The organism is Rothia sp. HMSC065B04, assembly GCF_001812285.1.
Taxonomy (GTDB): Bacteria; Actinomycetota; Actinomycetes; order Actinomycetales; family Micrococcaceae; genus Rothia; species Rothia mucilaginosa.
Genome location: NZ_KV808408.1, coordinates 297,944 through 355,614, shown reverse-complemented (window position 1 = coordinate 355,614; position 57,671 = coordinate 297,944). Strand labels below are relative to the sequence as shown.

The following is a 57,671-nucleotide window of genomic DNA, read 5'->3' as shown; positions in this document are numbered from 1 at the left end:
CGAAGGTACAGGTTTCCCCTGAACAATCGAATTCGTGGAGACAAAAGCAAACTCCCCCGGTACCTCAGTCACGCCCAGCGACTCAGACTGTTCCTGTAAGTTCTTCAGGTAGCGAGCAGCCTTTGCGAACCATGCCGTTGCAAAATCCAGGTACCCGGCATAGTCATCGCCCCAGGCTAGACGCATGCCGCATTCTTTCGCTTTTTTCTCTTCTGTGCCTTCGGTGCCTTTCTTCCCTTGACCAGCAAAAGGAGGGTTGCCTGCAATGTACACGCGTACACCATCCGCCACATCCTGCGCAGTCACCGGCAGAACCTTCGACCAATCACGGTCCACCTGCTCGCCCAAGGCAGGGTCAATCTCAGTCAGAGCATCGCCCTCAAGAATATGGGCGCTATGAGCCAGAGGAAGACGCACCGGAGCATAACCAAACTCCTCCATCATCTTCTGGTCCATCTGACGCTCAACCAAAAACATTGCCGTGCGTGCAATTGAGGCAGGCCACGGGTCAATCTCCAGACCATAGAAGTGATCAATCGACACTAGCGGTTCTAACGAACGTACACGGTTAATAGGGCCCTGGCGCGTTCCCGCTTCACCCAACATGAGCGAAGATTCTCCATGCTTATTATGTTTGAATCTCGTATCCAACTTATTCAAATCACGTAGATATACCAAGACATCCAGCTCCAGCTTACGCAGCTCACGGTAAGCAATAATAATGAAGTTACCGCAACCACATGCGGGATCCAAGAAGCGAATGTTAGCGATACGACGTCGCAGATTATTCAGCCCAGTCCGTCGCTTATCCGCATCCTTCTGGTTTTTGGCATTCTCGAAGTCATCTTGAAGTTCATCCAGGAACAGCGGACCAAGTGTCTTCAGCACATCCTCTTCCGAGGTATAGTGCTCACCCATCTCACGGCGAGTCTTTGCGTCACGCACCGACTGGAACATCGAACCGAAAATAGCCGGAGAAACCTTCGACCAATCACGCTCCGAAGTCGCCAACAGCTGCTGACGGAACGTCTTTGCCACCGCGCCGCTCATCTCAGCAGGAAGCGGCACAGCGTCCGCAAACATGCCGCCGTTCACATACTTAAAGCCAGACAGATACTCCGGAGCGTCCGCCACCGCAGAAGCACCCACAGGCTTCGTATTCAGCAGGTCGAAAAGCTCATTCAGGCGCTGTGCCAGATCCGTACCCTCCTGGTGGGTATCACAAATCATCCGCTCAAACGAGTTCGCATCCTCAGACTCAGACCACATCTGCGTATCATCAGCGAACAGCAAGAACAGCAGGCGCGCCATCACCGTCGAAATCTGAGCCTCCGACATGCCAGCCTTCGCCAACGACTCAAAAAGACCCGCCATCTGGTTCGACGCAACACGGGTCTCATTCACCGTCTCAACGTCAAAACCACGACGCATACGGTCGAGAAGACCCAGAATCGACACACCATTCACAATATCGTCAGAGGTCAGATACAGCAGAGCACAACGATCCAACAGCGCCTCGACCTGATCCCTATTCGTCACCAACAGCTCGTGACGAGTCAAACGCGACGACGAAACACTCGGCCAACGCCACACCTGACGCGGCGCAAAACCGGTCCCTTCCTGCACAAAAATACACAAGCGGTGCATGCTCAAGGTGCGCAACTTGCGGTCCACCTCAAGCTGCGAGGTATTCGAAGGAATGCGGTCCACACGGCACACCCACACCGGAATGCCCGACTGCGCCGCCACACACTCCACGTTCAATACGCCAGAAGGAACCAGGGGGTCATCCACCGGCACGCTCTGTGCCTTGTACGCTCCAGGGCGCGGTGGATCCCAGTCCAAAGATTCAACAAAGAAATCACCCAGGCGACCCTCCACCAGATACGAACGCGCCTGGTCCAGGTCATCATCAGGCCACATAACGGCCATAAAAATACTCCTTCACAAGAGAACAGTGAACCAACCGATTCACAGAAAAACTACACACAGCCCCGCGGTGCGAGACGCTTCACCGCGCCCCGCACCACAGGCCATAGCACCCACCGGGGCACACTAACGCACGGGATTCTTACCCTCAAAATCAGGATCCGAAATCGCCAACGAACACACCACACGTGCCATCTGCATATCAGATTCCTTCACCAACAGCTCATCATCCTGCTGCATACGCAACAACGCATCCAGCAAAGAGCGGTTATCCGCCTTACGGCGCAACATACGGCGCAGTTCAGACTCAGCCTGACGACGCAGCGGGTAATGGTACAGCTTATCCAGAACTTTCTGCTCCTGCTCCCCCAGTTTCGTTGTCTCAAACGAAGCCGTGTTATCAGCCCCATAGAAACGGTTCCATACCTGACGGCGAACACCACGCAACCTACCTACAGACGTACCGCTATTCTTCAAAGCGTGCTGCGTCAACCTCTGCTGTAAGTCATATGCCTCCGGGCTCGTCACTTTGTTCGGCGTCCCATACTCCGCATAGAACAGACCCAACGCTTCCGTAGCTGACACAACATGATTCGTTTCAGGACCATTTTTATTACCACGAATAGCGATAGAAAACAAGTCAATTTCATTACTCGTCCGGATATACGACACCATTACAGTATTCTCATCTGCCGGATGAATGCTCTTCTTCTGGCGCGAAGGACGAGTAGCCAAACGTTTATCCTGCATACGCATAATTTGCTCAGCTTTTTCAGGATGTTGCACAAAAAAGTCAGCCCAACGCTCTGCAGCCTCAGACACAGGGTCAATACCCCTTTCATCAAGGTCTGTATCCTTCAGAACACCTGAGTAGAAGTCCTCCAGCATACGGGTAGCTTCATCGTCCGAAGACATATCGGCAAAGAACGCCTGATCAGCACCAAAAGCCTCAGCGGCAGACTTTAAACGTTCACGAATACGCGAACGCAAATTCAAAGTCTTCTCCACTGTCTGATGCGAAATCAGATACACGTTCACCTCATGATGAACCTGACCCACACGGTCCACACGACCCGCACGCTGAATCAGACGAATAATCGCCCACGGCAAGTCATAGTTCACCACCACGTGAGCATCCTGAAGGTTCTGGCCCTCAGACAGCACGTCAGTCGCTACCAGCACACGCAACTCATCAGAGCCGTTCTGGGCAGGAGGCTCCGCGTCAGATGCCTGCTCCGTTGGCACACGGTTCGACACTGGCGAGAAACGACGAGCATACGAAGCCGGATCAGGAGTATCACCAGCCACCGCAGCCACATTCTCAACGCCCAGCTTCTGCAGGCCCTCAGCAATGTAGTACGCAGTGTCCTTATACTCCGTGAACACCAGCACCTTATCGTTCGCGTGCTTCTGCTCAATCAAATCACGCAGATCATGCAGCTTCGAGTCAGTCTCAACCTGCCACGTACCAAAGCGCCTCAGCATAGCCTTAATCAGGTCGCTATCATGCTGCAAATCATCACGCAGACGAGACGTAAACACCGTCGAAGAAACCCACTTCGTCTGAGCCGGTGCACTCTGAACCAGGCTCTCATACATCTGTTCTGAATTTCCGCTCGAGTCCTGAACCTGCAGGCCATCCACAGACTCAAAGTCAGCCTCATCAGAACCATCCAGGTCCAACTGGTCATCCGAAAAACTACCCGTCGGAACGCTCAGCTGATGGTCAATTGCATAAATCCACAGCTCATTACGAATCAGCTGACGAGTCAACGACTGAATAAACGAATAACCCGAAGAGCTCAAACGCTTATACAGGCCCGAAAGCACAAAGCCACGCACATTACCGCGGCCCGAACGAGCCGCCTCAATAACCGCCCTATCCTCCGGAGTATGGCGAGCATCCGGGTTGTCATACCCCGAAATGTCATAACGCGGCAGACGCAAATCCCTCAAATCATCAAGGGTCTGGTCATCCTCCATAAAGCGGGCAGGGTCATCCTCCTTAAACTCGTGGTCCAGCCATTCCGACGCCCAATCCGGGTAATAGAACTTACCCGTCGACAGCTCCAGGTAGCTGCGCTCCTTCGTCACCAAACCATCAGGAGAAGTCCACATCTCCGTCGGCGCCTGGCGCTTAGTGTACGCACGAGTACGACGTACCAGCTGATCCTCCAACAGCCTTTTCCAGTCCTCCGGCTCCTCAGAAATCTCAAAAGCGCGCAGGGTTGATAGGTTACCCTCCCGCTTGTCGAACTTATCAGGGTACTCTTTCAACCCTGCCTCAGGAATAATGCCCAAGTCAGCGTCCTCATCAAGGTACAGAGCCAGCTGCGCCTTCACATCGCTAAACGACAGGTTAAACGGGGTCGCAGTCAGAAGCAGAACACGCGACTCATTACGCGAGACATACTCCTTAATGGCACGCCACACCTGCGTCTTCTCGTTACGCAGATTATGCGACTCATCACAAATCACCAGCTGATAACGCTCTTCTAAGTCCGGCAACTCAGCAGTAGCCATCGAATAGCGAACCACCTCGCCCCTAATCTCATACTCTTTTAGATGTTGTCTCCACATCTGCTCCAGGTTCTTAGGACACAACACCAGAACGCGCATATTCTCTTCGTTCTGCAACATCGACGCCACAGCAATCGCAGTCAAAGTCTTACCCAGACCCACCACGTCACCCAGCATCGTGCCACCACGGCGCATCAAACGGTGCACCAAAGTATGAGCAGCCGACTTTTGGTAATCCATCAGCATATGCTCCAAACGCGGAGAAAGAGTATACTTCTGCTCACCAAAACGAGCGTCTTTAGATAGCTCGTAGCAGACCTTCATATACACTTCATACGGAGTGACAGGTTCAACCCATGATTCATCAATCAAATCAATAATCTCTTGGGTAATGTTAAAAGGGGATTTCTTCCATAGTTTTTCAAACCAATCCTTCAACTGTGATGATTGGTCCTTATCTGTCAACTCAACATTGAGCTCCAAATTCGTGTGCAAACCCGGACGAGTAAAGTTCGACGATCCCACAAACGCAGCCACCTGGCTAAGGTCTTCCGTCTTAGGGTCATAAGCTACATAGAGTTTACCGTGCAACGTCTGCTTCGTATACACCCTCATCTGCACACGCCCAGACTCCAAATGCTCCTTCAGAGTCAACAAAGCCTGACGATGCGAAGAGCTCGTACCACCAGCCATTAGCTGGTCACGCAAATGCAAGATTAGTTTTTCATGTTGTTTGCGTTGTTCTTCCTTTTCTATCTCTTCCGAATACTCATCACCGCGCATCTCTGCCTCAGCCGCACGCTTCATCTGTTTTGTAAGCGAACGAGGAACCATACCCACCAAAATACGAGCCACCGGAACGGTCTTCTCTGGGTCATCGCAAGGTTCAAAGGGAGCCGATGCAATCTCATCGGAAAATTCACTCCACGCGCTCAAGTTCATATAGCCCGTCGCAATATCCAGACGGTTATAAGATTTTATTTTATTCTTCAGCGCAACAGCTAGCTTTGCGTTCTCACCATTTTGATGCTTAAGGACATCAACATTATCAAATATATTAATCATTATGAGCTCTCCCTCAAATCAACTAAAACTAGTAATAATTATGCCGCAAGTAGCGCCTTAGCCAGCTCCAGCTGAGCCTTAACCTTCGCAGTACGACGCTTACGGCCAAAAGTCGCCAACACAGCCGACTCAACGTCCTGGCCCTCATCCATCAGCTCAGGATTCTGCTCATAGAAGCGCCAAGCATTCGCAATCTCAACCGGACTAATCTGGTCAAACTCGCGCACCGCACCATCAACCGAAGGGCGGAACTCGCCATACTCCTCGCGCGGCTCTTCAACATGCCACACGAACTTATGCTCATCCACCTGCAACTCAGGCATGCGGTCCGCCAAACGGATAATCCAGTCGCGGTTCTTCTTCGCCAAACGGCTCACACCAAAGCACTGCGCCGCCAAAGTAGCCAAACGATCAGCCTGAACCGGGCCCTCAGCAGACACAATCTCTTCAAGAGCAGCAGACATCTGCTCCTTAGAACGCTTGCTACGCAGCGAATCAAAAATGTCACGGTCACCCAACGAAATCGGCTCCCACGGCTCAAACGGGTAACGGCCCTCCCCCACCGCAAGACACAGCGGAGCAGGCGAAGAATCAGAGGCCGGTGCCGGCTGAGAAGCCGAAGCAGGAGCCGCAGACTGGGCAGGTCGAGAAACCGGAGCCGGGCGAGCAGGGCGAGTAAACGCACCACGAGGCGCAGACACCTCAGTCTTCACCTCACGGGCAGTCGACGCAGCCTGGCGGACCTCCTCGTCCAGCTCACGACGAACCGGAGCCGCCTCACCAGCACCAAACAAATCAGCATGCACACGGTTCAGCTGACCCTCACACCACGCCTGCTGCTCCGACGCACCCAACGCCTCAAAAAGACGAGCCGCCGAATCGTAGATACGCACCGCGTCATTGCGGTCCAAATCGACATAATGCGCGCTCTTATTACGGAAAATACGCAGGTCCTGCGCATAAGTGCGCACCTTGCGAGCGCCGTCAGGTTCAAAAGGGAACTTATTGTTCGGGGGCCCCACAGGTTCAGTAAACATACGAAGCTGAACCTGAAGGTCCTTCGGGTTGTAGAGATCAGGATGACGGAGGCGGTCACGATTCTCATCGTGAATCTTCAAAATGATGGTCCAGCCACGCTCTTCAAGAACCTTCTGAGGCATGAACTCCTTCTGAGCCAACAACTTAGTCAGCAGAGGGTCAAGCTCACGGCTCAGATAGTACAGGCACGAGGAAATGTGAGCGTTTGCCTTTTCAATAGACATATAAAAACCATTTCGTTGTATGTGTTGCAGCAACCATTGCCACCACATTCATTATGCCTAATGAGAACGACATGTGCGTACCGGTTCGTCATTATGGAACCCAACCCGCTTAACAGCGAAAAGCCACATGTGTTTCGAGAAGCCACCAAAGAAGTGGCTTTTCAAAACACATGTGGCTTCTCAGCGTATAGAAGAGCCTACGCTTCCGAGGGCTTCGCGCCGGTCAGGCGGTACGCCTTGTACACGCCCGTCACGTTGCGGACCACGTTCAGCACGTGCTCCAGCATGAAGCGGTCACCCAGCTCCAGGGCGAAGCGGTCCACCACGGTACGATCCTCCGAGGTGTGCACGCGCGCATCCAGAATGTTCACGCCCGACTCAGAGATAGCGCGAATCAGGTCGCTCAGCAGGCCCTTACGGTCCAGCGCCTCCACCTGAATCTGCACACGGTACGTAGCGGTCGGCGAAGACGCCCACTCGACCGTGGTCACGCGCGGTTCCTCGTCAGCGTTACGCATGTTCGGGCAGTCACGACGGTGCACCGAAATGCCGTTATAGCGGGTCACCATGCCGATAATGTCATCCGGCGGAACCGGGGTGCAGCAGCGCGCAATCTTCGTCAGCACGCCCTCAGCACCCGGCACAATCACGCCGTTATCGCCAATCGCCTTGCGGGTCGACTTCAGCAGCGTCTCGTCAAAGTCGCTGACCTCAACCTCGGGTGCCGGCTCGTCGCCACGGTGCACCTCAACGAGGGTGTCAATGACCTGCTTCGGCGCGATCTCGTGTTCACCGATCGCACGGTACAGCGACGCCACATCGTTCTTGTGCAGCAGCTGAGCCACCTGAGTCATAATCTCCGGGCTCATCATCTTCTGCAGCGGCAGCTCACTGTTGCGCATGCTCTTGGTGAGCATCTCGCGGCCAGCGAGCAGCGCCTCCAGACGGCGTTCCTTCGCGAAGTACTGGCGGATCTTCGTGCGAGCGCGTGAGGAGCGAACGAACTTCAGCCAGTCCTCGCTGGGTCCGGCGTCTTCGTTCTTCGTGGTCATAATCTCCACGGTGGCGCCGGTGGGCAGGACCGTGTGCAGCGGCACGAGGCGGCCGTTGACCTTCGCGCCGACCGTGCGGTCGCCGACTTCACTGTGGATGGCGTAGGCGAAGTCCACGGGGGTGGAGCCGTTGGGCAGGGCGATTGCCTCACCGTTGGGGGTGAGTACGACGATTTCGTCGGTGTCGAGGGTGTCCGCGAGCGACTCGTAGAACTTCTCCGACTCCGGGTTGGAGTTCGAAATCTCCGCGATGGACTGCAGGATGCCGACGTTCATCATCGCCGAGGTCTGGGTGCCCGGCTCCTTCGGGTCCTTCGCGGGTGCGCCGCCACGAGCAGCGACCTTCTCGTCGCGCGACGCCGCCTTGTAGCGCCAGTGCGCCGCCACACCGTATTCAGCTTCTTCGTGCATCTTGTAGGTGCGGATCTGAATCTCAAGCGGCAGGTTACCCGGGCCGTACACGGTCAGGTGCAGCGACTGGTAGTTGTTGTTCTTCGGGTTCTTAATGTAGTCCTTGAAACGGCCGGTCATCGACGGCCACAGGGACAGCACGTGGCCGAGCACCGTGTAGCACTCCGCCTCTTCCTCAACCATGATGCGCACGGCGAGGATGTCGTTAATCTCGTCGAAGCTGCGGCCCTTCGTCTTCATCTTCTGATGAATCGAGTAGTAGTGCTTGGGGCGGCCCGTCACGGTCGCGTCGATGCCCACCTCTTTCAGGCGGTCCGTAATCTTGGTGCGCGCCTCGTTCAGGAACTTTTCGAGCGCGGGGGTGCGTTCGCCGACCATGCGCACCATTTCGGCGTAAATTTCCGGGCTCATGGCGGCGAAGGACAGGTCCTCCAGCTCCCACTTGATCGTGTTCAGGCCCAGGCGGTGCGCGAGCGGCGCATAAATTTTCAGGGTTTCTTCTGCCTTCTTCGCGGCAGAGGCCTGCGGCACAAAGCGCCAGGTGCGGGCGTTGTGCAGGCGGTCGGCAAGCTTGATGAGCAGCACGCGGATGTCCTTGCTCATGGACAGCACGAGCTTGCGAATCGTCTCGATGGAGGCGTTCTCGCCGTAGGTCATCTTGTCCAGCTTGGTCACGCCGTCGACCAGGTAGGCGACCTCCTCACCGAACTCTTCGGTGAGCTGCTCCATCGTGTAGTCGGTGTCTTCCACGGTGTCGTGCAGCAGGCCGGCGGCGAGCACGGGGCCGGTCGCGCCCATCTCCGCAAGAATCGCGGTCACAGCGACCGGGTGGGTGATGTACGGGTCGCCACTCTTACGCTTCTGACCCTCGTGGCAGCGGTTCGCCACCTCGTAGGCGCGCTGCAACACCTGAATGTCCTCATCCGGGTGGTAGCGGCGCACGGCACGCACGACCGGCGCAATCATCGGGGAGAAACGGATGGTACCGCCGTGCGAGTCGGAGGCTTCCATCTTGCTGCTGCGGCTACCGAAGACGAGGCGGTTCGGCACACGTCCGCTAGCAGCCATGACACGGTGCGAGCCGCGCTTCCTCTTCGCATCAGACGAATCAGTTTCAGGCAGAGGAATCGGGCCAGCGGGCCGAACCGCGGGCTTCTCGGCGGTCCCTGCAGGGTTCTCAGCGTTGGTGTTCACGGCAGGTTCTGCACTCATTCCGGGCTCCTTTGGACTCAAGATAATCAGCCGCACACTCAGGTTCCTCATCGTTGAGGGCTATACCGGCCAAACCAGCCATCAGCAGGCTCAAACGCGAGCGCACAGTATCTTCACTTCTTATCCTACCCAGCGGTCTGGAACGCGCCAAACTATGCGACGTTTTAACACACCAGAGCGCGTTGTTTAGGAAATAATCGGGCATGCTAAAGGGGAGCCGACACCTTTCGGTATCGACTCCCCTATCGTTAGCAACGCCAGTAGCGCTGGCGGAACGCTGGCTAACCGTTCAAGTTCACGCGGTGAATCTCAATGGTTGCACGTGCCGGCTTCTTAGCAGGCTTCTCGGGTGCCTTCTCGTCCTCGGTCGCCTTGTCAGCAGATTCCTCAGACTTCGTAGCCTTCTCAGCCTCGGCGGGCTCCTCCGAAGAGTCACCCTCAGCCTCGTCAGCATCCTCAGCGTCCTTGAAGTTGCCGCTCTCCACCTTCGCGGTGTGCTCACGAATCTGAGCCTCACCCAAACGCAACGAAGCATACAGCGGCGCAGACACGAACAGCGTGCCGAACATGCCCACCAGAATACCCACAAACAACGACAGGGACAGGTCCTGCAAAGTACCTGCACCCAGGATGAACGCACCAATGAACAAGATCGCGCCCACCGGCAGAACACCCACAATAGCGGTGTTAATCGAACGGACCAGAGTCTGGTTCACCGCCAGGTTAATCTGCTCGGCAAAGGTCGTGTCGCGGCGTTCCAGCACATCCTCGGTGTTCTCACGGATCTTATCGAACACCACCACCGAGTCGTACAGCGAGTAGCTCAGAATCGTCAAGAAACCAATAATTGCACTCGGAGTGATCTCGAAGCCGAACGCGGCGTACAGGCCAACCGTCACCACCACGGTGAAGAACAGACCCGCAATAGACGCCAGCGACATCTTCCAGGTGCGGAAGTAGAACGCCATACCAATCAGCGCAAGCACCACAAACGCGACCAGACCCCAGAACGCCTGACGGGTCACATCCGCACCCCAGGTCGGGCCCACAAACGAAGAGGTCACGTCATTCTCAGAGACGCCGTAACCCTCCTGCAGAGCCGCCTTCACCTGCAGAGTCTCATCATCGCTGAGCTTGCTCATCTGGGCACGAATCGTACCCGGCGCAATATTGGTCACGCGAACATCCGAAGCGTCCTTCGCCTTCTCGTGAATAATGCGCTCACCCGTAGCAGTATCAACGTGCGCGGTCTTCGAGACCACGAACTCCGAACCGCCACGGAAATCAATACCCAGATTGAAGCCGCCACCAACAGCCGGAATCAGCACCGAAACCGCCATCAGCACAGCCGCAAGCAGCAGCCACAGGCGGCGCTTACCCACGAAGGGGTACGAGCGGGCACCCGAATGCAGGTCATTACCGAAGCGGGCAAAAGCATTAGGTTTCACATCGGTAGCCATGCTTAGCTCTCCTTCTTCTCATCAGAAGCAGACTCGTCAGCCTCAGCGGCAGCACGCTCTGCACGGCGACGCTCAGCGATGCTCAGCTGCTTCTCCTCCGGGCTGCGGAGGCGACCGGCACCACGGTACAGCGGCGTAGCGCCCAGCGACTCAGGCGACAAGCCCGAGTGGCGGTGACCCTCACCGAAGTAGCGGGTATTCGCCAGCAGAGTCAGCATCGGGTGGGTGAACAGGTACACGACCACAAGGTCAGCAATCGCAGTCAAACCAAGGGTGAACGCGAAGCCCTTCACCGAACCGACCGACACCACGTACAGCACCACAGCAGCCAGCAGGTTCACAGCCTTCGACGCCAAAATAGTGCGGGATGCACGCTGCCAACCGTGGTTCACCGCCGACGGGATCGTGCGGCCCGCACGGATCTCATCACGGATACGCTCAAAGTAGACGATAAACGAGTCAGCCGTAGCACCAATCGCCACAATCAGACCCGCCACACCAGCCAGGGACAGGCGGTAGTTCAACGCCCAACCCAGCAGCGCAATCGCCTCATACGAAATAATGCCAGCCACAACCAACGACATCATCGTGACAAAGCCCAGCAGACGGTACTGGAACAGCGAGTACACGAACACCAGCAGCAGACCAATCAGGCCGGTCAGCAGACCCACACGCAGCTGCTCCGAACCCAGGGTCGCAGAAATCTGCTGCTCCGACTGGATCGTGAAGCTAATCGGCAGGGCACCGTACTTGAGCTGATCGGCGAGAGCCTTCGCCTCCTGCTCAGTGAAGTTACCGGTAATCTGCGGCTTACCATCAGAAATCACAGCCTGCGACACCGGGGAAGACAGCACCTTGCCGTCCAGCAGAATCGCGAAGCGGGCACGCGGATCATTTGCGTTCTGCGCACGAATCGCGTTCAGGCGAGAAGTAATATTCTGGAACTTCTCACGAGCCTCATCATTGAACTGAATGTTCACAGCCCAACGGCCCGTAGTTACGCCCTGACCGGTTGTCTCCTGCGAGTGGCTTGCGGTAGAAATATCGCTACCGCTCAGCTCCACAGGACCCAGAATGTACTTCTCCTGACCGTCAGTGGAGCACGCCACCATCGGCTTAGTCGGGTCCGCACTATCGGCGTCCTCATTGCGTGCCGCGGTGCAGTCCTTCGCCTCATACTGCTTGTACAGGTCCGCAGTAATCCAGTTACGGTCCGAACCATTAGTCGGCTCCGCAGAGGGCTTGGGCAGCTTATCGTCCGCAGTGCGGGCATCCTCAGCCACCGCAGTACCGGCACCAGAAAGCAGCACCGGGCGGAACGTCATATTTGCAGACGCCTGAATCAGCTGACGAGTCTCAGCGCTAATCGTTCCGGGAACCGAAACAACCACGTTATTACCCGAGCCGAAGGAGGTGGTAACCTCCGCCTCCGAAACGCCGGCACCATCAACGCGCTGACGAATAATCTCAACCGCCTGGTTCAACTGCTCCTGGGAGACGTTCTCATCCGAAGAGCCATTGACCTTCGGAGAAAGAATCATCTGAGTACCACCCGAAAGGTCCAGGGCGAGCTTCGGTGCCCAAGAACCTCCCGAGTAGGTGGTGCCGAAAATACCGGCAGCCATAACAACCATGAGCAGGACCATCGAGAGGAGCGCCCCTCGCGCGGCTGCAAGCGGTGAACGCTTAGCCATAATGTTCCTTCTTCGTGTGAATAGTATTGAGTGTTCTACAGATTCCGTAACGCGAAAACCCGACGCCGCTCACTGGGCGCCGGGCTCATACGCGCTGAATTACTTAGCAGTATCAGAAGAGGTATCGGAAGCGGGAGCTTCGGATGCGGTAGCCTCGTACACGTCCTCGGTCAGGGGCGCCGCGGGGGCTTCCTCCTCAACGACGGCCATAATCGCGTTCAGTGCCAGGGTGATAACAACACCGTCCGCAATCTGAAGCTGCAGCTTGTTGTTCTCAAGGTCAGTGCTGACAACGGTGCCGTAGATGCCGGAACCAGTCATCACCTGGGTGCCGGGGACGAGAGACTGCTGCATTGCGCGCAGTTCCTCCATCTGCTTACGCTGACGCTTCTGGGCGGAGAACATCATCCATGCCAGCAGCGCCATCATGGCGATCATAATCAGGAGGTTAAAATCCATGGTCTCACTTTCACATCCGCACCCGTGCCGCTCACCGCGAGGGTTGAGCGTACCAGAAGGTGTGGAATCGTAGATACAGTACGTATCCATCCTACGCGAGAGCATGAGCTTTAGCGCCCCGAACCAGCGTTTTTGTGAGGTTAACCTGAGTTTTGGACTCTCTCGGCGTAATTTTATGTCGCTGGTAAAGACCGGCAGAGCCCAATGGAACCCGACAGCGCCCAATGGAACCCGACAGCGCCTGCAGAACCGGTAGAAGAGCACCGCGCCTGCAGAAACCGGGGTACAGAGAAGCCCGCGGGAGGCGGATACCTCCCACGGGCTACTACAACAGTGTTATCAGCTGGTGCGGGGCTAGAGCTGATACGAATCTAGAGCTGATGCGGATCTAGAGCTGAATCTCCGGGGCCTCCAAGCCGAGGTGCTCCCACGCTGCGGGCAGAGCCACACGACCGCGCGGGGTGCGACCAATCAGGCCCTCACGCACCAGGTACGGCTCGGCAACCGTCTCCACGGTCTCCGTCTCTTCACCCACCGCAATGGCGAGGGTGGACAGACCCACCGGGCCACCGCCGAACTTGTGAATCAGCGCCTCCAGCACGGCGCGGTCCAGACGGTCCAGGCCGCGCGAATCTACCTCGTACATGTCCAGCGCGGTTGCGGCATCGGTCGCATTGATGCGGTCCACACCGTTGACCAGTGCCCAGTCACGCACACGACGCAGCAGGCGGTTCGCAATACGCGGCGTGCCGCGGGAACGACCGGCAATCTCGGTGAAACCCTCGGAGGTAATCTGCATATCCATCAGACCAGCGCTACGGCGCAGCACCAGCTCCAGCTCCTCCACCGAGTAGAACTCCAGGTGACCGGTAAAACCGAAACGGTCACGCAGAGGACCGGGCAGCAGACCCGCACGGGTCGTCGCACCCACCAGAGTGAACTGCGGCAGCTCCAGCGGAATGGAAGTCGCACCCGCACCCTTACCGACCACAATGTCCACACGGAAATCTTCCATCGCCATGTAGAGCATTTCCTCAGCCGGGCGGCTCATACGGTGAATCTCATCCAGGAACAACACCTCACCGGGAGTCAGCGAAGACAGAATCGCCGCCAAATCACCCGAATGCTGAATCGCCGGACCGGAGGTGATGCGCAGCGGCGCCTCCATCTCTGCCGCAATAATCATTGCGAGAGTGGTCTTACCCAGACCGGGAGGGCCCGACAGCAGCACATGGTCGGCGCTACGGCCACGCATCTTCGAAGCCTCCAACACCAGGGACAGCTGCTGACGCACACGGCGCTGACCCACAAAGTCATCCAGGGACTTAGGGCGCAGTGCCGCCTCAATCATCTTCTCTTCAGGCTCTTCTTCCATCGCCACCAGGCGCTGGGCGGGAGCTGAAGACGCCTGAGTGCCGGGCACCTGACCGGGAAAATACCCGCCGGAAACCAGGGACGCCGCGGGCTGCGGCTCATAGGGATTCTGGCTCATAGAATTCTTCTTTCACAAAAGTTTGAGTGGGATACGTCGAACAGGGCGCGCCGCTTAGTGGCGGCCCACCGTGTTCTGAGTACCCAAGGAGGCGAGCACACCACGCAGAGCCACACCCACCGGCTCAGTCTCTGCGGCAGGGTTGTGCTGCACGTAAGCGTCAATAGCGGCGGAAGCGTCCTTCTCGCTCCAGCCCAGAGAGGTGAGAGCGTCAAGCACCTGCGGCTTCCAGACAATGCCCTGGCTCAGCGGCAACTCATCGGTCTGGCCATCGCTGAGAATCAGCTTGCCGGCAAGCTCCAGCACAATACGGCGGGCACCCTTCGGGCCAATACCGGGAACCTTCGTGAACGCCTTATCGTCACCGGTCGCCACGGCGCGCTCCACCTCAGCGGCAGTGTGAACACTCAACACCGCCAGAGCAATACGCGGACCAATACCGGAAACCGAAAGCATCATATCGAACACTTCACGCTCGGCAGGCTCCGAAAAACCGTACAGAGTCATCGACTCTTCACGCACAATCATGGTGGTCAGCACGGTAGCTTCCTCACCGGTGCGCAGCTTGGAGAGAGTACGCGCGGTAGCGTACACGAGCATGCCAAAACCGTTCACGTTAATCACCGCATGATCAAGGCCCACCTGAGCCACACGACCGGTCAGGGATGCAATCATTTCTCTCCACCTTTCAACACCGCGCCCAGGAATGAGGCTCGCGGCAGTGTGAGGGCACCGGGCACTCCGGCACCCACAGAACGCACTCCCCCAGTTCGACGGGGAGACACTACAAGTATATTAGAATATTTCTTCTGAAATCAAGCATATATTCGAACTTCTTAGCGAATACACGCGAGCCAGCAGGAGGCGGCACACAAGCCCACGAAGGCCCCCTCTAGTGGCGGCACCTCTAGCGGCGAGCGCGCGCCTCCGCCTCCATCCAGGCACGCTGCGCCGGAGTCAACGACCCACCACGGCGAGCCTGCGCCGGGCGTGAACCCTGGTGAGTCTGCGTCTGGGCGGACATATTAATGCCCGAACCGATACCGCCGCCACGCCAGCCGTGACAGATTGCAATCGCCAGAGCATCGGCAGCATCGGCGGGCTTCGGCATGGATTCCAGCCCCAAAATACGGGTCACCATACGACCCACGGACGCCTTATCGGCGCGGCCACTACCGGTCACCGCCGCCTTCACCTCCGAGGGGGTATGGAAGAACACCGGCACGCCGCGCATCGCCGCAGCAGAAATCACCGCACCCGAAGCATGCGCCGTACCAATCACCGTGTTCACCTGCTCCTGCGCGAAGATACGCTCAATCGCCAGGGCATCCGGCTTATAGGTGTCGAGCCAGTGGGAGGCGGCGTTGAAAATCCAGAGAATACGCTGGTCCAGGGACTCCGCCGGGATCGTGCCGGCAACACCCACGTTCACGAAGTGCGCCTTACGGTCGGCGGTCATATCGAGCATGGAGAAGCCGCAGCGGGTCAGACCCGGGTCAACACCCATGATGCGGGTTGCACCCGGCACACGCTCCACAGCGGCGGCAGTACGGTTCTCACGCATGCTATCGCGTGCGGCAGGTTGAGCAGCGGCCATCATCTCCCCTTTCGACAAACTCCCTCTAGAATCTCTAGATTCTAGCCCTTCAGAATCCTAGCACCCGGCACCGGGGCATGCCACGAGCGCGGGCATCACGAGAACGGCCATCACAAGCGCGGTCACCGCGTGAACAGTCACCGCGCGCCCCGCGAAAAGTACCCAGCGCATCCCCAAAATGCGGTATCGCAGGCAATACAGCCCAGACACTAAGAAGCCACTCCCCCAACCAGCCACCGCGCGGCGGCTCGGTTAAAGGAGCGGCTTCTTCAAGCATCAGATATCAGAACCCGAGTGATTACTCAGCTATGATTACTCAGCTTCCAGCTCTGCCATAACCTCGTCAGAGACGTTAGCGTTCGAGTAGACGTTCTGAACGTCGTCGAGCTCTTCAATAGCATCTGCCAGCTTCATGAACTTCTTAGCACCCTCAGCGTCCAGGTCAACCTGCATGGTCGGGCGGAAGACCGGGTCGTCGTTGTTGTACTCCAGGCCAGCCTCGTCCAGTGCCTTACGGATCTCGGGCAGGTCGGTCGCTGCGGAAACAACGGTGAAGATATCGCCCTCGTCCAGAACCTCTTCAGCGCCTGCATCCAGAACAGCCATCAGAACGTCGTCCTCGGTCAGACCGTCAGTCTTGGTGACCTCAGCAACGCCCTTACGCTCGAACAGGAACGCAACCGAACCCTGGTCAGCCATGGTGCCGCCGTTACGGGTCACGGCCAGGCGAACCTCAGACGCTGCACGGTTACGGTTATCGGTCAGACACTCAATGTACAGAGCGGTACCCTGCGGGCCGCGTGCTTCGTACATGATTTCGGTGTAGTCAATGGTCTCACCGGTCAGGCCAGCGCCACGCTTGATTGCGCGGTCAATGTTGTCGTTAGGAACGGAGTTCTTCTTCGCCTTCGACACAGCCAGGTCAAGAGCGGGGTTACCAGCAATATCAGCGCCGCCCATACGTGCTGCAACTTCAATTGCCTTAATGAACTTCGCGAAAGCCTTCGCGCGCTTAGCGTCGATAGCAGCCTTCTTGTGCTTAGTAGTCGCCCATTTAGAGTGACCGGACATTCGTATCTCCCTTAGTCAAAACCTCCGTGCGGGCACGGCGAAACGTCCCACGCACCGTACTGTACTCACATAACTATACCGTAGCGGAGGCGCACACCACCTCAGAAAGTGCACGCCACCGCCAGGAATAGGCTAGCGGGGGCGGGACGCAGCCGAAGCGCGCGCCTTCTCCACCAGCGAGTCGTCAATCGTGTTCGGCGTGAACTCGCCAAAGCGACGAATTGCGGCCTGCTCAATCAGGTAGTCCGCAATCTTCGGGTTCTTCGGCAGCAGCGAACCGTGCAGGTAGGTGCCAATTACGTTGTGCACGCGCGCACCCTCATGCGAGTCGGTCACGTTGTTGCCCTCACCCTTAGTGACGGTAGCCAGCGGGGTGCAGCCGGAACCCAGGTAAGTCAGGCCCGAGTGGTTTTCAAAACCAATCACGGTGCCGAACTCCTCAGACTCCTCAACAATGTTGCCGATCAGTCGGTCATCGCCGCCGACCGTGTGCGCATCAAAAATGCCGATACCCTTCAGCACCTCACCCTCACGGGTGCGGAATTCCTTGCCGAACAGCTGGTACAGGCCACAAATGACGAGCATCGGCACGCCAGCCTCAGCCAGCGAGCGCAGCGTGTCACCGTTCGCGTGCAGGTCATCCTGAATCACGGACTGACCCGAGTCCTGGCCGCCGCCACCCAGAATGATGTCAACATCTTCCGGGAAAGGCTGACCGGGGTTGTGGTCCAGAATCTGCACGTCAAAGCCGTGCGCCTGCGCGCGACGAGCCAACGCCAGAGTGTTACCCCAGTCGCCGTAAATGTTCATGTCGAGCGGGTACAGCTGCAGAATACGCAGAGTCTTACCGTTATTGGGGCCGGAGGCGGGGGTGCCCTCAAAAGTGTGAGTTGCCGTCATTAGGAGACCCTCTCAACGTCAGTGATCTTTGCGAGCTCTTCACGCAGAGCCAGCATTGCGGTGTAGGTGCAGAAAATACGCATGGGCGCGTTACCGCTGGAGGCGATGAAGCCCTTGAGCGCATCGGCGAGGTTCTCGTTAACATCGTCAACCTTCACGCCGTCATGCTCCAGACGCAGCGCCATATCCCAGGCACGCACACCCGAAACCATCTGCACGCCGGTCTTCTTCAAGCTGTCGAAGTCAACATCCCACAGCCAGGACACGTCACGACCGTCAGCGTACTGGTCGTTGATCGTAATCATGGTGGCGTAGTCGTCAGCGTTCGCGCTCGCCAGGGACAGGCGGAAACCGCTCGGGTTCTTCACCAGCAGCAGCTGCAGCGGGCGGCCGTTCACGTTCAGGGTCTCACCGCGACCGAAGGCGGGGGTAATCTTCGCCAGCTCGGCGATGAGCTTATCTTCGTTGAGCTTCTCGCCCATGACGGCGCGGGTCAGCGCCATAGCGCCTGCCGCGTTGAAGATGTTGTAAATACCGTAGAGGTTGATCTCGCCGACTCGCTCCACACCCGCCAGGTCGAACGTAGCGGAGGTGCCGGAGAACGCGGTCAGGGTGACGTCAGCTTCGGGCAGGGTTGCCTTCGCGACAGTGCCGCCGCGCATCTCATCATCCGAAGGGAAGTAGGAGCGCAGGGACTCATCCAGACCGTAGTACTTGACGGTCACGCCAGGCTGCACGTTCTCAGCGAGGGAGCGGATGCGCGGGTCCTCACGGTTGAGCACCACGGTACCGGTCGTTGCGGAGGCGACGGTCGCCAGCATGCGGCGGGTCGTGTCAATCTCACCGAAACGGTCCAGCTGGTCACGCAGAACGTTCAGCAGCAGAGCGTAATCGGGCTTGACGGCCTTGACGAAGTGCACGGCGTGCGCCTCATCCAGCTCAAGCACAGCAATATCAGCGTCAAGCTTGCCGCCGAGGGTCATCTCGCCCAGCAGTGCCGCGGCGACACCGCGCACAAAGTTCGAACCGGTGCGGTTAGTGAAAACCTTCAGACCCTGAGCTTCAAGCAGCTGCACAGCCATCTTCGTGGTGGTGGTCTTACCGTTCGTGCCGGAGACAACAACCACGCCGTAGGGCAGCTTCGCGAGCTCTTCAGCGACGAAGTCGGGGTGCAATTTTTCCATGACAAGGCCGGGGAAGGCGGAGCCGCCGCCGCGAAGCTTAGTCGCGGCGCGTACGCCCTGGCCGAGAAGACGAATGAGGGGTTTGGACATGCTTACCATTTTAGTACACGCACGCTAACGGCTGAATGTGGGGAGCGGTATCGTTCGCTCATGCCGGACGGGGCGGGGTTACTGGGGTTTTGGCGCAGGGGGTGCGGGGGGTTTGGCGCAGGGGTTTGGTGCGGGGCTCCGGCTAGAGCGGAGCGCCGGGGGTATTAGAACAGCGAACCCGCCTAGTACAGTGAACCCATCTAGAACAGAGAACCCTGCACCCTCACCCGCGTGAACTCCTGCGCCGGCTCCACCAACACGTTCCGCCACGCGGCAGTATTCACCAGGAACGCCGCGTCAGCATCGCCGGTGTGGGCACTCAGAAACTGACCCGCCGCGCCCGTGCAGAAGAAACCAGCCGCCCCGTCCTCGGTACCGGAATCGCCCAAACCAGGATCACAGGGCGCCAGCGGTTCGGGCGATTGCGCGCGCAGAGCCGCATACGGACGGTTCATGGCGAGCGACGGAATCCACGGCTCATCCAGGGCGGTGAGCGGCACCTCCGGGTCGGTGCGCGCCAGTTCGGCGAGCGCTTCGCGGGCGCGGGCAACCGCCTCCTGGTGGGCAACACGAAGCTGCGCGCCGGGTAGCGGGTTCGTCCAGGCGCGGTACTTGCTCGCCACCTGCTTGACCTGCGGAATCTTCGCGAGAGCGGTCACGGCGTCCTCGGCGCGGCGAATAGCAAGCCCGTCGGGTGCGAGCGCAATGTAGGTGGCGGTGGCGACCGCCTGCTCGTCCAGGCGGCGCGGGGTCGAATGCAGGGAGCTCGTGCCGACCTTGTGCGTGCCGTCCGGGAAGGTCGCGATATAGAGGCGATGCTCCAGCATGGCGTAGGCGCGCATGGATTCGGTGAGCGTTCCGGGGTACAGGTGCGCGCTGTGCAGGGCGGTAAATTCGTCGCGGGCTGTGCAGCGCGGGCACTGCTGGCCACGCTGGATGCGGGCACCTTCGGGACAGGGTACGCGGCGGATTCCCGCGGATTCGGGGGCGGCGTCATTGCTCGTACCGGTGGTGTAGCCGGCGCAGTAGCGGTAGAGTTCCCCCTCGCTATCGCGCGGAATGCGCAGCCCCAGGTAGGCGCCGGGGGTCAACGGAATCTGGATGCGAACCCCGCTCGGAACGCCACGCTGCGCAGGGTTGCTTTCCTGGTTAGGGGCGCTCTCCCCCGCCGCTTGAGACGCCCGGTTATGAGTTCCTTCCGCGACCCCGCCGGGCACGACCGGTTCCACTTCAATGAGCGGGCGGCGGTTGGACCAGCGGATCTGCCTCCAGATGAGCAGCTGCGGCGCGCCTGCAGAATCACCGGCGGCATCATGACCGGCGCAGGCATTATTACCAGCGACGGGCACAGCACTAAACTCGTCGAAAGCAGTCTCAAGCAGGTTGGGGTAGTCCATAGCATTCCACTCTAACGGGTCTGGTACATCTAGTGCTGGCAAATCTAGCGGGTCTGGCGGGTTCGTGGCACGACCGGCGGGCTCACCCTAGACGTTCCGCACATTCCCCGCGCGCTCGCCCCCACACGCATCTGCCACGCGCATCGGCAGAACACAAAAAGAGGCCAGCGTCCTTCACGCTGATCCGCACCCCTCGCAGTGTTGCCGTGCGTTCACGCACGACGGGGTGGGTTCTCAGCTGAGGCGCTGACCTCTGTGGTTGAGGCAGGGCGCTTACCCTGCCAAGCCCGAAAGCGATCGGTGACCGCTATTTTTCGGTGAGCTATGCGGTGTTCATGGAAGCCGGAAGCTTCCCCGCAGCGTCGCTGCATTTAAAACTTTGCCATATCCAATGGACATAACATCATTCAAATACGCATCGACTGCCCAATCTGCGCATTTATGACGCAGAATTTCTGTGCACTAGCTGGCAAATTGAAGCAATTAGTGCAAAATTTCAAAATCACCAAGCCGCTCAGCCGGACTATCTGACGGATGAGCCACGCCATCTAGCTGAGGCGGGCAAACCCCCCCGCAATCGCAGAGCGCATATCATCCAGCGTGCGAGACATGGTCTTCGTCTGAGCAATAATCGGCAGGAAGTTCGTATCTCCACTCCAGCGCGGCAAAATGTGCTGATGCAGGTGATCAGCAATGCCCGCGCCGCCCACCTTGCCCTGATTAATGCCAATGTTGAAGCCGTCATTATGCGACACCTCGCGCAGAACCTTCATGGCGAGCTGCGTCAGCTGCGCAATCTCCATGGTTTCTGCCTCGGTCGCATCGTCATAGAACGGGATGTGGCGGTACGGGCAGACCAGCAGGTGACCGGGGTTATACGGGTAGAGGTTGAGAATCACGAAGGCATGCTCGCCGCGGTGCACAATCAGCGACTCTTCGTCACTGCGGCTGGGCGCGGTGCAGAAGGGGCAGGTCTTCTCGGTGTAGTCCTTCTGGCCACCGCTCACGTAGGCGGTGCGGTGAGGGGTCCACAGGCGCTGGAACTGGTCCGGTGCGCTGGGTAGCTCGAAGGAATCCTGCACCGAGGCTGCGGTGCCATGCTCGGGGGTCGTGTTCTCGCTCATAGTCCCATTCTATAGCCCGCACGCGGCAACGGGAACGCCCCGTCCGTCATGCGTGCCAGATATGAGATAACTCCCCCGGCAGCGCGCTTAGCTGTGCTGCTTTTCCAGGTGAATGATGCGGGTGGCACCCTCAAAGGTCATGGGGAAGCTCAGCACGCCGTCCTCCATGACGAATTCCTTGGTTTCCTTATCGGAGGCGTACGGTGCGTGGCTCAGCTTCGCGTGGTCCACGTGCGAAATGTAGCTGAAGTTGCCGGTCTTCGCCTCGAAAGTGCCAGCCCAGAAGGGGGTTGCCAGCTCTTCGTGGTTCAGGTGGTAGGTGACCTCGATAATGCCGTCGTGAATGACTGCGTCCATGTAGTTCTCAAGGTTGGTAGAGTCCTGCTGAACCCAGGTGCCGTCCATGATTTTCTGCGAGCGCGCAACGGCTGCCGAGGAAGGCATGGGCGCCGCGGTGTATGCGGCAGGCTCCTGGTTGCTCGTGTTGTCCGGCGCGGGGGTCTCAGTAGGCTGGGTCGCAGCCGGGTGAATCGACGGGTCATGCGAGGCATTAACCGCCGCCTTAATTCCGGTGCTGTCATCGCCGGGGGCGGAAACGGCACTAGGCTCGACGGTTTCAAAAGCTGCGGGGTCAACAACCGCACTTGCGGAGGCGTTATTCGGTGCGGGTGCACACGCGGTGAGAGAGAGCGCGCCGAGTAGAGCGAGCGCGCCCAGAGTGGACTTAGGTACCACGAACGTGTCCTAACAGAGTATGTGTTTGAGTGAGTTTGTGAGTTGAGTGGTGCCTCCCCGTGAGTGAGGTGGGGATACGACGACACCCCGTAGCGCATTGAGGCTACAGGGCGTTCGATAACCGGCACGGTAGATAGTTTATAGGCTCTGGCTAGGAGTTTCACCAGTGGCGGCCATTTTTAAAAGATAGTTTGGTCACATTAGATCTTAAGTTGAGGGGTTTTTCGCGCACACGAGCCCCAATTTGCACTCTCCACGGGCTAATTTTGCCTCGACAAGGCGAAATATCCCGCACGGTGGCGTGGGCGGCAATTTTCTTGCCTTCGTCTTGCCTTCGCGTGGGCTCGGCACCCAAACCCACCGCTTCAATAAGTATGCGGTGTGGGTTTGAGCGCCAAGCCTCAACTGAACTGTTATATCTGCGCTGCTATCTGCGCTACCGCAACCGAGCCGCTACAGCCCGGTTACTGTCCGCAGGGTATTTGCGAGCGGACTACTGCTTGCGGGAACGTAGCGAGAACTTCTCACGAATAATCGTGAACGTCTGGCGGGTCTCCTCCAGCAGGGCGACCGGCTCCTGCTCGCGCACCGCAACCTCATGAGATGCCGAGGAGTCGGCAGGTTCACCAGCCCGCGCGGCGCCGGGCGCGGTGTTCGGGGTAGCCTCCGCAGAAGCTGCCGCAGCAGCACCCGGAGCGCCAGGAGTACCAGGGGCAGTAAAGCCCGCGGCGGCGCTGAAACCGGCGCGGCGTGCCGCCTCCGCATCCGAAGGAACCGGGTGCACACCGTCTTCATCCACGACCTCACGCAACGTGTAGTCGCGGGCTTCACGGCGCGCATACTCACGAGCCAGCAGGGCACGCAACTCAGAAATCTCCTGGCGAAGATCGTCCACGTCAGCCTTGGTTGCGGGGTACTCCTGCTCCTCCCTGCCACCAAACTTTTCGATAATCCAGCTCGCGAGCGCACCGGTAGCAACCGCGACCAAGCCCCCGCCGTACAGCATGACGATCACGGCGATGACCCTGCCGATACCGGTGACCGGGTAAACGTCTCCGTAGCCGACCGTGGCGAGGGTCGTGAACATCCACCAGTAGGCGGTGGGCAGGTCACGAATCATCGCGCCCGGCTCGGAGGACTCCACCGAATAGATCGACAGGGCAAACATGATGATGAAGATCGCGGTGTATCCGAAGAGCTTCACCGCCAGCTCTGAGAGCCTCTTATATTGGCGGTTGGCGGTCATATAAATCATGGAGAGGAAGCTGACAATACGCCACGCGGGCAGCAGCACAATCGCCAGGTTCATCAGGTTATGCGTGATGAAGTAGAGTCGCCGCGGCGCCAAGTACAGGCGAATGCAGTAGTCGGCGGCGAATAGGCCCCACAGGATCATCTGAATGATGTTGAGGTACGCGTCGTACGGCTCCTGAATGCGTGTGCTCATGATGGGCGCGGCGAACGCGAGCAGGTACAGTACGGACGCCACGAACATGGGCGTGGAGGAGCGTTCCTCCCACGCCGCCAGGTTCTTCTCGCCGCGGTACTTGCTGAGCGTGCGGAACAGGCGGGTGCGCGGGGCGCGACGCGGCGGGTCCGTGACGGTGCGGGTGACCGTGCGAATGGTCGTGGTGTGCGTTTCGGGTTCGCCCGCATCGATTATCTCGGCGGCATCATCGGGGTTACCCTGGGTGCCCGCTTTCTGGTCGCCCTTGCCGTGCGGGTGATGCGTGGTGCGGGTGATGCGACGCTCCTCGCGGTGCGTACCGTCCGGCGCGTCGGTGGTGGCGTATTCTTCGACGACCTCTTCGTAGTCGTCGGGGTCCAGGTCGGTGGAGTAGACGGAGTGGGTGCTGTCCAGGCGGGCGCTATCAATCTGCACGGCATCAACCTGTACTGCCTCCATGCCGGGGGCGGTAGCCTCTGCGGGGCTACTTGCTGCAGCACTAGTTTTGGCGGCACTGGATTCTGCCGGTGCCGACTGGGTATAACCAGCCTTCGTGGTATTCTCAGCGGCGGCTTCAGATGCGGTAGTTTCAGATGCAACAGTTTCAGGGCGCGCAGACGCACCCACCGGGCTGTTCCCCGGAATATTGCCCGAGGTATTCCCCGAGGTATTGGGTGCTGTGCCGTTCTTTACCGTGTTGTCTGTCTGGTTCTGTTCTGCCTTATCCATAGTGTGAATGATACTCCACGCCGTTGCGTTTGCGTTTCTATTTCGTTGCACTGTGACCTTGTGCTGTGACCTTTGGGCGGCGGTCTTTACACCGCGGTTTTGTGCACGATACTGTGTCGAAATCGGGCGGCGGTTCGGTTGCGGTGGAGAACCGTTCGGGTGCGAAGATGACGGTGTATTGTGCGGGTGTGGATCGTAAGGAGCGTAGTGTGCCTGCGGGTGGCCGCGTGTTTGTGGAGGATTTGGGGGTGCGTGCTTCGGCGGGTTCTCCCCTATTTTGTGGTGTGGTGACTTCTGATAGTACTGCTAGCTGGAATGTTACGGCCCTCGGCGGGCGTGCCTAAGAGCAGCTGCGGCGCTAATAAAGCCTGCACAAGGGAAAACAGGCACCTCTGGTAACGATTATCTTTTGTATTAGAGGTATATTAAGAACGGACTACCCGCCGTTATTAACCAGCCGTTATCAATCAATGGAGATACACCGATGACCGCTCAGTCGCCTGATACCACTGAGGTTGAACTTCCCAAGTTCTACGAATTCATTCCCAGCATTCTTGCGTACCTATCTGACGGCAACTCCCGCACCAATAAAGAGATTTATAGCGCTGTAGCAGAGCGCTACCCGCTTTCTGACGAGCAGCTACTACCCTACCTGCCGAACGGCAAGCGTCCCGTCTATGTGGACCGCATTAGTTGGGGCTTGACCTATCTCAAGATGTTCGGTGCGGTTGATTCCCCTCGCCGCGGTCAGCAGGTTATTTCTGACGAAGGCTTGAAGCTGATTGAGGCTCATCCTGGGGGCATCCCCGATGATGTCGTCGCGCATATCGTTCGTTCCGCCCGCAGCACGCGTGAGCGTTCCCAGTCTGATAGTTCCGAGCAGGACCCGCAGGAAACCCCGAAGACCGCTACCAAGACTGTTGCCGTCACGACTGCACCCTCTGAGGTGTCTGATAGCACCCCGCAGGAACTCATTGATGAAAGCATCACTCAGATTGAGTCCGCGCTGACGCACGATATTTTGGAACGCGTCCGCGCAATGTCTCCGACTGCTTTTGAGCATCTGGTGGTGGATGTTCTGTTGGCGATGGGCTACGGCGGCCCGGCAGGACGCGGCACCGTTACTCCGGCTTCCAATGACGGCGGCGTGGACGGAATCATTGACCAGGATGCGTTGGGTATTTCAAAGATTTATGTCCAGGCTAAGCGTTACGCCAAGGACAATGTGGTGGGACGCCCTGCCCTTCAGAGCTTTGTGGGCGCACTGCATGGCAAGGCAACGCAGGGAGTGTTCATCACGTCGAGCTCCTATACGTCTGACGCACGCGGCTATGCGGAGGAACTTGGTGGCGGAGTTTCCCTCGTTCTGATTGATGGTGAGCACCTGGCGCGCCTCATGATTAAGTACGGTATTGGCGTACAGGTGGCACGCACGTACACCATCATGAAGCTTGATGAGGACTTCTTCGACGAAGCCTAAACGTTACACAAGCGTGGGGTGGAAAGCATGTAGCTTTCTGCCCCACGCTTTCTTTTGGGTTAGCCGCCTTTTGGGTTAGCCGCTGGAATGTTACAACCCTCGGCAGCCGCGCCTAAGAGCAACCGCGGCGTTCAGAGTGTGGTGGGTGCGCCTCCGCAGGCCCGGGCGTATTCCCCCGGAAAGCCAGCAAATACGCGGCAAACCACCGCATCAGCACGGTGTATAACCCACCCCCTTTATGGTGACAAGTAGTCGCCAAGCTTAGCCATAGCTAAGCGGAAAAGACGGTGTTCAAGAGCACATACTGAAAGGTAAGACAGTCTCACTAAGGAGATTCATCATGACCACCGTTGTGTCAAACACTTCCAAAGCACTCAAGTCCCCCTACGAGGACACCCTCAAGCGTCTACTCTCCGATGCGCGCGCAGAAGCCGTCGAATCCAGCGTCTCTGAACTGGAGCGCCTGGCAATCTCCCACGACGCATCCCACTACCTGCTCGTGCCCGCCGGCCTCATCCGCCCCGACTCCGCCGAAGACGTCGCCAACATCTTCCGCGCAGCCGGCGACCTCGGCCTGCCGCTGACCTTCCGCTCCGGCGGCACCTCCCTCTCCGGTCAGTCCAGCGGCGACGGCCTCATGATCGACACCCGCCGCCACTTCAAGAAAATTGAAGTCCTTGAAGACGGCAAGAAGGTTCGCGTGCAGCCCGGCGCGACCATCATGATGGTCAACAACTACCTGGCACCCTACGGCTACAAGCTCGGCCCCGACCCGGCATCCTGGTCCGCATGCACCGTCGGTGGTGTGGTTGCGAACAACTCCTCCGGTATGTCGTCGGGCACCAAGTACAACACGTACAACACCCTGGACTCCATGGTGTTCGTACTACCCAGCGGCACCATCATTGACACCGCCGAACCGGACGCTGACCAGAAGCTGCGCTCCCTCGAACCTGAACTTCACGAGGGCCTGCTACGCCTGCGTAAGCGCGTCACCGAGAACCCCGAATCCATGGCGAAGATTCGCCAGCAGTACTCCATGAAGAACACCATGGGTTACGGCCTGAACTCCCTGGTCGACTTTGAAACCCCCGTGGACATTCTGCAGCACCTGCTGATTGGTTCGGAAGGTACCCTCGGCTTCGTTGCTTCGGCAACCTACCGCACCCGCCCGATTCTGAAGAACATTTCCACCGGCCTGCTCGTGTTCAACAACCTGATTGATGCGGCGCGCTCCGTGCCCGAGCTGGTTGCTAACAAGCTGGCGACCGTGGAGCTGATGGACGCCACCAGTATTCGTGTGGGCCAGCGTACCGGCCAGGCTGCGGAGGCGCTCGCCGCCATTGACGTGAAGGACCACGCCGCTCTGCTGGTTGAGTTCCAGGGCAACTCTGAGCAGGAGCTGAACGACCTGGCTGCCGCTGCGGCACCCATGTTTAAGAACCTGCCCGTGGCTTCGCCGGTGTCGATGACCAGCAAGCTGTCTGAACGTAACGCACTGTGGGCTGCCCGCCGTGGCCTGTACACCACCGTTGCGGGTAACCGCCGTTCCGGCACTAACGCACTGCTTGAAGACGTGGTCGTGCCCGTCGAGGTTCTGGGTAACACCTGTAGCGACCTGACCAAGCTGTTCGACTCGCACGGCTACCAGGACTCCGTGATTTTCGGCCACGCGAAGGACGGTAACATCCACTTCATGCTGAACGAGCAGTTCCGCGACCCGAAGCAGTTGGACCGCTACCGCGACTTCACTGAAGAAATGGTTCAGCTGATTCTCGGTAACGAAGGCTCGCTGAAGGCTGAGCACGGTACCGGCCGTATCATGGCTCCGTTTGTGAGCCGCCAGTTCGGTGAGGAACTCTTCGACGTGATGCGCCAGATCAAGCGCCTCATTGACCCGAAGGGCTTCATGAACCCGGGCGTTCTGCTGGTTGAGCCGGGCACCGACTACGTGACCGATCTGAAGGTCGCTGAGACCGTTGAGGAAGAAGTCGACCGTTGTGTGGAGTGCGGCTACTGTGAGCCGGTCTGTCCCTCCCGTAACCTGACTTTGACCCCCCGTAAGCGTATTGTGCTGCGCCGTGAGATTGCTGCCGCTGAGGCGAACGGCGACCACGAGCTCGCTGAGCGCCTGCGTAAGGAGTACGAGTACTACGGCATTGAGACCTGTGCTGTGGACGGCATGTGCCAGACCCGTTGCCCCGTGAACATCAACACCGGTGACCTGATTCGCCGCCTGCGTTCTGAGAACCAGGACAAGCTGGCCGCTACCGGCTGGAAGATTGCCGCACAGCAGTGGGGCATCATGGATAAGGTTGCCGGTAAGTCCCTGACTGTGGCTAAGAAGCTGCCGTTCCCGGTGGTGCACGGCACCACCAACATTGCCCGTAAGGTCATGGGCGACGACACGGTTCCTTCCTACAAGAAGGACCTGCCGGTCGGTGGCCCGGCACGTAAGCCGCACAAGGACGCAACCGCTGAGATTGTGTTCTTCCCCGCCTGCGTGAACTCCATGTTCGGCGGTGTGGATGGCGACGGCAAGCACGACCCGGTCAACGCAACCCAGGCGTTCATCCGCCTGTGTGAGCGTGCGGGCGTGAAGTACCGCATCCCGGACAACATTGGTGAGATGTGCTGCTCCACCCCGTGGAAGTCGAAGGGCTTCACTGACGGCTACTCGATCATGAGCGACCGTGTGCTGAAGTCCCTGTGGGAGGCTACTGACGGTGGCCGCCTGCCGGTCGTGTGTGACGCTTCGTCCTGTACTGAGGGCCTTGAGGTGATGCGCGAGAAGGTCATTAAGGCGCTTGAGCACAAGATCGTGAACGGCCTGAAGCCGGGTGAGCCGGACTTCTCGCGCCTGCGCATGTACGATGCGGTTCAGTTCGCCGCCGATAACATGCTGAACAAGCTGACCGTGTCTGCTCCCCTGCCGTCGGTTGCTCTGCACCCGACCTGCTCCATGACGCACCTGGGTACTCAGCCTGCGTTTGAGAAGATTGCGAACGCAATGAGTGACGACGTGTACGTACCGAAGCACTGGGGTTGCTGTGGTTATGCGGGTGACCGCGGTATGCTGCACCCCGAACTGACGGCAAGCGCTACCGAGGCGGAGGCTGCGGAGCTGAGCGAGCAGAAGCAGTTCGCCGCATACATTTCGGCTAACCGTACCTGTGAGCAGGGTATGACCGAGGCGACCGGCCACAGCTACCAGAACGTGCTGCAGCTGCTGGAACGCACCACCCGCTAACAACTTCACCAGGGCATTAGAAAAGGGGGCTCGGTAACCTACACCAGTAGGTTACCGAGCCCCCAAGTCTTGCATAACTTTTATTGGTTTTGCGTAGACAAACTGAAAACTATATTTAAATAACACCATAAAAAATTTTAAATATACTTAATAATTGCCAATTCTAACTCCTGAATAGCATGCAACAATTGTTCAGAAGTATATTTGTTTTTACTCTCTGGATGATGTACAGAATTTCTAACATAGACAGATACTGGAACACTCCGATCATTAAATTTCGGCCTATTATCCTTCCAGGTCAACGCTAAAGGAGCCCCCGCCTGTTTTAGCTTTTCGCATATTTCTGCTTCTCCAGCAAATTCCTTACCTGTACTTCTCTTCTGAAATTCACCATACAACTCATCCATAAACTCAACACTTGGGACACCAAAAACATAATAATTAATTGCGTTCCATGAAATGTACGGAAGTTTACATTTATTCAACTCAGTATATCTATAAGCCCTGCCCCCATTCGGGCTTTCACCAAGAACAATAACATTCGAGTTATCAGGGGCAAAATCCTGCAACATATATGGGGAATGTGTAACTAGTATAACCTGCTGACTCTTTGAAATTTCCCTAACAGCTTTAATTAATTTTATCTGCGCCCGCGGATGCAACCATGTTTCAGGCTCATCCAATCCAAAAATATTTTTACTATACTTATTGATATCTCCGGCAGTTTTTTTGGCATAAACTTGCAGCAGGGCAATCATAAAAGCTCGCTGCAGACCAGTTCCTTTATTCTCAAGACTAGTCTCATCATCACCATTATCTCCATTAGACATAACGACTCGACCAGACTTGAGGAAGGAAGATGCATCAGGCATATCGAAAATGAATTTTGCTCGAACACCTTTTGCATACTGATCGGAAAGTAACTCATTTAAGTTACCTTCTAAATCAGTTAAAGCATTTTGCACACTACCCTCACCATCTCGAACAAATAATTCAGCATGAGCTTTACTAAATTTTTCCCACAACTGATGTTCGGTAATGTCCGATACGCATTCTGCAACGAGCTTTCCCAAAGTTTTAGTTGTTGCCATATTGGCATGCTCACCAGGAGTTTCATCAGCATATATAAAATTAAAATCAAAAAGTTTCTTAGGGGCTGCATCAATCCCGGTGATATTCTCATACTGCTCGTTCTCTTGGTTCCAGAAAAGCACTTTCTTGGAATCGACTTTCACGCTTCTTCCATTTTGCCTAATAGATTCTTCCTGCGACTGGCGTTGAGCTCTAAGAATTTTACTGTCACCTTTTCCATCATCAAAAAGATACGGAATAAGTTTATCTAAAGATTCTTCGCGTAAAATATATTCCAGGTCATCCCCGGCAATATCTATAATAACTCTTGAACAATCAGTGTTATTTGTATAAATTTTAGATTCATCTTTTGACGAGAAGCTCTTTAAGTAATCTAAAGCATGTAGAATAGAAGATTTTCCACTATTGTTTTCACCAACAAGATAGTTCAATCCTGGAGATAAGAAAATTTCCTCTTTTCCGGAAAAACAACGTATATTTTCTAATTCAATACGCTTGATGTACATAATACCTCCTTGTATAGTTACGGAATAATTCAATAAGTTTCAGAAATATTTACCTTATAAGCTCCTCCTTGAACTTGCAGATAGAATACCTGGCGATTAAACACGCACGAAGTGCCCAAATCGTATCCAGACGTCCTTATCCGAATCGTACAATTACCGGCACTTCCGAACAGCAACGAACGTTAGCGCCATCACTTACACTAGCACGAAGACACCCGCCCGGACTAGGAAAAACTCCACCACGACACAACTTTCTGTACCCAACCGCCCCCACCCCACCCTCGCCTCCTCAAAGCAGAAAGGACCCAGCAGGAATACTACTAGTAGTAGTGTCTGCTGAATCCTTTCTTACCTATACAGCTAGTTGTTACCTCCATCGAAGAGGCGAGCGCGAAGCTCTCCGTTAGTCTCGGTCACGATAATGACCGGTTTACCGCCCGCAACCTTGCGGGCACGGTGGAGTACATCAGCCTCATCTTCGCCGGGAGCAACCGGGATAACATGACACTCCCCTCCTGCCTTCTGTGCAGCGAGCGCAACAAGTGCCCTGTGTTCCGGGTTTCGGCGAGCAGACAGGTTGAAACGACCCGCAATACGAGCTCGTTCCTTCATCACCTCAACGCTTGCCATACACTCACCCTTTCAAATGCGTTTCAACAGCGAAGCCTGCTAATTCTTCGTGAACAAACTTTGCTCCCCGAAAAACCCGGAGGGCTATCCAATCGGATGACCCGCCGGGTCCATTTTTGTCTGCTACAGCACTTATTTTCGACTATTAAATAGTCCAATAATCAATACTGCTATTGAGATGCCATAAAGGATTCCAAGCACTAGGTCGCTGACATTTGACACTACATTCAAGATAATTGCCAGGATCAAGAACAGCATCCCAACAGGAACATACTTATTCGACTTCATACGCTCGTGCTCCCTCAATAATCAACAGCGATACATCATTTTCAGGACCATCCAGCTACCCATTTTCTGAATGACTATGGACGTCCGCCTTACTACCACGCTAGCACTCTGAAGCTAAAAAGTTCCCCACAACACAACTTTCTGCACCCAACCACACTCCCCCACCCTCGCCTCCTCAAGGCACACAGAACCACCCCCTCCGAAGCTTGTCGCCGCAAAGGGGGTGGTTTCTATATATGAGCTAGACCAGAAAGCCTAGTACTACTCAGCAGCCTCCGTGCTGGGCTTGGGGTCTTCGTTCACGCGGTTGCGGATATGCTCCACAATACGTGCCACAGCCTCATCCACGGGCACACCGTTCTCCTGCTTGTTGCCGCGGAAACGGAACGAAACAGCGCCGTGCTCCGCATCCTCACCGCCAGCAATCAGGATGAACGGAACCTTCTCAGTAGACGCGGTACGAATCTTCTTCGTGAAGCGATCCGAACCGTAATCCACCTCAACACGCACACCGTGCGCACGCAGCTTGTCCGCAATCTCGGTCATGTAGTCGTTGAACGCCTCAGCCACCGGCACACCAATCACCTGAACCGGTGCCAGCCACGCCGGGAACGCGCCCGCATAGTGCTCAGTCAGCACACCCAAGAAGCGCTCAATCGAACCGAACTTCGCCGAGTGAATCATGACCGGCTCCTGCACGGTGCCATCAGCAGCCTGGTACTCCAGACCGAAACGGCTCGGCTGGTTGAAGTCATATTGAACGGTCGACATCTGCCAGGTACGGCCAATCGCGTCCTTCGCCTGAACCGAAATCTTCGGGCCGTAGAACGCAGCTCCACCGGGATCCGGAACGAGCTCCAGGCCGGTCTCCTTCGCAACCTGCTCCAGAACCGCGGTAGCCTCTTCCCACTGCTCATCAGTACCGATGAACTTATCCTTCTTATCACCCTCAGTGTCGCGGGTGGACAGCTCAAGGTAGAAGTCAGTCATGCCGAAGTCCTCAAGCAGGCTCAGCATGAACTTCAGCAGGTGACGCACCTCGTCCGGTGCCTGCTCCTTCGTCACATACGAGTGCGAGTCGTCCTGAGTAATCATGCGCACACGGGTCAGGCCCTGCAGCACGCCGGACTTCTCGTCACGGTACACGGTGCCGAACTCAAAGAAACGCAGCGGCAGCTCACGGTACGAACGGCCACGAGAACGGTAAATCTCGTTGTGCATCGGGCAGTTCATAGCCTTCAGACGGTAATGACCGTTATCCAGCTCCATGGGCGGGAACATACCGTCCGCATAGTACGGAAGGTGACCGGACGTGTAGAACAGGTCTTCCTTCGAAATGTGCGGGGTGCTGACATACTGGAAGCCTTCCTGAATGTGGCGGGTGCGCACGTAGTCTTCCATCTCGCGCTTAATCACGCCACCCTTGGGGTGGATTACCGGCAGGCCGGGACCAATGGTCTTCGGGAAGGAGAACAGGTCCAGCTCACGGCCCAGGCGGCGGTGGTCGCGGCGCTCCGCCTCAGCAATGCGCTCCTTGTACGCCACCAGCTCTTCCTTAGTCGGCCAAGCAGTACCGTAAATACGCTGCAGCATGGGGTTCTTCTCAGAACCGCGCCAGTACGCGCCACCGGCACGCATCAGGGCGTAACCGTTAGCGATCAGCTTGGTGTTCGGCAGGTGCGGGCCGCGGCAGAGGTCCTTCCAGACGGTCTCGCCGGTCTTCGGGTGCACGTTGTCGTAAATGGTGATTTCACCCTCGCCGACCTCCACGGATGCGCCCTCGGCAGCATCCGCACCAGAACCGGGGCCCTGGGTCAGGGAGAGCAGCTCCAGCTTGTACGGCTCGTTCGCCATCTCGGCGACAGCCTCGTCGTGGGTGACCACGCGGCGGCGGAACAGCTGACCGGACTTGATGATCTTAATCATCGACTTCTCGATCTTCTTCAGATCTTCCGGAGTGAACGGCTCAGCCACATCAAAGTCAAAGTAGAAGCCATCAGTAATGTACGGGCCAATACCCAGCTTGGCGTCCTTGCGGTACTCCTGCACCGCCTGCGCCATCACGTGCGCAGCAGAGTGGCGCAGAACGTTCAGGCCGTCCGGCTCGTGAATGAAAACCGGCTCAACGGAATCGCCAGCAGACAGCTCATGGGAGAGATCAACGAGCACGCCGTTCACGCGTGCCACAACGATCTTCGGGTCGTCAGCGAACAGCTCAGCAGCAGTCTTCGCGGTAACCTCGCGCTCCTCACCAGAAACGCTAATAACAATTGCTGAAGAATCAGCGGCAGACATAAGTCTCCTTAACTCAGGCGCAAGCGTGCCACTCGGGGCGCCGCCGGTGCGCATACTATTCCGCACTGTACTGGTGCACGGACACACACCATCTTACAACGGCTCCCAGCAAACGCTCAGCTTGAGGGCAAACTAGTCCGCATGATGCTCACGCGTATGCTCATACACGTCAACCACAATGTGGCTAATATGGTCGTCCTTCAGACGGTAAATGGTGGTGCGGCCCTGCTGCTCACGGTCAATCACGTGCGCCTCACGCAGAATGCGCAGGTGGTGCGAAGCGAGCGGCTGCGAAATACCCAGGCAGGTGTGCAGTTCGCTCACGCTATGCGGGCGGTGCATCAGGTGGTGCGCAATCGCCAGGCGTAGCGGGTTCGCGAGCGCCGAGAAAATCGCCACGGACGGGCCGAACTGTTCCTCCCAGTCTTTGGGGCCGCTGCCTTCAAGGAGAGGCGCGTTGGTGGGCACCTCGTGGGTATGGTCCGATGCATGCTCGTGGGCATGGTCAGTGTGGGTGGTGTTAGTTTCGGTCTGGTCTGTGTGCTGGCTCTGAGTCATAGTATTTTCACCTTATGTACAGGAAAGGGGGCACGTCAAGGAAGTGACGCCTGTGCGGCGTGCTTTCTTGAGCGTGCCCCTCTCCCCTATGTGCGCTGATGCTCGCTGGTGCGTCCGGTTAGCGGTTAGCGACTGCTACCTGCAGGTAACCTTCAGCGGACTTTACGCCCTTGTCGGTCACTGCGCGGTAGCGGACCAGCGGTGCGAAGCCCTGCTTATTCTTAGCAGATACCGCGATGCCCTGGGTGCCGTCGGGCAGGGTCACCACACGGTAGGTACCGTATTCGTCGCTGTAGGAGCTGACGACCTGGCCGCGCTCGTTGAGCAGCTCCAGCTTCTTCACGGTTTCGCCGCGGCTGTATGCGCCGAAGGATGCTTCGTCGTTGTTCAAGACTGCCACGTTCTGGGTGGTACCCGAGTACAGGGAGACGGAGTCCTCACGCGCGATGGGGCTGTTCTTGTCGACCACGTGCACCTTCAGCGGGATCGAGTACAGCTGTGCGGCTGCGCCCTTCTTCGCCTTCACATCGGACATGCGTGCGGGTGCCTTGCCGGTGCGGTTCACGGTGATGTTCGTGCCGTTGTCGCGGCGCAGGTCCCAGGTGGTGCCGGTGACGTCGTGGGTGTTCAGGTCGATCGAGTAGGTGCCGGTCTTGCCGTTGGAGGCAAAGCGGATGCCGGTCTCCGCGCTGGAGAACTGGCCGCCAGCAGTGTTGACCTTCTCCTTGTTGACCCAGCGGCTGGGGCGGAAGTTCGGGGTCTGCTCGATTTCCTGGAAGTTGTAGTCGCGGGCGTAACGGTAGTTCGGGGAAACCTTGTGCGACTGGTGAACGCTCTGCGCGACTGCGGTCTCGCCGGAGTAGACGGTGGCGTGGTGCTCGGCGGGCTGGTAGAACACGCCGGAGCCGGTGCCGGTCTTGCCGTAGGAATCCGAGGGGTACTTGAACTTCACGCTGGTATCTGCGCTGGCGGTGTTGCGGCCTGCACTGTTTTCAGCGGACTCGGTGTAGTTCACGGGCATCCACTGCACCTGCTGCCAGGGGAACTGGTTGCCGGTGAAGCCGCTGGGCACGAAGTTCGCGAACATTGCCGCCAGCTGCGGGTCTTCCTTATACACGTTCTTACCCTGGCGGGCGTAGGGCGCGTAGGAGCTTGCCGCCTCCAGGTTGAATGCGTTGGTGAAGAGGTTGTGGTCCGTGAGGATGAAGCCGTATTCCTTCATTGCGGTCAGGATCATGCGGGTGAGCTGGTCGTCGGCGTGGCCGGTGTTTGCCAGGTGCTCTTCCACGTCAAAGCTTGCGGGCAGGAAGCCGCGCTGGCCAGCGCGGGGCGCGTTCGGGTACTTGCTCATGTCCAGCTTGCCGTCGGTGCCCTTCGCGGGGAAGGAGGAAGTCAGCGCCGCATAGTCAGCCGCGGTGATGGACACCATGTGGTTGATCTTGCCTGCCTTGAGCTCGTCCACACCAATCTGGGTGAGCTCGTTCGCCATACCCACCACGGAGGAGGTGCCGTTCTTGAGGGTCAGCCAGTAGTTGTCTTCGCCCACGCCGCCGAAGTTCGGCTTAGCGAGCATGTAGCCGCCGGAGGACACGTGGTAGGTCGCCGGGTAGTCAACCGCAACGGGGATGTCCACGGTACCGCGGGTGCCTGCGGGAATCTTGTAGGTGATAACGCCGGTGTTCGCGTCGATGGACGCGCCGGGTACGTTCTTTGCCAGGCGGAACTTCGCGCCGCGAGCAATCGGGTAGGAGGTGCGGGCATTGCCGGACTTCGCGTCGATGCTCACGGGTGCGTTGATGGTGACGGTCTGACCTGCGTTGCCGCGGCCGACGTTGTCGTACTGAATCTTTGCGCTCTTGGGGGTGGATACGTTGCCGCCGCCCACCTGTACACGGGCGGTGCTGGTGTAGGTCTGTGCGTCTGCATCCTTGACGAACTTGAAGTAGGAACGCCAGATGCCGGTCGCTTCGTCGTAGAGGGCGACGGACTGGTCGCCGGAGAGGCCGTGGTCCTCGGCAAACCACTTCGGAATCGGGACGCCGCCGGTGAGGATGCGCTTGTTCTCTGCATTGGCGTTGACACGGCCATCGCGGGAGACGACCTCGACGTACTCCTGGTGCGGGTTCGCGGAGTTCACGGCGAGGGTCGGGATGTTTTCGTGGCCGCCGACGGTCTGGGCGCGGTCCTTCTTCACGGTGCCCGCGTTGATGGCGGTGGTGATGGGGTGGTTACCCGCATCGGCACTGTATTCGAGGAAGGTGCGGCTGATTTCGCTGCTATTGGCTACGACGGCTTCGGTGCCGGTGAGCTTCTTGGCGGCGAATGAATCGCGGGCGAGCTTACCACTGAGGGGCGAGGTGTTCTCGGTGGTGGTCAGCTGCGCCTTAGTGAGGGAGGAGTTAACCGGTGCGAGGGTCGCGATGCTCTGTGCCTTCTGGTCGGGGTTCCAGTAGCAGGTCGGACCGGGCGCCACGTTGGTGAGGTTCGCCAGGGTTGGCACGGTGCGGTAGCCTGCGTCGACGCAGGTGGTACCGGCTACGTTGCGGATGGGGGCGGTTGCACCGAAGGTCGCGGGGAGATTCGCGCCGGTGATGACGGTTGCCAGTGCTGCGGAGGCAGCGATGGTGGCACGGCGGCGGTTTGCAGGGCGCTGTGCCGGGTTTTTGGATGCAGTTGCGGTCATGTTTTTCTTTCGTTCGTGTCGGCTTATTTGAGTGAGTGCGTTTGTATGAACAAACACGGACGTGAGTGAAATATGCATCTGAGGGTGTGCCCGGGTGGGTCCTGATCTTCTGGCAGGAATTCTCAGGAAACTCTCAGATAATCCCCATACCCTACATAGTCTTTTGGGTGAACGCAAAACGAGTTTGTGATTTTGGGCACCGATTTTTTGATAAAGGTTCAGGTTTAGAGTCACATCTCCTTGCACCTTCATGCATTTATTGGTGTTTGAAGACGCAGAATTTGCACCGCAGTGTTTAGGGTTTACTCCTAGTCAAGCGAGGGTGACGTGAAGAAAACGAAAAATGCGTACAGGGAACTAAACCTTAAACCTTGAATTTCCCTGAAAGACGCGCCAAAACTTCCTGTTGAATTTCTCACACGTGACCACAATCTGAGATTCTGCACCGAGAGCAGATAGCACCCCATGCACCGAGACGGGCACCCAGCCACCCCTCAAAGAGCAATTTTCTGGTAACCATCACCCAACAGGGGCACCCTGCGCTTCACCTCGCTGACCCCTCAAAACCCACGTAAAACCCTAAAATTCACGTAAAAGTTCAAAGTTTCTATGTGTTTGTCAGTGTGTAACCATGCAAACACACCACGCCCCCACTCGAGGTGCTGCACGCAGCTCCCAGCAACGACTCCAAGCCGCCCACCGGGGGCTTTATCAATGCAAAAAAGTACTCCGCATGTGCCTTAAAAACACATGCGGAGTGCATATATATTCACCTATAGCTACCGCGGGTGCGCCCCGCAGCAGGTATCGGTAGCCCCCCCCCCAGCGTGGGTTCACGTGGGTTCATCCGCAGTTGCTCACAGAGCCAGGGGAAACCACGGCGCCACGGGTTAGCTACAGCGCAAAATAGTTACGGCGCACGATAGTTACAGTGCGCCCGCCTCCGAGCAGACATTCACCAGCTCACCAATGCCCTCAATACGGGTGCGCACCGTCTGCCCCGGCTTCAACCACTGACGCGGATGCAGCGACAAACCAACCCCCGCCGGGGTACCCGTCGCCACCAGGTCACCCGGCTCCAGGGTCATAAACCGCGAAATATAGGACAGCAGCTGCGCCGGAGTGAACACCATATCCGCCGTCGTGCCGCGCTGACGCACCACGCCGTCCACCTCACAGACCAGCTCCAGGCCGGCAACCGGGTCAACCTCATCGGGGCTCACAATCACCGGACCGAACGGAGTCATCGCATCCCAGTTCTTACCCTGGAACCACTCCGAGGAACGACCCTGCCAGTCACGCACCGACACATCATTCATGACCGTGTACCCCATCAGAGCCTCAAGTGCCTGCTCCTCTGTGGCGTTACGCAGGCGAGCGCCCACGACCAGGCACAGCTCAACCTCCCAGTCGATTTTCGTGCTGCCGGTGCCGTCGGCGGCGGGCATGCGGATCTGCTCGCCGGGGCCAATCAGTGCGTTCGGGAACTTCGCGAACAGCGCCGGATGCTCGGGCACCTCAAGGTTCATTTCCGCGGCGTGGTCGCGGTAGTTCAGGCCGGCGCACACAATCTTGCCGGGCTTATCCAGCGGGCGAATAAAGGGTAGGGAGTTCCACAGCTCCTCGCCGTGACCCATGACGGTCGCGCCGTTCTCCTTCAGGATTGCCACGGCGTTTTTCGGGTCGCCAAAGTTCAGGCGGAACCGGCTGTAGAAATTCAGTAGCGGGCTGAGCTTCGCCGGAAGCTCGTACACGGTCTCTTCAAAGAAACAGACCGCGCGGCTGCCCTTCGAGTCTTTAATCTGTGCCCAACGCATGGATGCTCCTTCGCTTCAGGTGGGGATATATCGAATAAGTTACGGATAAAAGTCAGAAATAAAACAACCTAGTGAAAGCCGTTTTGGGCGTACACCTCAACGATGGCGTCTTCCAGGTCTTCCATGAGCAGGGCGGGGTTCGCGTCCTGCGCCGCGCCGACCGTGGCGGGGTCCAGCTCCATGCCGAGGGCACGGTACACATCCGCGGTGACCGCCCGCAGGGGTGCAGAATCAGAGACCACGATGCCGGTGCTAAACCACCAGCCGCCGGTCACCACACGCTGGGCGGTGCCGACCAGTTTAATGCGGCCGCCACCTGCGGAGGCGGGAAGCTGCGCGTGCACCGAATACTCGCCGGGGCAGTACTCCCCCGGGATTTCACCCATGCGCGCATCCACGCCGACTTCGCGTAGCGCCTGCGCGTACATGGAACCGAAGAGTTCGTAGCGTAGGGTGTTGCCGCTGCGGGCGTCGGTGGCGGGCTGAAAATGGTCCACGACCAGGCACCCCTGATGGTAGGCGGCGGCGTGCCCACCGACCTTGCGCACCAGCACCTCAAAGCCGTGCTCGGCGCACGCCGCGGAGGCCTCCGCGAAGCCGGGGTTCAGTTCGTCACGGCGGCCGAACGCAACCGTCGGGTTCGGCTGATACATGCGCAAGGTGGCTTCACGCTGCCCGCTTGCCACCTCGCGGAGCATCTGCACCGTCTGGTCGTGGTGAATGAGGATATCGCCGGATTCGGGGCCGGTCTCTCGAATAATCTGCACGTTCCTATTTTACGGTTACGCTCGCCACAGCTCCTACGTCTCCCCACAATGCGAAAACGCCCACCCGGGTAGCTAAAACCTAGTAATCCCCCACCCCCTCCGCTAGGGTAGAAGAAAACCCCACAACACCTTGGAGGATGCCGTGCATCAGGACCAGCACATCACCGCCCAAACCACCGCGCTACCCCGCGTCAGCACTGAACAGCGCACCAACCCGGCGCTGACCGAGCCGCAGCCGCTCGGCGCATTCCCTGACGGTTTCCTCTTCGGAGGCGCCACCGCCGCCAACCAGTTTGAGGGCGCCTGGAACGAAGACGGCAAGGGCCCCAGCCTGCAGGATGTACTACCCGCCGGCGGCCTGCACCCGCGCACCGCCGAACCCACCGAGGACAACCTCAAGCTGGAGGGCATCGACTTCTACCACCGCTACCGCGAAGACATCGCCCTGCTCGCGGAGATGGGTTTTAAGGTCTTCCGTTTCTCCATCGCCTGGTCGCGTATCTTCCCCCGCGGCGACGAAGAAACCCCGAACGAGGCGGGCCTCGCCTTCTACGACCGCGTGCTCGACGAGCTCGAAAAGCACGGCATGGAGCCGCTCATCACCCTCAGCCACTACGAAACCCCGCTGCACCTGGTGGAGCAGTACAACGGCTGGACTAGCCGCGAACTCATCGGCTTCTACGAACGCTACGCCCGCACCGTGTTCGCCCGCTACGGCAAGCGCGTGAAGTACTGGCTGACCTTCAACGAAATCAACTCGATGCTGCACCTGCCGTTCATGTCCGGCGGTATTAACACCCCGGCAGATCAGCTCAGCGACGCAGACCTCTACCAGGCGATGCACCACGAGCTGGTCGCCTCCGCACGCGCCACCGCTGCGGCACGCGAACTGGCGCCCGGCGCCCAGGTCGGCTGCATGATTCTTGCCATGCCCACCTACCCGCTCACCCCCGACCCCGCCGACGTACTCGCCGCCATGCAGACGGAACAGGCAAACTTCGCGTTCGGTGACGTGCACGTGCACGGCGCATACCCCGGCTACTTCCTGCGCTCCCTGCGCGAAAAGGGCGTGGAGCTGACCATCACCGAGCAGGACCGCAAGGACCTGAAAAACACCGTGGATTTTGTGTCCTTCAGCTACTACATGTCCACCTGCGCGACCGGCGACCCGGCACGAGGCGAACGCGGCGAAGGCAACATCCTCGGCGGCGTGGTGAACCCGACCCTGCCCTCCAGCGAATGGGGCTGGCAGATCGACCCGACCGGCCTGCGCGTGGTCCTCAACCAGTACTGGGACCGCTGGCAGAAGCCGCTGTTCATCGTGGAGAACGGCCTGGGCGCCCGCGACGAACTGGTCGAGGTGAACGGTGAGCTCACCGTGGATGACGACTACCGCATCGACTACCTGCGCCAGCACCTGCACGCGGTACGCGAGGCGATTGAGGACGGCGTGAACGTGCTCGGCTACACCACCTGGGGTTGCATCGACATGATTAGCGCCTCCACCGCGCAGATGTCCAAGCGCTACGGGTTCATCTACGTGGACCGCAACGACAACGGCACCGGCACCCTGGCGCGCTACCGTAAGAAGTCCTTCCACTGGTACCGTGAGGTGATTGCCAGCAACGGCGCGGAGCTGTAACTGGTAAGGCTCTAGAGGTTGTTCCTTATGCGGCGACTCTAGACGCTGAACCCCACGCGGCTAACACGCGAAACTCAGCAGCAAAAAGCCCCCGAGATGCAGAATCTCGGGGGCTTTTGCGCATGTCCGTTATGCCTAGCGCGGGCGGCTCTAGTCTGTAGGAAATCTAGTCCATGGGTAGGTCATTCAGGCTGGTGGAAACGTACTCCCACCAGGTCGGCACCAGCCCCGCGTTCAACGCAACCCGCTGCGACAGCATGTGCGACGGGCTCGTACCGTAGAACGGCAGGTACCCTTCCGCCAGGGTCAGACGTGCGGCATCACGCACCAGCACGCTGGCGATGCCGGCACCACGCCAGGCGGGCAGCACATCGATACCGATCTGACGCATAATCGGCGAATCATCACTCACGCCCACGAGGGCGATAGGGTCTGCGTGCATGGGGGCGCTCTCCCCCGCCACAGCTACTTCAGATGCCTTAGATGCCTCCTCACCCACCGGGTAGGCGGCAAGCACCAGCACATCCGGGCGGGTCACGCTAAAGCCCAGCGCATTCGAGTAGCGCTTATCCCCGCGGAAGCGCTCAATCTGCTCAGCGTCCAGCAGCTCCACGCGCAGGTGGGTTACGCGTGCCTGCGTGTCCTGCGGGTCAACCTCAAGCGCCCCCGCGGAGGCGTTTGCCTCCCTGCGGATGGTGCGCTCGCCGGTGATTTCGGCAAGCAGCGCCGCCTTCAGTTCGGCGGGGTCAACGCGGCGCATCATGCCCATACCGGGCACGGCACACTTGACCTCCTGCGCCTGCACGCCCTCGGGTACGACCGAGTTCAGCAGGGCGCGGCCGGGCGTGTAGTAGATGCTCGTGCCGCTGACCTGCTGGGTGTAGGGGGTGAGCAGTTCGTTGAGCTGGCGCAGCTGCGCGTAGTCGCCGAGCCAGTTCGACTGGTCGCCGAGCATGTAGTCGATAGCCTTGTCCAGCACGCGCGGATGCTTGGCGCAGAGAATGCCGACGCTCGCGTAGTTGGCGACGCGCAACTCCCAGATGTCGTCGTTGCGGCGGCGTGCGGCGCCCATCTTCTCGGAGGGCGGCTGCACGGTGGCGAGTAGCGGCAAGCTTTCGGCTTCCGGGTAGTCGCGTAGCTCCTCGAGGGCGCGACTAATCGAGCCGGGCGCCTGGCAGAAGTCAGCCTCCAGCTGGGTATGCAGGATGTGCCGCGCACGGTCCACGGTGGTCACAGCTCCACGATTCACGACGCCACGGTTCACAGCACCACGGTTTACAGCTCCACGGATTGCTTTAGCTCCCCGGGCAGATTCGGTTCCTTGAGTATCAGTCACGTAGGTTTCCTCTAGGGCAAATTTTTGACTAGTTCAGGATCTCGGCTAGTTCAGGATCTCAGCAAGGAACGCGCCGGTGTGCGAGCCCTTCACCTGAGCCACCTGTTCCGGGGTGCCCTCTGCGATGACGGTGCCGCCGCCGCTACCGCCTTCGGGGCCCATGTCGATGATCCAGTCGGCGCACTTGACCACGTCCAGGTTGTGCTCGATGGTGATGACGCTATTTCCCTTGTCAACCAGCGATTGCAGCACGGCGAGCAGCTTGCGGATGTCTTCAAAGTGCAGGCCGGTGGTCGGCTCGTCCAGCACGTAGATGGAGCGGCCGTTGGAGCGCTTCTGCAGTTCAGTTGCGAGCTTCACGCGCTGCGCTTCACCGCCGGAGAGGGTGGTTGCGGGCTGACCCAGGCGAATGTAGCCCAGGCCCACGTCCACGAGGGTGTTCAGGTGGCGCGCAATCGGGGTGAATGCGGCGAAGAACTCTGCGGCTTCTTCCACGGGCATTTCGAGTACGTCGGCAATGGTCTTGCCCTTGTAGTGCACTTCGAGGGTTTCGCGGTTGTAGCGCTTGCCGTGGCAGGTTTCGCAGGGCACGTACACATCCGGCAGGAAGTTCATTTCAATCTTCAGGGTGCCGTCGCCGGAGCAGTCCTCGCAGCGGCCGCCCTTGACGTTGAAGGAGAAGCGGCCCGGGGTGTAGCCGCGCATTTTCGCCTCGCTGGTCTCTGCAAACAGCTTGCGGATGTGGTCGAACACGCCGGTGTAGGTGGCGGGGTTCGAGCGCGGGGTACGACCGATGGGCGACTGGTCCACGTGAATGACCTTGTCCAGGTGCTCCAGACCGTCGATGCTCTTGTGGCGGCCGGGTACCTGCTTGGCGCCGTTGAGCTTGTTCGCCAGGGAGGTGTACAGAATGTCGTTGACGAGGGTGGACTTACCCGAGCCGGACACGCCGGTCACCGCTGTGAACACGCCCAGCGGGAAGGACACGGTCACGTTCTTGAGGTTGTTTTCGCGGGCACCGCGCACGGTCAGCTGGCGTTTCTTGTCCACGGGTCGGCGGGATGCGGGCACCTCAATGCTGCGGCGGCCAGCCATGTAGTCGCCGGTAATGGACTTGGTGTTCTTCAGCAACTCTTCAAAGCTGCCGGAGTGCACGATTTCGCCGCCGTGTTCGCCGGCGCCGGGTCCTACGTCCACGATCCAGTCGGCTTCGCGCATGGTGTCTTCGTCATGCTCAACCACGATAAGCGTATTGCCCATATCGCGCAGCTTGGTCAGGGTTTCGATGAGGCGGCGGTTATCACGCTGATGCAGACCGATGGAGGGCTCGTCGAGCACGTAGAGCACGCCGACCAGGCCGGAACCAATCTGGGTTGCGAGGCGGATGCGCTGCGCCTCACCGCCGGAGAGCGTACCGGCGGAGCGTGAGAGGGTCAGGTAGTCCAGGCCCACATCCAGCAGGAACTGCAGGCGCGCGTCAATTTCTTTGAGGACCTGCTCGCCAATCTTGGCTTCGCGGGCGCTGAGCTGCAGGCCGCGCACGAAGGCGAGCGCGTCAGCCAGGGACAGGTCGGTGATGTCTGCGATGGACTGGCCGCCAACCTTCACGCCGAGGATGGTCGGGTTCAGGCGCGCGCCACCGCAGGAGGGGCAGGCGACCTGGCGCATGTACTGTTCGTAGCGGTCGCGGGCGAAGTCCGATTCGGTTTCTTCGTGCTTGCGCTTGATGTACGCCTTCACGCCCTCGAATCCGGAGGTGTAGCGGCGTTCGCGGCCGAATCGGTTGCGGTAGGACACCTCAACCTTGTAGTCCTTGCCGTCCAGGATCGCGGCGCGGGTCTTGGCGGGCAGGTCCTTGAAGGGGGTGTCCAGGTCGAAGCCGAGTTCCTCCCCCAGGCCTGCGAGCAGGCGCAGCCAGTATTCGGTGGTTGCTTTGCCCTGTGACCAGGGGGCGATAGCGCCCTCGCCGAGGGTCAGGTCGGGGTTGGGCACGAGCAGTTCGGTGTCTACTTCCAGGCGCGAGCCGATGCCGTCACAGGCGCTACATGCGCCGAACGGCGAGTTGAAGGAGAAGGCGCGCGGCTCGATGGTGTCGATCTGCAGCGGGTGGTTGTTGGGGCAGGCAAGGTTTTCGCTGAAGGAACGGGTACGTTCGGGGTCGTCCTGCTCTCGGTCCACGAAGTCGATGAGCACGCGGCCGTCGGCGAGCTTGAGCGCGGTTTCGATGGAGTCGGTCAGGCGCTGGTGAATACCGTCCTTAATGACGATACGGTCGACGACCACCTCGATGGTGTGCTTGTACTGCTTGGCGAGCTTGGGCGGGTCGGAGAGCTGCACGGTTTCGCCGTCCACGCGGGCACGCGAGTAGCCCTGGGTGAGCAGATCCTTGAAGAGGTCGACAAACTCGCCCTTACGTGCGCTGACGACGGGCGCGAGAATCTGCAGGCGGGTGCGTTCGGGATACTCCTGCAGAATGTCCACGATCTGCTGCGGAGTCTGCTGGGTGATTTCTTCGCCGCATTCGGGGCAGTGCGGGTGGCCGATGCGCGCCCAGAGCAGACGCATGTAGTCGTAGATTTCGGTGATGGTACCGACGGTTGAGCGCGGGTTCTTGGAGGTGGACTTCTGGTCAATAGACACCGCCGGGGAGAGGCCCTCGATGAAGTCTACGTCGGGCTTGTCGACCTGTCCGAGGAACATGCGCGCGTAGGAGGACAGCGACTCAACGTAGCGGCGCTGACCTTCCGCAAAGATGGTGTCGAAGGCGAGGGAGGACTTACCGGAGCCGGAGAGGCCAGTGAAGACGACCATCGCATCACGCGGAATGGTGAGGTCTACGTTCTTGAGATTGTTTTCGCGGGCACCCTGAACCCGGATACTGGTCAGGTCGTTCGCTTTGAGTGCGGTGCTACCGTGTGCCGGGCGGGGTGTCATCGAAAATCCTTTCGTCTTATCTTCGAACTTAAATTCTACACCCTCACGCCTTTCACCAGCGGGATTATGCGGCGGGTGAAGGCATGAGGGTGCAGCACTTATATGAGGCGGACTGTCAGGCGCGGTTTACCAGCCGCGGGTTCCCCACTCTTCCAGGTGGGGGCGCTCGTCGCCGAGGGTGGTGGAGCGGCCATGGCCGGGCAGTACGATGGCGTCGTCTTCGAAGCCGCCGAAGAGCTTTTCGAGCACGTTGGAGAAGAGCTCGCCGAACTGCTGCGGGGAGTCGGTCTTGCCCACGCCGCCGGGGAAGAGGGTGTCGCCGGTGAACAGCAGGGTTGCGGGGGTGCCGTCTTCCCAGGTGGTTTCGAGGGTGTAGACGATGGATCCGGGGGTGTGGCCGGGCACGTGCAGGGCGCGGATGACGGTGTCGGAGAGGTAGAAGTCGAAGCTTTCGCCGCCGGTCAGCTCTTCTTCGACGATGTAGTCTTCCAGTTCCTTAATCTCAGCAGCGTCAGCTGCACCCGCGGAGGTCACGGCGCCGGTGAGGTGGTCGAGCTCCTTAATAGCGCGGATGTGGTCCCAGTGGCCGTGAGTAACCAGAATGCCGGTCAGACCAATAGTGCGGGGCCTGATGGAGTTGAAGTCCTCTTCCTTCTCCATGACGCGCACGCGGCGTTCTTCACCATCTGCCAGTTCGAGCTGCGGGCAGTCGTTCAGGAGCGCGTCAAGAGTGAATGCGTAGAGTTCTTCTGCATCGTCTGCAGGGTCGATGAGCACCTGCTCGCCGGTGGCGCGCATGGTGATGAGGTAGACGCTATTGTCCATCTCGGAGACACTGAACGCACGGACGGTCAGTTCGGGGTTCTCAAAGATGAGGGTGGGTTCGGGGTAAGTAGTCATAGTTCCAGTGTAGGGGTTGTGACCGCACAGTATGCGCCTATGCGGTTCGCTCCCCTATCAGCGCATTCGGCATTGAACGCACGGGATGCATGTGCCGGATGCAGATGGCACAGATATTGGAGCAAGCTCGGCTCGGAACAGGCTCTAGCCAAGAGCTTGTCTTTCTGAGGCTCCGGTGAAATCCAAAAGTTAAACAGAGAAGCGACTGCGCATCGATACACAGTCGCTTCTCATGACACCCAGGGGTATCTATCACTCACTCAAACACAAGCAACCCGAGGACTTTGGAAATCTCACGATTACTTGATGACTCAATAGTAGCGAACTTTTTAGGGGCTGTTTTACCGTCCAATTTGGTACGGAGAGCCGGATTTAGTGACCCGCGCCTCATTGTAATCATTCTGTAATAAAAACAGGTGTTTTTTAGGGTATCCATACGTACCAATTTCATTTTTTTCGAGTTTTAGCGTGACTTATTTCACCCAAAATAATTTTAGAATTTCCCTCTTTTGGCACTTCGGTGCACCTTTAACTTAAGCTCCACACTCGGCAATCCCAAAGGTTCAATACCCAGTTTTAGCCCGGTATTCTGCGGAAGTAGAGGGTTAAGGTGAAAGTATCTTCAAGTACTTGCAACTTCATGAGCAGGAAAAAATGTACTGCTCACCGTTCAAAATCTGCACAATTATTCGCGCGAGGGCAAAATCAATTGGTCTGTTTTACCCCTGTAGGTACCCCCTAAAGTAGAGGTTTTATTACAAAACAATAACATCAGCCCCACATTCAGGTTCACTGAGTGCACCCATTAAAACCCCTTTCAAAAAGCAAAATACCTAGTCAATGCCGTATTTTCACAAAATGCAAGACAGTGTGTCACTAAAAAATCAACCTCTATAGATTGTTTAATAAAACCTGACCTTCAAGCACAAATAGAGCCCAATTATTAACCAGCACGTACCAATTTCACCCTCAAAACAGGCGCCCTAGAAGCCTCAATGAAAGGTTGAAAGACCCCTCCGCCAGGGGTTTCAGGATCCTTCACTCCCCCTGGTTGCTGCCTGGTTGCAGCCTAGTTTCAGCCGGGTTGCAGCCTAGTTTCATTCTGTTTTCAAGAGCTCCGTTCCCCCGCCCTCAAGCGTTGCACACCTCGTATTCGCCCCTCATGCTTCCATGCATCTGGGGGGCAGAGCACTCCACAAAAGCACCATAGGGCACAGCAAAGGCGGCGCCCCTCCCCCGCTGTGGGGAAGGAGCGCCGCCTCCACTAGCTATAAATCAGCTGGAACAGCCGCTTTAGAACAAGCCTTAGGACAGGCCTACCATCACGCCATTCTCGTCAAAGCCGATGCGCTCAGCTGCGGGGCTCTTGCTCAGGCCCGGCATGGTGCGCATGGTGCCGCAGATAGCGTAGACGTAGCCAGCACCTGCAGCCAGGCGAACCTCGCGCACGGGCAGGGTCCAGCCGGTCGGTGCGCCCTTCAGAGTTGCATCCGAAGAGATGGACAGGTGGGTCTTCGCGATAACCACGGGCAGGTGCGAGTAGCCCAGCTCAGCGAAACGCTTCAGCTGCTTAGCGGCAACGGGAGCAATCGAAATGCCGTCCGCGCCGTAGACCTTGGTCGCAACCTTCTCAATCTTGGTCTCGATGGAGTCCTCAAGATCGTAGGTGTACTTCAGATCCGAAACGTCGTCACATGCCTCAGCGACCACGTCTGCCAGGTCGGTGGTGCCCTTACCGCCCTCAGCCACACCGCGGTGGATAGCCACGCGAGCGCCAGCTTCCTCAGCGATACGGCGGATGGTTTCGTGCTCGGACTCGAAGTCGGTCGGGAACGCGTTGATTGCCACGACCGGCTGAACACCGAAGTTACGCACAATCTCGATGTGCTTCTTCAGGTTCTCTGCGCCCTTCTCCACGTCGGAGGGGCTTTCCTGCAGCATGCCTTCGGGCAGGGGCTTGCCCGGAACAATCTTGTACAGGCCGGAGTGAGACTTCAGGGAGCGCACGGTGACGACGAGCACTGCTGCGTCGGGCTTCAGGCCGGAGACGCGGCACTTGACGTTGAAGAAACGCTCCGCACCCATGTCTGCGCCGAAGCCAGCCTCGGTAATCACGTAGTCGGAGTACTCCAGGCCAACGTAGTCGGCAACCACGGAGGAGTTACCGGTTGCAATGTTGCCGAAGGGTCCCGCGTGAATCAGAGCGGGGGTGTGCTCCAGGGTCTGCAGCAGGTTCGGGTTGATAGCGTCTGCCAGGATGACGGACATTGCGCCGTCAGCCTTCAGGTCAGCTGCGGTGACGGGCTCGCCGTCGTAGTTCAGGCCGATAACGATCTTTGCCAGGCGCTCGCGCAGGTCCTTGAAGGAGGTTGCCAGCGAGAGAATCACCATGATTTCGGAGGCGCTGGTGATGTCGAAACCGGTCTCGCGGACCACGCCGTCCATGCGTTCGCCCAGGCCCACGACGATGTTGCGCAGGGAGCGGTCGTTCATGTCGATAACGCGGCGCCACTCGATTGCGCGCGGGTCGATGCGCAGCTCGTTGCCGTGGTGCAGGTGGTTGTCAATCATGGCGGCAAGCAGGTTGTGTGCTGCGGTGACGGCGTGGAAGTCGCCGGTCAGGTGCAGGTTCAGCTTCTCCATGGGAACGATCTGGGAGTAGCCGCCGCCTGCTGCGCCGCCCTTGATGCCGAAGGTCGGGCCCATTGCGGGCTGACGCAGAGCCAGGATTGCCTTGCGGCCGGTCTGCGCGAAGCCCTGTGCGAGGGATACGGAGGTTGCGGTCTTACCTTCACCGAGCGGGGTGGGGGTGACTGCGGTAACCACGATGTACTTGGAGCCGCGCTTGCGGGCGGTCTCTGCGTTGGTGGTTTCGTCGAGAAGGACCTTAGCGACGTACTTGCCGTAGGGTTCAAGGCGATCTTCGCTGATGCCGTTGTCCGCTGCGATCTTGTTGATGGGCCAAAGATCGGCGGCAAGTGCGATTTCGAGGTCGGAAGGGAAAGGCTTCTTCGTCATTGTCATCCTTCGAGTTGTACGAATCATGCTCTTTTATTCTATGCCTTGGCTCACTCATTTGTCCCTCACCTCGCCGGAAGGTGGCAAATAAACTCAATTTTTAAAGCACTAATCCCCGCAACCGGTACCCTACGCTCACGTGGAGTAACAGGGTCGGTGCGGGGATCAGTAGCGCATACACGCCGGGTTGCCGGTGTAAGAAGGCACAAGAACCGACGATACGAGCGGCTATTACGGCATAGTCAGCAGAACCTTGGTGGCGGTGCGCTGGTCCATTGCCTCGTAACCCTTAGCTGCCTCGTCGATGGGCAGAACCAGGTCGAACACCTTACCGGGCTCAATTTCACCCTTGTAAATCAGGTCAATGAGGGTCGGCAGGTACTTGCGCACGGGGGCGGGGCCGCCCTCCAGGTGAACCTGCTTGTCGAAGAGCTTATCGGTGCCGATGGAGCTGTCGTGCGGCACGCCCACGAAGCCGATGTAACCACCGTGGCGTACGCAACCGAGTGCCTGGTCGAAGGACTGCTGGGTACCAACAGCCTCAGCAACGCCGTGTGCGCCCACGCCGTCGGTGAGCTCCAGAACCTTGGCGATGCCCTCTTCGCCGCGCTCTTCCACGACGTGGGTTGCGCCGAATTCCTTAGCGAGCGCCTGACGTTCGGGGTTGCGGGACATGATGATGATCTTCTCCGCGCCGAGCTGCTTAGCGCCGATGACTGCGCTCAGGCCGACTGCGCCGTCGCCAATAACGACGATGGTCTTGCCGGGGCCTGCCTGCGCTGCGTCTGCTGCGTACCAGCCGGTGCCGAGCACGTCGGATGCCGCCATCAGGTGCGGGATCTGCTCTTCGGTGGGGGTTGCGGGGGTCTTGACGAGGGTGCCGTCTGCGAAGGGTACGCGGGCGTATTCTGCCTGGGTGCCGTTAGAGCGCATGCCGATGAATGTGTCGCCTGCTGCGATTGCCTTGAGGCAACGGGAGGGGTAGCCTGCGGTGCAGGTTTCGCACTCGCCGCAGGAGATGCAGAAGGAGCCTACGACGAAGTCGCCGGGGGCTACGGTGGTGACCTCGGAGCCGATTTCTACGACCTCGCCGATGTATTCGTGGCCCATTGCGCGGTGGTCGACGGGCTTTGCGTCTGCGCCGCGGTAGGGCCACAGGTCGGAGCCGCAGATGCAGGATGCTGCGAGCTTGATGATGGCGTCGGTGGGTTCGAGCAGGGTCGGCTTCTCAACTTCGTTGACGACGACCTTGCCGGGGGCTTCCATAACAACTGAACGCATGATATTCCTTTCAAATCTGCGTTGATAGTTAGTCGTATCAGAGTACGCCCCGCACCCCGATATATCAATAATTTTTTATGCTACGGGGTGAAGGTAAAAATTCCGACAACCGGAACCAGAAAGACCGCTCCTACTCCCCTGCTTCTCCGCCGCTTCCGCGCCAGGTTATACCGGGGAAGCCTGGGCATCCTGGCACGTTAAATAGCCCGGTTAAACGGCGGAACCCCCGCGCATCCACAGTGGATACGCGGGGGTCGGTTTATCTCAGCCTGATATCTCAAGGCGAGAAGGGGCTTAGAAGTCCCAGGATAGAAGTCTCCGCCTTAGAAGTCCCAGTCCTCGTCCTCAGTGTTCACAGCCTTACCGATCACGTAGGAAGAGCCGGAACCGGAGAAGAAGTCGTGGTTCTCATCAGCGTTCGGGGACAGTGCCGACAGGATTGCCGGGGACACGTTCGTCACGGTCGCCGGGAACATCGGCTCGTAGCCCAGGTTCATCAGAGCCTTGTTAGCGTTGTAGTGCAGGAACTTCTTAACGTCCTCACTCCAACCCACACCGTCGTACAGGGAGTGGGTGTATGCCACCTCGTTCTCGTACAGTTCGTACAGCAGGTTGAAGGTGTACTCCTTCAGCTCTGCCTGACGCTCCGCGGACTCCTTCGCCAGGCCGCGCTGGAACTTGTAGCCAATGTAGTAGCCGTGCACTGCCTCGTCACGAATAATCAGACGAATCAGGTCAGCGGTGTTGGTCAGCTTCGCGTGCGAAGACCAGTACATGGGCAGGTAGAAGCCCGAGTAGAACAGGAAGGACTCCAGCAGAGTGGAGGCAACCTTCTTCTTCAGCGGGTCGTCACCGGTGTAGTAGGACAGAACAATCTTCGCCTTCTTCTGCAGGTGCTCATTCTCAGAAGCCCAGCGGAACGCCTCGTCAATCTCCTTGGTGGAGGCGAGGGTCGAGAAGATCGAGGAGTACGACTTTGCGTGCACGGACTCCATGAACGCAATGTTGGTGTACACGGCCTCTTCGTGCGCGGTCACAGCGTCCGGCAGCAGGGACACAGCACCGACAGTACCCTGGATGGTGTCCAGCAGGGTCAGACCGGTGAAGACGCGCATGGTCAGCTGCTTCTCTTCCTCGGTCAGGGTCTTCCAGGAGGGCACGTCGTTGCTCAGCGGCACCTTTTCCGGCAGCCAGAAGTTACCGGTCAGACGATCCCAAACCTCAAGGTCCTTCTCGTCCTCAATACGGTTCCAGTTGATAGCCTCGACCACGTGGTCGACGAGCTTCACCTTTTCGCTCATTAGTAATTCTCCGATTCTTAAGGGGCGGTTACGGTGCCACGCGCGGCCAGCCAGTCGCGCAGGCGGTTTGCGTGTTTACCGTAACCGCCCCTTCCAGTCTTTAGTTATAGTGTGCCAGCTCAGGCTGAATGCGTCACAGCATTCGGGCTAGAGCATGCAGGATACGCAGCCTTCAACCTCGGTACCCTCAAGAGCCATCTGACGCAGACGGATGTAGTAGATGGTCTTGATGCCCTTACGCCATGCGTAAATCTGGGCGCGGTTGATATCGCGGGTGGTTGCGGTATCGCGGAAGAAGAGGGTCAGCGACAGGCCCTGGTCCACGTGCTGGGTTGCAACAGCGTAGGTGTCGATAATCTTCTCGTAACCAATTTCGTAGGAGTCCTGGTAGTACTCCAGGTTCTCGTTGGTCATGTACGGTGCCGGGTAGTAGACGCGGCCGAGCTTGCCTTCCTTACGGATCTCAATCTTCGAAGCGATCGGGTGAATCGAAGAGGTCGAACCGTTGATGTAGGAGATGGAGCCGGTCGGCGGAACAGCCTGCAGGTTCTGGTTGTACATGCCGTACTGTGCCACGTCAGCAGCCAGCTGAATCCACTCTTCACGGGTGGGGATGTGGTGCTTAGCGAACAGTTCGCGGGTACGCTCGGTCTGCGGTGCCCATTCCTTCTCAATGTACTTTGCGAAGAACTCACCGGACGCGTACTTCGAGTTCTCGAAGCCCTCGAAACGCTGGCCGCGTTCCTTAGCAATCTGCATGGAGGCGCGGATTGCGTGGTAGGCGACGGTGTAGAAGTACATGTTGGTGAAGTCCAGTGCTTCTTCGGAACCGTAGTAGACGTGCTCGCGTGCCAGGTAGCCGTGCAGGTTCATCTGGCCCAGACCCACGGCGTGGCTCATGCCGTTGCCGCGCTCGATGGAGGGTACGGAGCGGATGTCAGACTGGTCGGAGACGGAGGTCAGCGAACGAATCGCAGTTTCCACGGTCTTGCCGAAGTCGTCGCCGTCCATGGTCAGTGCAATGTTCAGCGAGCCGAGGTTGCAGGAGATGTCCTTACCGACGGTCTCGTAGCCGAGGTCAGCGTGGTAGGTGGACGGCTCAGAAACCTGCAGGATCTCGGAGCACAGGTTGGACATGATGATCTTACCGGCGATGGGGTTCGCGCGGTTGACGGTGTCTTCGAACATCACGTACGGGTAGCCGGACTCGAACTGGATCTCTGCGATGGTCTGGAAGAACTCACGCGCGTTGATCTTGGTCTTGGTGATGCGTGCATCGTCGACCATTTCGTAGTACTTCTCGGAGACGTTGATGTCGGAGAAGGGCACGCCGTAGATGCGTTCCACATCGTACGGGGAGAAGAGGTACATGTCCTCGTTCTTCTTCGCCAGCTCGAAGGTGATGTCGGGGATGACAACGCCCAGGGAGAGGGTCTTGATGCGGATCTTCTCGTCAGCGTTCTCACGCTTGGTGTCCAAGAAGGCGTAGATGTCGGGGTGGTGTGCGTGCAGGTACACGGCACCGGCACCCTGACGTGCGCCGAGCTGGTTTGCGTAGGAGAAGGCGTCTTCCAGCAGCTTCATGACGGGGATAACGCCCGAGGACTGGTTCTCAATCTTCTTAATGGGCGCACCGGACTCGCGCAGGTTGGTCAGGGCGAATGCCACGCCGCCGCCGCGCTTGGAGAGCTGCAGTGCAGAGTTGATGGAGCGGCCGATGGACTCCATGTTGTCTTCCATGCGCAGCAGGAAGCAGGAGACGAGCTCGCCGCGCTGCTTCTTACCTGCGTTGAGGAAGGTCGGGGTTGCCGGCTGGAAACGGCCGGAGATGATCTCGTCGACGATGTCTTCGGCGAGCTTCTCGTTGCCTTCTGCCAGCAGCAGTGCGACCATGCAGACGCGGTCTTCGAAACGCTCCAGGTAGCGCTGACCGTCGAAGGTCTTGAGCGCGTAGGAGGTGTAGAACTTGAAGGCACCCAGGAAGGTCGGGAAGCGGAACTTCACGGCGTAGGCGCGCTTGAACAGGTTCTTGATGAACTGGAAGTTGTACTTGTCGAAGAGTTCCGGCTCGTAGTACTGGTTCTCAATCAGGTACTCAATCTTCTCTTCCAGGTCGTGGAAGAAGACGGTGTTGTTGTTGACGTGCTGCAGGAAGTACTGTCGTGCCGCCTGGCGGTCTGCATCGAACTGAATCTGGCCGTTCTCATCGTAGAGGTTCAGCAGTGCGTTCAGCTCGTGGTAGCTCATACCTTTGAACTTCTCGGGCACGCTCTTGCCGTTGTGGCTCGCACCGAGAGTTTCTAGTGCTGAGGGCAGTTTTGCGTCCAAAATGCTTCCAATCCTTCGTTGACTTTTTCTACATCTGAATCGGTGCCCATGAGCTCAAATTTGAAGAGCACGGGCACATCGCACTTCTTGGCGACAATGTCTGCCGCGATACCGAAGAGCGGACCAAAGTTGGTGTTGCCGGAGCCAATCACACCGAGTATGTGGTGGCGATTCTGCTCCACGTTCAGGAATTTAACCACCTGCGGGGGAACGTTACCGGCGCCTTCGGGCTTGCCGTAGGTGGGGACGATGAGCACGAACGGCTCATCAAGAATGAGGGTGTCTTCGCCGGTGCGCAGCGGCAGGCGGAGGCGGCGGGCACGGATCTTCTCCACGAACTTGTGGGTGTTACCGGAGATGGAGGAGAAGTACACGATGAGTGGCGCTGTATCGTCCAGTTCGTCCTCGGTCGCTCGACCCTCGGAAGCATTGCGTGCATCCATAAGAATCTTGCGGATTTCTGCGTGCTCGTCGACGGGGTTGGGCGTGAGGGCGGTACTCAATCTGTACTCCTTATTCTCGTGGGCCGGTGTGGTTCCGTGCCGATTTTCCGTTTGTACGGGTTTCGGCAGGGTTGTTACGCTGCCAGAGCGTTGATCTTGTCGGGCTGGAAGCCGGACCAGTGCTCGTCGCCTGCGATGACGACGGGTGCCTGCATGTAGCCGAGGGACTTGACCATTTCGAGGGCCTGAGCGTCTTCGGTGATATCAACCTTGGTGTAGCTGATACCCTTCGCGTCGAGGGCGCGGTAGGTCATGTTGCACTGGACGCACTGGGGCTTGGTGTACACGGTCACTACCATGGGAGTGCCTCTTACTTTCTCCCGCTCGGGCGGGCTTATCTCGTGAATGAATCTGGCGTGTTTCGTCGGTGGTTCACCACGTGTTATTTACGGCGGGCGCTGTGCCGTCCACTGCCCCCTCCTAGTGGGGCGTGGCGGTTTCCTGCTCTGGGGCAGGGCGCCTAAAAGTGCCGTAGTGGTGGAACCGAGTATTAATACTACATCTAGTGTCGAGATTTTTCTGCACCACAAGATGATGTGGTGCGAGGGTCGTGTTTCGTTCGATAAACCCACAGTTGAACCCACTTAAGAGGGGGTGTCTACAGCTTATCCACACCCTGCCGCGGGGCTAGTTCGCCGTATTTTCGCGGGGTGTGCCGGGTTATCCACAGGTGGGGTTTAAGTTGGTCAGGATTTTTAAGGGTTCATTCGCCCGCCAAGTTGAGGTTCAGTTAACCTCATGTATGCGTTTGGGGGCATAAAACCCGGCAGATTCGGGCTTGATTTTAAAGAGATTTCCGCTCTCACCCGTTCTTGCGCGGAACGGCGCGGTTTTAAAGCAGAACGGACTTTCTTAAAGGCGGGGGTTAACCCCCTTCGAGCGGGTTTAAGCTATGTGATTAAGGCTGTAGAAAAGATTTTTAACTCTTTTTCAGCAGCCGGTGTGTCGTGGGTTTAAGTTGGTTAATTCCGCTGAAACACCAAAACCCACCGCATATACCGGCATTTCGCGGTATTTGCGGTGGGTTTACAGGCTATAGGCACAGATTTTAGCAACCGGCGAGCAGTAACCGGCTAGAAATCGATCAGGCCCAGCTCACGCAGTTTCTTACTCAGCGTTACGCCGTCGGTGGCTTCAATCCACAGCGGCGAGCGCATCATCTGTTCGGCACGGTAGTCACTCCAGACTCGGCCGGAGGCGAGCATGGTCTCCCCCACCGTCAGGTTGCGGATGACGATTGCCGCGACGTTGTCCGGGTAGCGTACCGCGAAGCCGTTGTAGATGTACGGGTCGCGCTGCCCGTCGTCACCGACGAGGATCCACTTCATTTGCGGGAATTCCTCGGCGAGGCGGCGCAGGGACTCGACCTTATGGTTGGTTCCGGAGCGGAACCAGCGGTCGGGGGTGGGGCCCCAGTCGGTGAGCAGGAACGTGCCGCGCGGGTAGCCGTTGCGGCTGAGGAAGCGGCGCAGGGTCGGGGTGATGTTCCAGGCGCCGGTGGACAGGTACATGAACGGCGCATCCGGGTGGCTACGGCGGATACGGTCAGTCATGACCGCCATGCCGGGGGTGGGGATGCGTGCGTGCTCGTCGAGAATGAAGGAGTTCCAGGCAGCGACGAGGGGGCGCGGCAGCATGGTGACCATGACGGTGTCGTCGACGTCCATGATGACGCCGAGCTTCTGGCTTTCGGGAACGATGTAGACGCTGGTTGCTACGGCGCGGGAGCCGGGCACGTACATGATGACTTCGTGCATGCCAGGGTCCAGGTCGATGCTGAGTTTGACGTCGAGTACGCCGCCGCGGTCGGTGTACGCCTCATACTTGGTGCCGTCGATGACGATGGTGACGGGCGCGTCGGACATTGCGGTTGCGGTGAAGGAGCGCCAGCCGCGCATGGGGTTGGCGGTGTCTTGGGTGCCTTCTACGACCTGTAGCAGGCGTTCGAGGTTGACCGTCTTGTAGAGTGCGCGGGCGATGATGCGGACCCAGCCGGGGTTTCCTTCGGAGGCGGCGCGTCCGTAGCCTTCGGTGGGCACGAGGATAGGCTCGCGACCGGCGGCGATGGCGCGCTTTTCGCGCCACCTGTGCAGCCGGTCTGCAACGCGATAGCCGATGTTGACTGCCTCGTCGGCAGCATCGTTCACAAGGTTGCGCAGTTCGTGAGTGCCCAAATTCTCCATCCCACTAGTGTAGCGGAGCGTTACCGGCTTGCGGCTTTAGGATTTTGTG

General features: G+C 58.4%; 38 protein-coding genes and 1 pseudogene (1 of these 39 cut by a window edge). 4 read left to right on the top strand and 35 right to left on the bottom strand.

The genetic code is table 11. The features are described from left to right. The 18 genes and pseudogenes from HMPREF2845_RS04760 to HMPREF2845_RS04680 form a co-directional block, all read right to left on the bottom strand. Positions 1-1,932, bottom strand: the 5' portion of a protein-coding gene (locus HMPREF2845_RS04760) for a DNA methyltransferase (protein ID WP_070634021.1). 1,167 nt of this gene lie to the left of the window's left edge; only the first 1,932 of its 3,099 coding nucleotides appear in the window; its start codon is at positions 1,930-1,932; the stop codon falls past the left edge of the window. Positions 1,933-2,055: 123 nt separating this feature from the next. Next, positions 2,056-4,689 (bottom strand): helicase-related protein, encoded by a 2,634-nt coding sequence (locus HMPREF2845_RS04755; RefSeq protein WP_246824616.1) that lies wholly within the window; start codon positions 4,687-4,689, stop codon positions 2,056-2,058. 174 nt (positions 4,690-4,863) lie between these two features. Then, positions 4,864-5,232 (bottom strand): annotated as a pseudogene (locus HMPREF2845_RS09400) (phospholipase D-like domain-containing protein); the annotation flags it as partial. A 320-nt stretch (positions 5,233-5,552) separates the two neighbouring features. Next, the gene (locus tag HMPREF2845_RS04750) at positions 5,553-6,776 is read right to left on the bottom strand and encodes a DUF3320 domain-containing protein (RefSeq protein WP_070634019.1); all 1,224 of its coding nucleotides are present in this window, start codon (positions 6,774-6,776) and stop codon (positions 5,553-5,555) included. Positions 6,777-6,973: 197 nt separating this feature from the next. After that, on the bottom strand, positions 6,974-9,451 hold the full coding sequence (locus HMPREF2845_RS04745; protein ID WP_070634018.1) for a RelA/SpoT family protein: 2,478 nt from the start codon (positions 9,449-9,451) through the stop codon (positions 6,974-6,976). Positions 9,452-9,732: 281 nt separating this feature from the next. Further along, a complete protein-coding gene (gene secF, locus HMPREF2845_RS04740; RefSeq protein WP_070634017.1) occupies positions 9,733-10,911 on the bottom strand; it encodes a protein translocase subunit SecF in 1,179 nt (392 codons plus the stop codon). A gap of 2 nt (positions 10,912-10,913) precedes the next feature. Continuing rightward, positions 10,914-12,605, bottom strand: a complete 1,692-nt coding sequence (gene secD, locus HMPREF2845_RS04735) for a protein translocase subunit SecD (protein WP_070634016.1) — start codon at positions 12,603-12,605, stop codon at positions 10,914-10,916. Between the two features lie 99 nt (positions 12,606-12,704). After that, positions 12,705-13,064, bottom strand: a complete 360-nt coding sequence (yajC, locus tag HMPREF2845_RS04730; protein ID WP_049342021.1) for a preprotein translocase subunit YajC — start codon at positions 13,062-13,064, stop codon at positions 12,705-12,707. Positions 13,065-13,452: 388 nt separating this feature from the next. Further along, positions 13,453-14,439: a Holliday junction branch migration DNA helicase RuvB gene (ruvB, locus tag HMPREF2845_RS04725; RefSeq protein WP_172855776.1), complete on the bottom strand. Its 987-nt coding sequence runs from the start codon at positions 14,437-14,439 to the stop codon at positions 13,453-13,455. 171 nt (positions 14,440-14,610) lie between these two features. Then, positions 14,611-15,231, bottom strand: coding sequence for a Holliday junction branch migration protein RuvA (gene ruvA, locus HMPREF2845_RS04720; protein ID WP_005505871.1), 621 nt, complete (start codon positions 15,229-15,231; stop codon positions 14,611-14,613). A gap of 232 nt (positions 15,232-15,463) precedes the next feature. After that, positions 15,464-16,120 (bottom strand): crossover junction endodeoxyribonuclease RuvC, encoded by a 657-nt coding sequence (ruvC, locus tag HMPREF2845_RS04715; RefSeq protein ID WP_070634235.1) that lies wholly within the window; start codon positions 16,118-16,120, stop codon positions 15,464-15,466. A 345-nt stretch (positions 16,121-16,465) separates the two neighbouring features. Further along, complete coding sequence (locus HMPREF2845_RS04710) at positions 16,466-17,224, bottom strand: YebC/PmpR family DNA-binding transcriptional regulator (protein ID WP_070506196.1); 759 nt, start codon at positions 17,222-17,224, stop codon at positions 16,466-16,468. A 132-nt stretch (positions 17,225-17,356) separates the two neighbouring features. Continuing rightward, the gene (locus tag HMPREF2845_RS04705; protein ID WP_070634015.1) at positions 17,357-18,124 is read right to left on the bottom strand and encodes a type 1 glutamine amidotransferase; all 768 of its coding nucleotides are present in this window, start codon (positions 18,122-18,124) and stop codon (positions 17,357-17,359) included. Continuing rightward, positions 18,124-19,407, bottom strand: coding sequence for a Mur ligase family protein (locus tag HMPREF2845_RS04700; protein ID WP_070634014.1), 1,284 nt, complete (start codon positions 19,405-19,407; stop codon positions 18,124-18,126). The genes HMPREF2845_RS04705 and HMPREF2845_RS04700 overlap by 1 nt, the downstream gene beginning before the upstream one ends. A 191-nt stretch (positions 19,408-19,598) precedes the next feature. Further along, the gene (locus HMPREF2845_RS04695; RefSeq protein ID WP_070634013.1) at positions 19,599-20,795 is read right to left on the bottom strand and encodes a hypothetical protein; all 1,197 of its coding nucleotides are present in this window, start codon (positions 20,793-20,795) and stop codon (positions 19,599-19,601) included. A 548-nt stretch (positions 20,796-21,343) separates the two neighbouring features. Next, complete coding sequence (locus tag HMPREF2845_RS04690; protein ID WP_070634012.1) at positions 21,344-21,919, bottom strand: HIT family protein; 576 nt, start codon at positions 21,917-21,919, stop codon at positions 21,344-21,346. An 87-nt stretch (positions 21,920-22,006) separates the two neighbouring features. After that, on the bottom strand, positions 22,007-22,654 hold the full coding sequence (locus tag HMPREF2845_RS04685) for a hypothetical protein (protein WP_012903445.1): 648 nt from the start codon (positions 22,652-22,654) through the stop codon (positions 22,007-22,009). A 493-nt stretch (positions 22,655-23,147) separates the two neighbouring features. Beyond that, entirely contained in the window at positions 23,148-24,830 is a 1,683-nt protein-coding gene (locus tag HMPREF2845_RS04680) for a potassium channel family protein (protein WP_070634011.1), read from the bottom strand. Positions 24,831-24,943: 113 nt separating this feature from the next. Here HMPREF2845_RS04680 and HMPREF2845_RS09230 point away from each other — a divergent pair, with 113 nt between their 5' ends. The 3 genes from HMPREF2845_RS09230 (at position 24,944) to HMPREF2845_RS04670 (ending at position 29,560) form a co-directional block, all read left to right on the top strand. Continuing rightward, on the top strand, positions 24,944-25,174 hold the full coding sequence (locus HMPREF2845_RS09230) for a hypothetical protein (protein WP_141744435.1): 231 nt from the start codon (positions 24,944-24,946) through the stop codon (positions 25,172-25,174). Between the two features lie 140 nt (positions 25,175-25,314). After that, positions 25,315-26,310 carry a restriction endonuclease gene (locus HMPREF2845_RS04675; RefSeq protein WP_070634010.1) on the top strand — a complete coding sequence of 332 codons (996 nt, stop codon included), beginning with the start codon at positions 25,315-25,317 and terminating at the stop codon, positions 26,308-26,310. Between the two features lie 340 nt (positions 26,311-26,650). Beyond that, entirely contained in the window at positions 26,651-29,560 is a 2,910-nt protein-coding gene (locus HMPREF2845_RS04670) for an FAD-binding and (Fe-S)-binding domain-containing protein (RefSeq protein WP_070634009.1), read from the top strand. 137 nt (positions 29,561-29,697) lie between these two features. On the opposite strand, the gene HMPREF2845_RS09110 is transcribed toward HMPREF2845_RS04670, so the two are convergent. From HMPREF2845_RS09110 to HMPREF2845_RS04630, 7 genes are all read right to left on the bottom strand, one after another. Then, positions 29,698-31,158, bottom strand: coding sequence for an ATP-dependent nuclease (locus HMPREF2845_RS09110; RefSeq protein WP_049353257.1), 1,461 nt, complete (start codon positions 31,156-31,158; stop codon positions 29,698-29,700). A gap of 360 nt (positions 31,159-31,518) precedes the next feature. Continuing rightward, positions 31,519-31,788: an aminotransferase gene (locus HMPREF2845_RS04655; RefSeq protein ID WP_049342034.1), complete on the bottom strand. Its 270-nt coding sequence runs from the start codon at positions 31,786-31,788 to the stop codon at positions 31,519-31,521. 549 nt (positions 31,789-32,337) lie between these two features. Then, positions 32,338-34,371, bottom strand: coding sequence for a threonine--tRNA ligase (gene thrS / locus HMPREF2845_RS04650; protein ID WP_070634006.1), 2,034 nt, complete (start codon positions 34,369-34,371; stop codon positions 32,338-32,340). Positions 34,372-34,503: 132 nt separating this feature from the next. Then, the gene (locus tag HMPREF2845_RS04645; RefSeq protein ID WP_005508792.1) at positions 34,504-34,929 is read right to left on the bottom strand and encodes an ArsR/SmtB family transcription factor; all 426 of its coding nucleotides are present in this window, start codon (positions 34,927-34,929) and stop codon (positions 34,504-34,506) included. Positions 34,930-35,047: 118 nt separating this feature from the next. Beyond that, positions 35,048-37,612, bottom strand: coding sequence for a Rib/alpha-like domain-containing protein (locus HMPREF2845_RS04640; protein ID WP_070634005.1), 2,565 nt, complete (start codon positions 37,610-37,612; stop codon positions 35,048-35,050). A 926-nt stretch (positions 37,613-38,538) separates the two neighbouring features. Continuing rightward, positions 38,539-39,429: a fumarylacetoacetate hydrolase family protein gene (locus HMPREF2845_RS04635; protein WP_049356817.1), complete on the bottom strand. Its 891-nt coding sequence runs from the start codon at positions 39,427-39,429 to the stop codon at positions 38,539-38,541. Positions 39,430-39,497: 68 nt separating this feature from the next. After that, a complete protein-coding gene (locus HMPREF2845_RS04630) occupies positions 39,498-40,196 on the bottom strand; it encodes a lipoate--protein ligase family protein (RefSeq protein ID WP_049342038.1) in 699 nt (232 codons plus the stop codon). 142 nt (positions 40,197-40,338) lie between these two features. Here HMPREF2845_RS04630 and HMPREF2845_RS04625 point away from each other — a divergent pair, with 142 nt between their 5' ends. Continuing rightward, complete coding sequence (locus HMPREF2845_RS04625) at positions 40,339-41,838, top strand: glycoside hydrolase family 1 protein (RefSeq protein ID WP_070634234.1); 1,500 nt, start codon at positions 40,339-40,341, stop codon at positions 41,836-41,838. Positions 41,839-42,004: 166 nt separating this feature from the next. Here HMPREF2845_RS04625 and HMPREF2845_RS04620 read toward each other — a convergent pair whose 3' ends face one another. From HMPREF2845_RS04620 to HMPREF2845_RS04575, 10 genes are all read right to left on the bottom strand, one after another. After that, complete coding sequence (locus HMPREF2845_RS04620; RefSeq protein WP_246824598.1) at positions 42,005-43,087, bottom strand: GNAT family N-acetyltransferase; 1,083 nt, start codon at positions 43,085-43,087, stop codon at positions 42,005-42,007. Positions 43,088-43,219: 132 nt separating this feature from the next. Next, the gene (gene uvrA / locus HMPREF2845_RS04615; protein ID WP_070634003.1) at positions 43,220-46,108 is read right to left on the bottom strand and encodes an excinuclease ABC subunit UvrA; all 2,889 of its coding nucleotides are present in this window, start codon (positions 46,106-46,108) and stop codon (positions 43,220-43,222) included. Between the two features lie 126 nt (positions 46,109-46,234). Next, positions 46,235-47,008: an MBL fold metallo-hydrolase gene (locus HMPREF2845_RS04610; protein WP_070634002.1), complete on the bottom strand. Its 774-nt coding sequence runs from the start codon at positions 47,006-47,008 to the stop codon at positions 46,235-46,237. Between the two features lie 1,305 nt (positions 47,009-48,313). Beyond that, positions 48,314-50,026 (bottom strand): formate--tetrahydrofolate ligase, encoded by a 1,713-nt coding sequence (locus tag HMPREF2845_RS04605; protein ID WP_070634001.1) that lies wholly within the window; start codon positions 50,024-50,026, stop codon positions 48,314-48,316. Between the two features lie 231 nt (positions 50,027-50,257). Next, complete coding sequence (locus HMPREF2845_RS04600) at positions 50,258-51,307, bottom strand: zinc-dependent alcohol dehydrogenase family protein (protein ID WP_070506162.1); 1,050 nt, start codon at positions 51,305-51,307, stop codon at positions 50,258-50,260. Positions 51,308-51,630: 323 nt separating this feature from the next. After that, positions 51,631-52,608 carry a class 1b ribonucleoside-diphosphate reductase subunit beta gene (gene nrdF / locus HMPREF2845_RS04595; RefSeq protein ID WP_005505797.1) on the bottom strand — a complete coding sequence of 326 codons (978 nt, stop codon included), beginning with the start codon at positions 52,606-52,608 and terminating at the stop codon, positions 51,631-51,633. 147 nt (positions 52,609-52,755) lie between these two features. After that, entirely contained in the window at positions 52,756-54,936 is a 2,181-nt protein-coding gene (gene nrdE, locus HMPREF2845_RS04590) for a class 1b ribonucleoside-diphosphate reductase subunit alpha (protein ID WP_070634000.1), read from the bottom strand. Then, a complete protein-coding gene (gene nrdI, locus HMPREF2845_RS04585; RefSeq protein ID WP_049342045.1) occupies positions 54,909-55,439 on the bottom strand; it encodes a class Ib ribonucleoside-diphosphate reductase assembly flavoprotein NrdI in 531 nt (176 codons plus the stop codon). Before nrdI ends, nrdE begins: the two co-directional genes overlap by 28 nt. A 74-nt stretch (positions 55,440-55,513) precedes the next feature. After that, on the bottom strand, positions 55,514-55,738 hold the full coding sequence (nrdH, locus tag HMPREF2845_RS04580) for a glutaredoxin-like protein NrdH (protein WP_005505794.1): 225 nt from the start codon (positions 55,736-55,738) through the stop codon (positions 55,514-55,516). A gap of 774 nt (positions 55,739-56,512) precedes the next feature. Then, positions 56,513-57,622: an App1 family protein gene (locus HMPREF2845_RS04575; RefSeq protein ID WP_060824702.1), complete on the bottom strand. Its 1,110-nt coding sequence runs from the start codon at positions 57,620-57,622 to the stop codon at positions 56,513-56,515. Positions 57,623-57,671: the final 49 nt, after the last annotated feature.

What these genes read in the sequence shown, in the direction of transcription:
- HMPREF2845_RS04755 (WP_246824616.1), bottom strand. Translation starts at nt 4,689, where the DNA reads ATGGATTACCAAAAGTCGGCTGCTCATACTTTGGTGCACCGTTTGATG.
- HMPREF2845_RS04750 (WP_070634019.1), bottom strand. Translation starts at nt 6,776, where the DNA reads ATGTCTATTGAAAAGGCAAACGCTCACATTTCCTCGTGCCTGTACTAT.
- HMPREF2845_RS04745 (WP_070634018.1), bottom strand. Translation starts at nt 9,451, where the DNA reads ATGAGTGCAGAACCTGCCGTGAACACCAACGCTGAGAACCCTGCAGGG.
- secF (WP_070634017.1), bottom strand. Translation starts at nt 10,911, where the DNA reads ATGGCTACCGATGTGAAACCTAATGCTTTTGCCCGCTTCGGTAATGAC.
- secD (WP_070634016.1), bottom strand. Translation starts at nt 12,605, where the DNA reads ATGGCTAAGCGTTCACCGCTTGCAGCCGCGCGAGGGGCGCTCCTCTCG.
- yajC (WP_049342021.1), bottom strand. Translation starts at nt 13,064, where the DNA reads ATGGATTTTAACCTCCTGATTATGATCGCCATGATGGCGCTGCTGGCA.
- ruvB (WP_172855776.1), bottom strand. Translation starts at nt 14,439, where the DNA reads ATGGAAGAAGAGCCTGAAGAGAAGATGATTGAGGCGGCACTGCGCCCT.
- ruvA (WP_005505871.1), bottom strand. Translation starts at nt 15,231, where the DNA reads ATGATTGCATCCCTGACCGGTCGTGTGGCTCAGGTGGGCCTTGATCAT.
- ruvC (WP_070634235.1), bottom strand. Translation starts at nt 16,120, where the DNA reads ATGCGTGAGAACCGTACTGCCGCCGCTGTGGAGCGTGTGCCGGGTGCA.
- HMPREF2845_RS04710 (WP_070506196.1), bottom strand. Translation starts at nt 17,224, where the DNA reads ATGTCCGGTCACTCTAAATGGGCGACTACTAAGCACAAGAAGGCTGCT.
- HMPREF2845_RS04705 (WP_070634015.1), bottom strand. Translation starts at nt 18,124, where the DNA reads ATGACGGCAACTCACACTTTTGAGGGCACCCCCGCCTCCGGCCCCAAT.
- HMPREF2845_RS04700 (WP_070634014.1), bottom strand. Translation starts at nt 19,407, where the DNA reads ATGGTAAGCATGTCCAAACCCCTCATTCGTCTTCTCGGCCAGGGCGTA.
- HMPREF2845_RS04695 (WP_070634013.1), bottom strand. Translation starts at nt 20,795, where the DNA reads ATGGACTACCCCAACCTGCTTGAGACTGCTTTCGACGAGTTTAGTGCT.
- HMPREF2845_RS04690 (WP_070634012.1), bottom strand. Translation starts at nt 21,919, where the DNA reads ATGAGCGAGAACACGACCCCCGAGCATGGCACCGCAGCCTCGGTGCAG.
- HMPREF2845_RS04680 (WP_070634011.1), bottom strand. Translation starts at nt 24,830, where the DNA reads ATGGATAAGGCAGAACAGAACCAGACAGACAACACGGTAAAGAACGGC.
- HMPREF2845_RS04675 (WP_070634010.1), top strand. Translation starts at nt 25,315, where the DNA reads ATGACCGCTCAGTCGCCTGATACCACTGAGGTTGAACTTCCCAAGTTC.
- HMPREF2845_RS04670 (WP_070634009.1), top strand. Translation starts at nt 26,651, where the DNA reads ATGACCACCGTTGTGTCAAACACTTCCAAAGCACTCAAGTCCCCCTAC.
- HMPREF2845_RS09110 (WP_049353257.1), bottom strand. Translation starts at nt 31,158, where the DNA reads ATGTACATCAAGCGTATTGAATTAGAAAATATACGTTGTTTTTCCGGA.
- HMPREF2845_RS04655 (WP_049342034.1), bottom strand. Translation starts at nt 31,788, where the DNA reads ATGGCAAGCGTTGAGGTGATGAAGGAACGAGCTCGTATTGCGGGTCGT.
- thrS (WP_070634006.1), bottom strand. Translation starts at nt 34,371, where the DNA reads ATGTCTGCCGCTGATTCTTCAGCAATTGTTATTAGCGTTTCTGGTGAG.
- HMPREF2845_RS04645 (WP_005508792.1), bottom strand. Translation starts at nt 34,929, where the DNA reads ATGACTCAGAGCCAGCACACAGACCAGACCGAAACTAACACCACCCAC.
- HMPREF2845_RS04640 (WP_070634005.1), bottom strand. Translation starts at nt 37,612, where the DNA reads ATGACCGCAACTGCATCCAAAAACCCGGCACAGCGCCCTGCAAACCGC.
- HMPREF2845_RS04635 (WP_049356817.1), bottom strand. Translation starts at nt 39,429, where the DNA reads ATGCGTTGGGCACAGATTAAAGACTCGAAGGGCAGCCGCGCGGTCTGT.
- uvrA (WP_070634003.1), bottom strand. Translation starts at nt 46,108, where the DNA reads ATGACACCCCGCCCGGCACACGGTAGCACCGCACTCAAAGCGAACGAC.
- HMPREF2845_RS04610 (WP_070634002.1), bottom strand. Translation starts at nt 47,008, where the DNA reads ATGACTACTTACCCCGAACCCACCCTCATCTTTGAGAACCCCGAACTG.
- HMPREF2845_RS04605 (WP_070634001.1), bottom strand. Translation starts at nt 50,026, where the DNA reads ATGACGAAGAAGCCTTTCCCTTCCGACCTCGAAATCGCACTTGCCGCC.
- HMPREF2845_RS04600 (WP_070506162.1), bottom strand. Translation starts at nt 51,307, where the DNA reads ATGCGTTCAGTTGTTATGGAAGCCCCCGGCAAGGTCGTCGTCAACGAA.
- nrdF (WP_005505797.1), bottom strand. Translation starts at nt 52,608, where the DNA reads ATGAGCGAAAAGGTGAAGCTCGTCGACCACGTGGTCGAGGCTATCAAC.
- nrdH (WP_005505794.1), bottom strand. Translation starts at nt 55,738, where the DNA reads ATGGTAGTGACCGTGTACACCAAGCCCCAGTGCGTCCAGTGCAACATG.
- HMPREF2845_RS04575 (WP_060824702.1), bottom strand. Translation starts at nt 57,622, where the DNA reads ATGGAGAATTTGGGCACTCACGAACTGCGCAACCTTGTGAACGATGCT.